This is a genomic window from Pseudomonas haemolytica, from assembly GCF_009659625.1.
Lineage (GTDB): Bacteria > Pseudomonadota > Gammaproteobacteria > Pseudomonadales > Pseudomonadaceae > Aquipseudomonas > Aquipseudomonas haemolytica.
This window is the reverse complement of the sequence record NZ_VOIW01000001.1, coordinates 1,080,879-1,136,517: the sequence shown is the minus strand read 5'-3', so window position 1 is coordinate 1,136,517 and position 55,639 is coordinate 1,080,879. Positions and strand designations below refer to the sequence as shown.

Below are 55,639 nucleotides of genomic sequence, written 5' to 3'. Positions count from 1 at the left end.
GCCAGGGCACGCGGGGTGCAACCGATATCGGCAGTCAGGCGGTCCAGCAGGTCGCCGTGGGTCGATTCAGCGTCAGCCACCAGCGGCGACAGGCTGTTGGTCAGTTTCTTGATGCGGGCATCGAGAACAGCCTGGGCATCCGGCAGACGCACTTCGGCAACCTTCTGACCGGTTACACGCTCGATCACTTGCAGCATGCGGCGCTCACGTGGAGTCACCAGCAGCAGTGCACGACCTTCGCGACCGGCACGGCCGGTACGGCCGATACGGTGAACGTAGGACTCTGGATCGTAAGGCATGTCAACGTTGAACACGTGGGTGATACGTGGAACGTCGAGGCCACGAGCAGCAACGTCGGTCGCTACAACGATGTCCAGACGGCCATCCTTGAGGGAGTCGATCACGCGCTCACGTTGGTTCTGGGCGATGTCACCGTTCAGCGCAGCGGCTTTGTAGCCTTTGGCTTCCAGGGCACTGGCCAGGTCCAGGGTCGCTTGCTTGGTGCGTACGAACATGATCAGGGCGTCGAAGTCTTCGACTTCCAGCAGGCTCAATACAGCCGAGGTCTTCTGATCAGCATGAACCAACAGGTGAGCCTGTTCGATCGCGGTAACGGTCTGGGTCTTGGTCTGGATCTTCACGTGTTGCGGATCGCGCAGGTGGCGTTCGGCAATGGCACGGATGGACTGCGGCAGTGTGGCCGAGAACAATACGGTCTGACGGGTCGCAGGCAGCGCCTTGAAGATGACTTCCAGGTCATCCATGAAGCCCAGCTTCAACATTTCGTCAGCTTCGTCCAGAACCAGGTGGTTCACGGTCGACAGGACTTTCTCGTCACGACGCAGGTGGTCGCACAGACGGCCTGGGGTGGCAACGACGATCTGTGCGCCATTACGGATGGCTTTCAGTTGTGGGCCCATAGGCGCGCCGCCGTAAACGGCCACAACGGTAACGCCCGGCATCTGCTTGGCGTAGGTTTCGAAAGCGGTTGCTACTTGCAGCGCCAACTCACGGGTTGGCGCCAGGATCAGGGCTTGCGGCTCGCGCTTGGCAGGATCGATGCAGTGCAGGATAGGCAGGGCGAACGCGGCGGTTTTACCGGTACCGGTTTGGGCCTGGCCAATCATGTCCTGGCCGGCCATGATGATCGGGATCGATTGCTGCTGAATCGCCGAAGGTTCTTCGTAGCCAGTCGCGATGACGGCAGCAAGAATATTCGGGTTAAGATTAAAAGCGGCGAAGCCGCCGGTTTCCTGGGTCATGGGTCTGCCTCTAAGTGCATCCGCAAAGACCCATGCTCCAAAGCTGCGCATGCCGTGTTGAGACTCAAGAGTCGCCCTGGCTGCTTTGTCGGCGGGGATTTGCGAAAACGAATGAATGAAAAAGATTCGTCAAGGGAGAGTCCGCTGTGCGGACGTGCAGCCGAAGCTGACTTCGGGGAATTGCGCTACCTAAACGCGGCCCGGTTAAAGGCCGGCGCGCACTATACCGGAAATACCTGAAAAAGGGAGCTTTTTTTATCGCAACGCACTGATAAACCGCGCTGCGTCACGGTCTTTGCAGATATCCACGCCAAGGTCTATTTTTCAAAGGCCCGGCCCTGCTGGTCATGACGCTTAAACGGTTCACCCACCCACACAGACCCTTTGGTCTAAAACTTTACCCGCGCCCGAGGGCACACCCGATGAATCAACCCAGCAGCAGCCGTGTCAGCCGTGCACTTGAGGGCCATGTTCTGTTGCTGGGCCTGGACCGCGTGGCCAAACGCAACGCCTTTGACCTGGATTTGCTCAACGAGCTGAGCCTGGCCTATGGCGAATTTGATCGCAACGATGACGCGCGGGTGGCCGTGGTGTTTGCCCACGGCGAACACTTTACCGCCGGACTGGACCTGGCCAATGTCAGCGCGGTGATGGCGGGCGGCTGGCAGCCGCCGCTGGGAGGATGCGATCCCTGGGGCGTATTCGCCGGCCCCAGGGTGAGCAAACCGGTGATCGTCGCGGCCCAGGGCTATTGCCTGACAATTGGTATCGAGTTGATGTTGGCGGCGGATATCAACCTCTGCGCCAGCAATACGCGCTTTGCGCAAATGGAAGTGCAGCGTGGGATTTTTCCGTTTGGTGGTGCGACATTGCGCTTTCATCAGATTGCCGGCTGGGGCAATGCGATGCGCTGGTTGCTCACCGGCGATGAGTTCGACGCCCATGAAGCTTTGCGCCTGGGGCTGGTGCAGGAAGTGATGGCCAGCGAGGACCTGCTGCCCCGCGCCATCGAACTGGCAAACCGAATTGCCCGCCAGGCGCCGCTCGGCGTACAGGCGACGTTGATGTCGGCGCGCCAGGCGCGGATGGAAGGCGAAGCCGTCGCAGCCGCCGCATTACCGCCGATGGTGGATAAGTTGCTTAACAGTGAAGATGCCAAAGAGGGCGTGCGGGCGATGCTTGAGAAGCGCCCGGGGGTGTTCAAGGGTATTTGAACAGCCTGGACGTGTTGGCGACAGTGATGGCCTCTTCGCGAGCAAGCCCGCTCCCACAGGTTGAAATGCATTCCCCTGTGGGAGCGGGCTTGCCCGCGATGACGTCGGTACAGGCGACTACGTAGCCGGCCGAATTGCCTTGATCAACGGCTGCAACGAGTACCCCAATCGTGGCGCCAACGCTTCGGCGCGAGCCGACAGTGCCTCCAGATCCAGCTCTTGATCCAGCTCCGAAGGCACCAGCAAAATCACATTGCCCTCCTTCACCGGCAGCTCCCAATAATGCCGGTGGTACAACCCACGCAGCAGTGCCGCGCCCAGCGGTTTGCCGTCATCGGTCGCCCACTGGTTGATCACCAGCCAGCCACCGGGGTTGAGTTTCTTCTGGCAATTTTCCAGGAAGGTCCAGGCCAAGTGCCCCACGCCCGGGCCGACATCGGTGTAGAGGTCGACAAAAATCAGGTCGGCTGACTCGGCGGTTTCAAGCAATTGCAGCGCGTCACCAATGCGAATGTACAAACGCGGGTCGTCGTCCAGCCCCAGATACTCAATCGCCAGGCGCGGCACATCAGGCCGCAGCTCAATGGCCTCGACATCTTCCAGTTGCAGGAACTTGAGGCACGCCTGGGTCAACGTGCCGGCCCCCAGGCCAAGGAACAACGCGCTCTCCGCCTGCTCATGGCATAAGGCGCCGATCAACATGGCGCGGGTGTAGTCATACTCCAGCCAGCTCGGGTCCGCGGTGAACACACAGCTTTGCTCGATGGCGTCACCAAACTCGAGAAAACGGTAATCGGCCACTTCAAGCACACGAATCATGCCGAAATCATCATGGACTTCGGCCAGCAGGTGCTCGACACGCTCCTCGCTCATCACTACTCCTAAAGGGTTTACCGCACGGCAAAGGCGCGATTGTCGGCCAAGCAGCAGCAACAGGTCACGCACTAATTGCTGCTAACATTGGCGCCCCAACATCCACCCATCACACGAGTTCACGATGAGCCAACCCTGGAGCCCCGACAGCTGGCGTGCCTTGCCAATCCAGCAACAACCCCAGTACCCGGACGCTGCGCACTTGCTGCAAGTGGAGCAGAACCTGGCCAGCTACCCGCCGCTGGTGTTTGCCGGGGAAGCCCGTGAGTTGCGCCGCCAGTTTGCCGAAGTGACCCAGGGGCGCGCATTCCTGCTGCAAGGCGGCGATTGCGCCGAGAGCTTTGCCGAGTTTTCCGCCGCGAAAATCCGCGACACCTTCAAGGTGCTGTTGCAGATGGCCATTGTCATGACCTTCGCCGCCGGTTGCCCGGTGGTGAAAGTCGGGCGCATGGCCGGCCAATTCGCCAAGCCGCGCTCGGCCAACGATGAAACCATCGACGGCGTCACCCTGCCCGCCTACCGTGGCGATATCGTCAACGGTATCGGTTTCGACGAAAAAAGCCGTGTGCCAGACCCGGACCGCCTGTTGCAGTCCTACCACCAGTCCACGGCCACCCTCAACCTGCTGCGCGCCTTTGCCCAGGGCGGCTTCGCCGACCTGCACCAGGTGCACAAGTGGAACCTGGACTTTATCGCCAACTCCGCCCTGGCCGAGAAGTACAGCCAACTGGCCGACCGCATCGACGAGACCCTGGCCTTCATGCGCGCCTGTGGCATGGACAGCTCGCCGCAATTGCGCGAAACCAGCTTCTTCACCGCCCATGAAGCGTTGCTGCTCAACTATGAACAAGCCTTCGTGCGCCGCGATAGCCTGACCAACGACTACTACGACTGCTCGGCCCATATGCTCTGGATCGGCGACCGTACCCGCCAGTTGGATGGCGCCCATGTCGAATTCCTGCGCGGGGTGAACAACCCGATCGGCGTGAAGGTCGGGCCGAGCATGAACCCGGACGACCTGATCCGCCTGATCGACATCCTCAACCCGGACAACGACCCTGGCCGCCTCAACCTGATCGCCCGCATGGGCGCTGGCAAGGTCGGCGACCACTTGCCCAACCTGATCCGCGCCGTGCAGCGCGAGGGCAAGCAGGTGCTGTGGAGCAGCGACCCGATGCACGGCAACACCATCAAGGCCAGCAGCGGCTACAAGACCCGCGACTTTGCGCAGATCCTCGGCGAAGTGAAGGAGTTCTTCCAGGTGCACCAGGCAGAAGGCAGCTACGCCGGCGGGATTCATATCGAAATGACCGGGCAGAACGTCACCGAATGCATCGGCGGCGCACGGCCGATCACCGAAGACGGCCTGTCGGACCGCTATCACACCCATTGCGACCCGCGGATGAACGCCGATCAGTCGCTGGAGCTGGCGTTCCTGATTGCCGAGACCTTGAAGCAGGTCAAACGCTAACCAACAGCGCTGCCCTTAGTCGTGCGGCACTGGGCCGCTGGCAATTGAGCTGGACCTGCTCCAGCCCCAGCCAGTCGGCCATTTGCCGCAGGCTTAACGCCAGCGCCAACATACCTTCGTCATCCAGCCCCGGTTCTTCCTCGTGCAAAGCATGCACCGCCAGGCGCCCATGGGCACGCTCGGCCCGCAGGTCGACGCGTGCGGCGATTCGCTCATTGTGCAAAAACGGCAACACGTAATAGCCGTACACCCGCTTGTCTTGCGGGGTGTAGATCTCCAGCCGATAGCGGAAATCGAACAAGCGCTCGGTGCGGCTGCGCTCCCATATCAACGAATCGAACGGCGACAGCAAGGCACTCGCCGGTACTTTGCGTGGCACCTTCGGCTCCGGCAGGCAGTACGCCGGTTGTTTCCAACCCTGCACCTGGCACGTCAGCAACTGCCCATCCTCGACCAGTTCGGCCAAGCGCATGCGGCTGTCAGCGGGGTCGAGGCGGAAGTAATCGCGCAGGTCCTTTTCGGTGGCGACGCCCAACGCCGTCGCGCTGTGCAGCAGTAAGCCGCGCAGAGCTTCGGCCTCGGTCATGCAGGCTTGAAGAATTTCACCAGGGATAACACGCTCCGGCAAATCATAGAGTCGCTCAAATCCCCGCCGCCCCGCGACGGTGACCAAACCGGCGGCAAACAGCCATTCCAGCGCGTGCTTTTCATCACTCCAATCCCACCAAGGCCCGGCGCGTTCCTCGCGGGTCGATAAGCTGCCCGCCCCCAATGCGCCCTGTTGCTCGACGCTGCGCAGCACGCGCTGGATAATCGCCTGCTGTTCGCGGCCAAAACGCGCCATCTGCGAATAGATCCCCTGCCCCTGCCTGGCCCGCTCCATGCGCCAACGCATCAACGGGTACAGCGACATGGGCAGCAGCGACGCCTCATGCCCCCAATACTCGAACAGCGAACGCCGCCTGCCCTGACTCCAGGCCGCTTGCTCGAGGATCAACGGGGCGTATTGGCCCAGGCGGGAAAACAACGGCAGGTAATGGGAACGCACCAGTGCGTTGACCGAGTCGATCTGAACGACGCCCAGGCGCTCGATCAGTCGATTGACGTGCGCGGCCTTTATCTGTGCAGGCGCCTGGCGCCCGGAAAAACCCTGGGCTGCCAGCGCCATGCGTCGAGCTTGCTTGAGTGAAAAAGACAGGTCGGCGGGCATGGGAATCTCCATAGAAGCTCGCCCCCTACCCTACTGCATCCTGGCTTATTTTCGCAGCGGGTCTCCCCATAAATGCCTATGGGCTTGCTGCTCAACATCGGCGCGGTTGAGCCCGATGTCCTTGAGCGCGTCATCGTTCAAGGTCGCCAGCAAATGGCGCTCCTGATGCAACAGTTGCCAACGCGCGATCGTATGGAACAGCCCGGCAAGCGGCCATTTATGCAGCCACACGAAACCTTTTTGACCTTTCATCTTCTCGCCCTCCAGTGGGGATGACGAAAGTGTGGGCCTGGCGCTATGATCAATCCAACGAATGTTTCTTATGCAATACATCTCTGAGATTGATCAATTGTCCGGCTACCCGAGCATCGACACAGAAGTGCTACGAACCTTCGTCGCCATCGCCGACCAGGGCGGTTTTACCCGCGCTGGCGAACTGATCAACCGCACCCAATCGGCGGTGAGCATGCAGATGAAACGACTGGAGGAAGACGTGCTGCAGCGCAAGCTGTTCGAACGTGATGGCCGCCAGGTACGGCTCACCCCCGAAGGCCAGGTGCTGCTGGGTTATGCGCGGCGCATCCTGAAACTGCACAGCGAGGTGTTCAATACCCTGCGCGAGCCACATATGGTGGGGCTCGTGCGCATCGGCACGCCGGATGACTACGTGATGCGCTTTCTACCGGGGATTCTGAAGCAGTTTTCCAAAGCGTACCCCCTGATTCAGATAGAGATGCACTGTGAAGCATCGACCGTATTGATGCAGCGGCGAGACCTGGCGCTGACTGTTATCAGCCGCGAGCCCGGCAATGATATCGGTGAGCTGTTGCGCACCGAGCGCATGGTATGGGCAGCGTCACCGTGCTTCTGCGTGGATGAGCACGATGCGCTGCCCCTGGCGATTTCCGGCGACGATTGCCTGTATACCCATTGGGCACGCGCCGCACTGGATGCAGTCGGACGCGATTATCGCCTGGCTTACCACAGCTCAAACGGAGCGGCGATCCAGGCAGTGGTCAGTGCTGGCCTGGCGACCATGATCAGCATGGAAAGCCTGATCACCGAAGACCTGCGAGTGCTCGGCAGCGACGAAGGCTTTCCACCGTTGCCGTCGATGAATCTGCGCTTGCTGCGTAACCCGCAGATGACGTCACCGATCACCGAATGCCTGGCCGAGTACATCCTCGAAGGCTTCAAACTTTAAAGGTCAGCATCACCGCGCACACCACCAGGAAGCCACAGAACAGGCCGCGCAGCAGGCGCTCGGGCAAGGCGTGGGCGACTTTCACTCCCCAACTGATACTGAGCAGCCCCCCCACCGCCAACGGCAGGCCGATCATCCAGTCCACCTCATGGTGCCAGGCATAGGTGACCAGGGTCACGCCCGTGCTGGGCAGCGCCAAGGCCAGCGACAAGCCTTGGGCGACCACTTGGCTGGTGCCGAAGACACTGGTGAGCACCGGCGTGGCCACCACCGCGCCACCTACCCCGAACAATCCACCCATGGAGCCGGACGCCGCACCCAATACCCCGAGCCAGGGCCATGAGTAACGCATCTGCGCCGTTGGCGGGGCGTTTCGAGTGAACATACGCAACAGGTTGTAGGCCGACAGCGCCACCAGGAAAGCAATAAAACCGATACGCATAGCCCCGGCATCCAGCCCCACCGCCCAGATCGACCCCAGCCAGGCAAAGCAAAAGCCCATCACGCCCAGCGGCAAGGCGTGGCGCAGTTCGATGCGATTACGTTGGTGATAGCGCCACAGGGCGAGCATCACATTGGGTACCACCATGACCAGCGCGGTGCCTTGGGCAATTTGCTGATCGAGGCCGAACAGCACGCCGAGCACTGGGATAGCAATCAGCCCGCCGCCGATACCAAACAGCCCGCCCACCGTACCCAACGCCGCGCCCAATAGCAGGTACATGACTAGATCCAACACCGCTCAATACTCCGAAATCCCAAGATTGGCATGCTACGCAGTCCGCCCTGGCGTGGAAACGCACAGCAACGCAAAATGGCTATGCCAATCTCGCATAAGCGCTCGCCTATGAACGCCAATACCTTGACCGATCAACTGGGCCTGTTTCTCGATGTGATGGAAATCGGCAGCTTTTCCGCCGCCGCGCGTCGCCACCCGCTGACGCCGTCTGCCGTAGCCCGGCGCATAGACAGCCTGGAAAACTCAGTGGGCAGCCGCCTCTTCCAGCGCAGCACCCATGCGGTAGTGCCCACACCGGCCGGCCTGGCCTTTGCCGAGCGGGCGCGGCGGATTGTCAGTGAATTGCAATTGGCCCGGGCCGAAGCGGTCTCCCTGAGCCATGCGCCGGAAGGGTTGATCCGGGTGGATGCACCCGCAGCATTTGGCCGGGTTGGGCATTGCGCACCTGCCGTCCTGGCTGCCCAGCGAATACCTAGTACATGGCGAACTGTTGCCACTGTTTTGTGAAAACGATTTGCCCAGCCCGGAAACCGCGGGCATTTACGCGCTGCGCCTTGAACAACAGCCCAATGCAAGAAGTCGGTTGTTGCTCGAATACCTCAAATCCCGCTTCAGTCTGGTGCCGCCTTGGGATCTGGCATTGCAAAACGGCCTGGTCTGACCACGTGGGCAGAATTATCTGGCGCATTAAAGATTCGCCCGCTAGATTCCAGCACAGACACGTTTTTTCGAGGCACCACAATGAGCAAAAACCCTGATCCCTGCCAATCCCTGCTGCTGGATAACCAGTTGTGCTTCGCCCTGCACTCCACCTCACTGCTGATGACCAAGGTCTACAAGCCCCTGCTCCAAGCCCTGGGCCTGACTTACCCGCAATACCTGGCCATGATGGTGCTGTGGGAAGAGGATGGATTGACCGTCGGTGAAATCAGCAGCCGCCTGCTGACCGACCCTGGCTCACTGACGCCGCTACTCAAGCGCCTGGAAGCTGAGGGCCTGCTCAGCCGCACCCGCAGCCGCGAAGATGAGCGAGTGGTGGTGGTGGAACTGACCGACGCCGGCCGCGCGTTGCAGGGTAAAGCCAAGGATGTGCCCCAGTGCATCCTCGGCGCCAGCGGGTTGGCGCTGGAGCAATTGCGCAAGCTGCAAGCCGACTTGATTGCATTGCGGGGCAATCTGCAGAACGCAATCTAAAGGCGGCAAAGCACTGAAAATGTGGGAGGGGGCTTGCCCCCGATGGCGGTGGGCCAGCTAAGTATTGAGTGGCTGACAAACCGTTATCGGGGGCAAGCCCCCTCCCACGTTGGTTTTCCGTGGCTCGAAAAAATGCTTATAAAAATATATTGCGCACCAAACATTAGCGCTATACATTGATCCCGCCAACTAATTAGCGCGCAAATAATTAGCGCTAAAAAATCAAGAGGAATGCCCCATGCAAGCGCTCTATACAGCAGTAGCTACCGCCACTGGCGGCCGTGATGGTCGTGCAGTTTCCAGCGACAACATCCTTGACGTAAAACTCTCCACCCCCAAGGAATTGGGCGGTGCCGGTGGCCAGGCCACCAACCCAGAGCAACTGTTCGCCGCCGGCTACTCCGCCTGCTTTATCGGCGCGCTTAAATTTGTCGCCAGCCAGACCAAACGCAAAATCCCGGATGACGCCTCGATCACCGCCCACGTAGGCATCGGCCAGATCCCCGGTGGTTTTGGCCTGGACATTGACCTGCACATCAGCCTGCCGGGCCTGACCCAGGACGATGCGCAAAGCCTGGTCGACGCCGCCCATCAAGTCTGCCCGTACTCCAACGCCACCCGTGGCAATGTTGATGTGCGCTTGCATGTAACGGCCTGAAAACAGACGCCCACAAAAAAGCCCGACTCAAGGTCGGGCTTTTTTTCGTATCGGCGGGGCCAGAATTACTTCTTGGCGCGACCTTTGTACGAACCACCTTCGCGGGTGTCGATCTCGATCAGGTCGTCGATTTCGATGAAATCGGCCACTTGCAGTTCGGTACCGTTGCTCAGCTTGGCAGGCTTCATCACCTTGCCCGAAGTGTCGCCGCGAGCGGAACCTTCGGTGTAGGCAACCTTACGCACGATAGTGGTCGGCAGCTCTACGGAAACCAGGCGCTCTTCGAAGAAAATAGCTTCGCAGACGTCCTCCATGCCTTCTTCGATGAACGGCAGAACGGCTTCGATATCTTCAGCGTTCAGCTCGTACATGGTGTAGTCGGTAGTGTCCATGAACGTGTAGGTGTCGCCGCTGATGAAGGACAGGGTCGCTTCTTTGCGGTCGAGGATCACGTCGTCCAGTTTGTCATCGGCGCTGTAGACGATCTCGGTCTTGTAACCGGTCAGCAGGTTCTTCAGCTTGGTCTTCATGATTGCGCTGTTACGACCAGACTTGGTGAACTCAGCTTTCTGAACCAGCCAAGGGTCGTTTTCGAGACGGATCACTGTACCGGGTTTCAGTTCTTTACCAGTTTTCATTGCATATATCCGAAATTTGGATGGGATTTACAAAAATCAAGGTGGCGTATCATATCCAACTTTCATAAAACTGTACCAGCGCCGTTGCAAGATCGGCTTGCAAGCCCTGTTCCAGACACCAGTTCTCAGCGTGCCCGCTCACCTCGGGCCAGTGTTCCAGGAGCATTTTCCAGGACTGGGCCATATCGCCTTGCGTGTTCCAGGCCTGCCAAAGCGCAACGACAGCGGCTTTGGCGGAGGGCGACAGTGCGGCGGTGTACAACGCCAGGAAGGCATCGAGCTTGTCCAGGTGGATGTCTTCGTCCTGGCGATAGATGTGCCACAGTAATGGCCTGCCTGCCCACTGGGCGCGCACGAAGGAGTCTTCACCGCGCACGGCGTTGAACGCGCAACACCACAGCAGCTGGTCATATTGCTCCTGGCGTACGAATGCAATGACTTGCACCGTCAGCGCGCCACGCATCTGGATATCGCCCGCGGCCAAGCTGCCCACCCCGAGCCAGCGCTGCATGTCGCCAAGGATGCGCCCTTCCGGTACCAGCAAGTGAGTCTCGTGCCTATCTGCTGCCAATACGTCCAACCAACCGGCCAGCCCGGGATTCTCATAGGCAAACAACGACATCAATCGCGCACCGGCCGCAGGGAATACGCCCAGGGTTTGCAGGAATTGTTGCTGCGCGGCGTCATCCTGCTGAAACGCCTGGCGCCGCTCCAACAAACCGGCTTCACGTAACAGGCCACCGGTACCGGGGCGAAAGCCGGGGAAGAAAAAGTACTTCTGCACGCCCTTGAACTTCACCGACGGCAAGCAGTGACAACCCACCACCCAGTCTTCAGCACTGAGGTAGTCCAGGTTCATCCACAACGGCGGACGATCACACTCGGCCATGCTGTCCATGTACGCCAGCGGTAGCTGGCAGGCAAACGCGGCAATTACTACATCGGCCGAGTGCGCGCCCGGCCATTCGGTCGGCCAGTGGCGCACTTCGACGCCCTCTTGCCACTGCTGGCTCACCTGCACGTCAATGTCCGGGCACATGCGCTCGAAGGCACGCAGGTCATCGACCCACAAACGCACTTCACAGCCATGCTCCACCACCAACTGCCGGGCCAGGCGCCAGGTCACGCCGATGTCGCCGTAGTTGTCGACGACGCTGCAAAAAATATCCCAGCGGGCTTTCATTCCGGGCTCCATCGATCAAAGCCTCGATTGTCCGCATAAATGCGCCGATGCAGAAGGCTTGATCGCGATTATTCTGCACAGTGGCTGTGCGACAATCGCCGTCGCACCGTTAAGCCCCGCCAGGAGGCCATCATGTCTGACCGCCCGTTGTCGCTGTTCAAGCTCAGCATCGCCATTGCCACAGGCGTGTGGCTGGGCTTTATCGCCATTGCGCTGACCACCTGGCTGGCGTCTCGCTACCTGTTCCCGCAGAGCCTGGCGCCTGTGGCCCAAGCAGTTGAGCAACTGGGCAAGCCGCCCGCCACTGCGCCGGAGCCACCGAACCGCATGTTCGAACAGTACCAGCAGAACCTGCAAAAACAGGAACAGCAACAGGCCCTGGACCAGGCCCGAAGCAACGCACGCAACCTGTCCAACCCCAAATGCCAGTTCTGGCTGCAACAGGACCAGAACGCCCCCAGTGAAAAGACTCGGGCCAATGTCCTGCAATTCTGCGATTGAAGACCATGAATAAACACGCTGTCCTCCAGTTGATCCTGGAAAAACTCACCGTCGACCTCGATATCGCCCAACGTGCTGCGCAGACCGCCTACGAAACTGCGACCCACGAAGAAAACATTGCCGAGAACAAATACGACACCCTGGGCCTGGAGGCGTCTTACCTGGCGGCCGGGCAGGCCAAGCGAGTCGAGGAAATCAAGCAGTCGCTGGCGCTGTGCCAGAACCTGCAATTGCGTGCTTTCGATGATCAGCGGGGTGTGGAGATAGGCACGCTACTGGGCCTGGAAGACGAGAGGGGTCGCCAGCAATGGTTGTTCCTGGCACCGGACGCGGCGGGTTTGAAGGTCGATGTGGTCGGACAACCGGTGACCGTCATCACCCCGCGCTCGCCCCTGGGCAAAAGCCTGCTGGGCAAGTTTGAAGGTGATGAGGTGGAGATTCTGGTGGCAGGCGCCCGGCAACACTTTACGGTTACCGAGGCCAAATAGACCGTTGCAGGCGATATCAGTGGACGGGCAGTTCCACGCCGTCGAACAGTTCTTCCAGCTCCTGCTTGTTGTGGCACTGGATCGCCTTGGCCATCACCTCGCGAGTCAGGTGCGGTGCGAATTTCTCGATGAAATCGCACATGAACCCCCGTAGGAAGGTTCCGCGGCGGAAACCGATCTTCGTCACGCTCGATTCGAACAGTTCGCTGGCATCCAGCACCACCAGGTCTTTGTCGAGGTTGGTGTCGACCGCCATCTTGGCGACGATACCCACGCCCAGGCCGAGGCGAACATAGGTCTTGATCACGTCGGCATCAGCCGCGGTGAACACCACTTTGGGCGTGAGGCCGCGATGGCTGAAAGCTTCGTCCAGCTTGGAACGCCCGGTAAAACCGAACACATAAGTCACGATTGGGTATTCAGCCAAGGCTTCCAGGGTCAGCTTCGGCAGCTTGGCCAAAGGGTGACCTTGGGGCACGACCACGCAGCGATTCCAGCGGTAGCAGGGCATCATCACCAGGTCGCCGAACAGTTCCAGCGCTTCAGTGGCGATGGCAAAATCTACGGTGCCATCAGCGGCCATCTCGGCAATCTGCATCGGCGAGCCCTGGTGCATGTGCAGGGCCACATCCGGGTATTGCTTGATGAAATCACGGATCACCGGCGGCAATGCATAACGCGCCTGCGTGTGGGTGGTGGCGATCGACAGAGTGCCTTTCTTCTCGTTGGAGAATTCCTGGGCGATCTGCTTGATGCTTTCGACCTTACGCAGGATCTCGCCGGCGGTGGTGATGATGCGCTCGCCAGCCGGGGTGACGCGGGTCAGGTGCTTGCCACTGCGTGCGAACACTTCGACGCCCAGCTCGTCTTCGAGCAGGCGAATCTGCTTGCTGATACCGGGTTGCGAGGTGTAGAGGCTTTGAGCGGTAGCGGAAACGTTGAGGTCGTGGTGCGCCACTTCCCAGATGTAGCGCAGTTGTTGAAGCTTCATATGAATCCCTCAAAGCAGATAGACGCCACGGGTATCAGCGACGGTATATAACTATATTAAAGGTTAGACTGATAAATCTAGAACTTTTTATCAACTTCTACCGATCAACTATCATCACTGCGCCGATGCTGCAGCGACGGCACCAAGTAGACCGGTACCGGGGACAACTGCAATACCCGTGCGGCAGTACGCCCAAGGGGCACGGCCACCCCGGTTGCCTGGCTGTGACTACCTACGATCAGCAGGTCGACGGAAAGTTTTCGCAGTTGGTCGAGAATCACCTCGCAGGGGTCCCCCTGGATCACCCTGACCGAGCGAATCAATTGCAGGTCCTGCTCCCCTTCCCCCAACTCCTCGCGAAAGCTGTCCAGCACCCGCTGTTCAATCGTCGCCATGACCGTGCTCAACCCCTGGCTCTGCCATTCGCTCAGGGCCTTCTCATCAAGGTAGCTCTGCAACACCGATTCGGCGAACAGCCCGATGGGCTCGACGACGTGGATCACATACAGGTCAGCCTTGAACGTTCGCGCCAGCGCCAGTGCATGTTGCATCACATACGGTGCATATAGACCCAGGTCCGTGGCGTACAGCATCGAACGAATCATAGAACCTCCTGGACTGCCAGGATGGCGGGGATTGAATGAGCTTAGCAGCTAGCTCTCGGTCTGGATTTGCAACTCATTACTGATGCCATGGGGCACATGCCCGGTGGCCACCACCTCCCTGGCTTTCTCACAATGACCCGCCTGGTCGTCGAAAAATACGTCGGCGGCGAAGGCTTCCAGGAACGCGGCTTTTTCCAGGCCACCGAGGAACAGCGACTCGTCCAGGCGGATATCCCATTCACGCAACGTACGAATCACGCGCTCATGGGATGGAGCCGAGCGTGCAGTGACCAGTGCGGTACGGATCGGGCAGGCGTCATCGGCAAACTCCCGCTGCAACAAGTTGAGCGCCGCCAGGAAGCCTTTGAACGGGCCGCCGTGCAAAGGCTCGCGCGCGGACTCTCGCTCACTGGCCTGGAAAGCTTCCAGGCCGCCGGCCTGATAGACACGTTCGGACTCGTCGGAAAACAACACCGCGTCGCCGTCGAATGCGATGCGCAGTTCCTCACTCGAAGCACGACGTGCACCGCCCGACAGAATCGTCGCCGCCGCAAACCCGGCGTCGAGGGCGCTGCGCACATCTTCAGCATGGGTCGAGAGAAACAGATGGCAACCGAAGGCGGCCAAATACGGGTAAGGACTACGCCCTCCTACGAAAGCGGCGCGGGAAATATCCAGCCCGTAATGCTGGATCGAGTTGAATACTCGCAGGCCGGTATCGGCACTGTTACGCGACACCAACACCACCTCGACCCGCGCACGTCCCAAGCTGGCATTCAGGCTCAGCAATTTCTTGACCAGTGGGAAGGCGTCGCCGGGCTCGAGGGTCTCTTCCTCATGTTCAATCTGGTATTTGCGGTAAGCCTCTACACCTTCGGCCAGGTACACCTTGTGACTGTCACTCAGGTCGAACAGCGCCCGCGACGAAATCGCCAGCACCAGCTTGTCACCCAATCCCTTCGCCATGGTGTCTCCCCCAATCAGCGGTTATGCCGATCAATAAAACTCAAGGCCTGGTAGAGCGCCTGCATGCGCGGCAGTTCGCAACCGGCCGCTTTGGCGGCGGCCAAAGGCCGGGCGTAGATGGCCGCCAGTTCCAACGGGCGCTTGTGCACATGGTCGTGATACATGCTGGGCAGGTAGTCGTCCATGGTTTCGGTCATGGCGAACATCTGCCCGGCGTAGCTGGCGGGAATTTCATGGCCACAGGCGTGAGCGCCCTGCACCACCTCCGCCATCAGCGCCTGGATCAATTCGCGGCTGGACTCGTCAGCCATCATCGCCGTGGTCCCCGTGCCCAGCAAGACCGAGAGGCCGTTATACGGCACGTTCCACACCAGTTTATGCCAGCGTGCCTGATGCACGTTGGCCATGGCCTGGGATTCGATGCCAGCTCGATGGAACAGCCCGGCGCCTGCTTCGACAATTGCCTTTTGCTGCGTCTCATCGTTGGCAGCCGTACCGCTGTGATAACCCAGGTTGACCCGGCCCAGCGCCTGATGCTCGACAACGCCCGGAGCCGAGCGGTGCACACCGATGTAGCACAGGCCACCCAGCAGGTGCAGCGACGGCGGCAGGTGTTCGCGCAGACTGTCCTCCACGTCAAGGCCGTTTTGCAGGAGCACCACCTTGGCATCCGGCGCCGCAACTTGGGCGATGGTCGGGGCCAGGTCCACGTTGCCAGTAGACTTGGTGCCCACCAACAGCCAGTCGCACGGCGGCATGTCGGCGGCGCGGGCATAAGCCTGTACCGGATGCAGGTGCAAGCGGCCATGTACCGCGCTGTTGAGGTGCAGGCCATGTTCACTGACCGCTGTATATTCGCTGCGCAGCAGGAAATGCACATCGAAGCCGGCACGCGCCAGCATCAATCCATAGTAACCACCAATAGCACCGGTGCCGATAATGCCAATGCGTGGCGACGGGGATTCAACTGCTGTCATGGCAAATCCTCTGGTGTACGGCTGAGTGCCTGGTTCACGCTCTCTGCAATATCGGATGCTGTAAGCCGTGTCTGTAATTGCCCAAGAAATTGACCCTCGCACACGAGGAACAACGCCGGCAAATGAAAGATCTGGTAGCGTTCGACCGCACCACCGTTGTGCCCGGCGTCAACCCAGCACACGCGGTCCACCGGCAAATGCCAGCCCGGCAATTGCTGGCGGGCCCAGCGGCAACTGGAACAACCGGCACTGGTGAACACTAACAGCGAAATGCCTGGCAATCCCAGCAATTGCTGGTCAATATCCAGGTCGGTCAATTCCAGTTCCTTCACTATACTGCTGCCACTGCCGTCAATTGGACGGCGCTCGGAGTCCGTGTACATGGGTCGTTTTCTACCTCACCCTGATGATGTCGCTGTCGAGTTGATCCAACGTCCCTCTCCTGCCCTGCCCCGCCAACGCCTGCACACTATCGGTCGCGGCGGCGTTGCCTGCAATTGGCCGTATGCCTGGCACCCTGGCACAGCGGTCGACCTGCATATCCCCTCGCTGGGCCCCAGCGCGCGCTATCCGGGCTATGTGGCCTGGTGCCGCAAAGTCGAAAATGGTTACCGCATCGGTATTTGCTTTACCGATGAACATGCCTTGTTCGGTGCGCGGATGGGCGAGCAAGTGTGCCAGATCGAACGCTACTGCCGCCTGCACGAAGACGCCGAGCCGTCGCCCCAGCAACTCGAAGCCATGGCCCGCGATTGGGTATCGCGCCATGCCGGTGAGTTCTCCCATGAGACAGTTGTGCAGCCAGCGCTGGATTAAACCGGACTTTGCCCATTGTCGCGGGCCAGTGTTACGCGCTAAGGTTCCTCCCCCCTGTATTCAAATCATGCTGTGCCCGCCGCACGGGGATGGCTGGCGGCCGGCACCCGTGACCCTGGCGAGTAACACGATGGCTGATTTACCGATCAATGACCTTAACGTCGAATCCAACGAGACCCTGATCACACCCGATCAGCTCAAGCGCGAAATTCCCCTGAGCGACGCTGCCCTGCAGACCGTCACCAAGGGCCGCGAAGTCATCCGCGACATCCTCGATGGCACCGACCACCGCCTCTTCGTCGTGATCGGGCCCTGCTCGATCCACGACCTCAAGGCCGCCCACGAATACGCCGAGCGCCTCAAGGTGCTGGCGGCAGAAGTGTCCGACACCTTGTACCTGGTGATGCGCGTTTACTTCGAGAAGCCGCGTACCACCGTGGGCTGGAAAGGCTTGATCAACGACCCGTACCTGGACGACTCGTTCAAGATCCAGGACGGCTTGCACATCGGTCGCAAACTGTTGCTGGACCTGGCTGAAATGGGCCTGCCCACCGCCACCGAAGCCCTTGACCCGATCTCCCCGCAGTACCTGCAGGACCTGATCAGCTGGTCGGCCATCGGCGCACGTACCACCGAATCCCAGACCCACCGCGAAATGGCGTCCGGCCTGTCTTCGGCCGTAGGCTTCAAGAACGGCACCGACGGCGGCCTGACCGTGGCGATCAATGCCCTGCAATCGGTCTCCAGCCCTCACCGTTTCCTGGGTATCAACCAGGAAGGCGGCGTCTCCATCGTCACCACCAAGGGTAATGCCTACGGCCACGTGGTGCTGCGTGGCGGTAATGGCAAGCCCAACTATGATTCGGTCAGCGTCGCCCTGTGCGAGCAGGCACTGAACAAGGCCAAGATCAAGCCGAACATCATGGTCGACTGCAGCCATGCCAATTCCAACAAAGACCCGGCCTTGCAGCCGTTGGTGATGGAGAACGTCGCCAACCAGATCCTCGAAGGCAACCAGTCCATCATCGGCTTGATGGTCGAGAGCCATTTGAACTGGGGTTGCCAGGCGATTCCAAAGGACTTGGCCGACTTGCAGTACGGCGTGTCGATCACCGATGCCTGCATCGACTGGGCTGCCACCGAAACCACCCTGCGCAGCATGCACGCCAAGCTCAAGGACGTGCTGCCCAAGCGCAAACGCAGCTGAACCTGAGTTGTGCACGCAAAAACGCCGGGCTAAGCCCGGCGTTTTTTTATGCTTTCGAGTATCGCTTACAGCTTTGCGGCATGGCGCTGGTGGCGTTCCATATAGCGCTCGACATAGGAGCACGACGGAATCACCGTATAGCCCGCCTCTTCGGCAAACTTCAAGGCCTCTTCGGTCAATGCGGCCGCAATGCCTCGCCCCCGCAACGCGTTGGGCACGAATGTGCGATAGATATCCAGGGTCTGCTTCCCGAGGTCCATATAGGTCAGATAGGCACGATGACCGTCCACATTGGTCTCGAACTGATGACCAGCCTGGTCATGGTGGATGGACAACGCCTCGCTCATCACTACTCCTCGCGGGTCTAAGATTGCGACCCCTACCTTACCGATGTTTTTCCGGCGAAGGAACATCTACGCCACCCCGTGCCGGTTTCGACAACGAGAAAACCGTGAGCGCTCACAACCAGCACGTAGGGAATAGTAGGCACCAATCCTGCGATTGCTCAAGGTGCGCTCATCATTCCCTGCCCCGGGTGGTTATAGAAAGGGCCTCGATCAACCGGTGACCGATAGCCTGAACATTGCCGGCAGTTGAACCTTAAGACGAACTGCCGCTCTTAAAGTCACCTCTAGATGCGCAAAAGATACCTGCCACGGTAAAGCCAACCGGAACGAAAGTGTTCGCCTCGATATATAAATTTTCATCTATTTACAAGGCTTAACACATGCGGGCCGGCCCTTTCAGCCTGGATCCAATGTCCGTGGAGATGCAGAAAATTGGACAGTTTTTATACAAACCTTCAAAAGCTTAGCCAAAATAGATTCGGCACAAGAAATTTTTTTGCTTCTTGCGCAACGTCAGTTTACTTACTACAAGTAATGAGTAGTATGTACGCCGGCTATTAGCTCACTCTGAGAAAGTAGCCATCTAATTGAAAGTCCTTGAAGGGGAACACGATGAACAACGTTCTGAAATTCTCTGCTCTGGCTCTGGCCGCAGTTCTGGCTACCGGTTGCAGCAGCGTATCCAAAGAAACCGAAGCTCGTCTGACTGCAACTGAAGACGCAGCAGCTCGCTCCCAGGCTCGTGCAGACGAAGCCTACCGTAAAGCTGATGAAGCTCTGGCTGCTGCTCAAAAAGCACAACAGACTGCTGACGAAGCTAACGAGCGCGCTCTGCGCATGCTTGAAAAAGCAAGCCGCAAGTAATAATCCTCCGGGGTTGTTATCAAGCCGATCCATTTTTGGATCGGCTTTTTTATTGCCGGGATTCAGCCTTGAGCCCCAGGCAATAAAAAGCCCGCGGCAGCGCAAACTGTGGCGGGCTTTTTATCAATAAGGCACTTATTGCTGAAGGTCAACCGCAGCGCTGGCGGCTACAGATGCTGCGCCGGGTACGCCAATTTCAGTCGGCAACCCGTCTTCCGCCGCAACGACGTCACGCACCTGATCCCAGTTCACCCGCAGGTTATTGGCCAAATCCTCGCGCTTGAGCAACGCGTTGATCACCGCCGTATGCTTGTCGACCACCGACGGCGTGCCGTCATCGTTCAACGGTGTATGCGCTTCCAGGTAAACCTTGCCACCGCTACTGCCGAACTTGTAAGCGTCGTTGATAATGCGCACCGATGTGCCCACCGGCACCATGCCCGCCATTTCCAGTACGTTGTTATTGAACATGCGGAAGCAGCCGTGGCTTGTACGCGTGCCGATACCAAACTTCATGTTGGAGCCGTGGATCAGGTAACCCGGCGTGCCAAGGGTGAACTTGAACGGCCCCAGCGGGTTATCCGGGCCAGCGGGCACCACGTTGGGCAACGGATCACCATTGGCGGCATGTTCGGCCTTGATCGAGGCCGGTGGCGTCCAGGTCGGGTTCGGCGTCTTGGCGATGATACTGGTGTGGGCGATCGGCGAGCCCCAGCCCTCACGCCCAATGCCCAGCGGGAAGGTGTAGACGACGTCCTGGCCCTTGGGATAGTAGTACAGCCGGTATTCCGCGAGATTGATCACGATGCCTTCCCGCGGCCCGGGCGGGAGGATAAAGCGTGTCGGCAATACGATGTCAGTACCCGCGCCCGGCAACCAGGCATCGACACCCGGGTTGGCCGCGACCATTTCCGAATAGCCCAGGTCGTAGGTGGTGCCCAGATCGGCAAAGGTGTCTTCGTACTTGGCCTTGATCACCTGGACCTGACCGACAATGTCCTCGCCTGGCGGCGGCAAGGGCAACTGCAAGGCTGCCGCCGACCCGGCCGCACAGAGCGCAGCGAGAGACAGGCAGCAGGTGACGACGGAAAGGCGCGACAACATCCGGAAAATCCTTCGCAAGACGACGGGTAGGTTAAAACAAGCTGCAAGCTACAAGCCGCTAGCTTACAGCTTATAGCTTAAAGCTTGCAGCTGCTTCTATAGCTCGAAACGCAGCTCCGGCCAGATTGGCGGCGTGCCGCGCTTTTGTGATTCGAGAATCGCCCGGCACAACGGGCACAGGCGCTGGTCCTGGAAAATCGAACGATCTACCGAGGACCAGCGTGGCTGTGCAGGCAATAACGTGCCGCAAAGCGTGCGGTCGATCGAGCCGCCCAACTCCAATTGGCGCGCCACCAAATGCACCCGCACTTCCTGGCAGGCAAACAGATCCAGCTGCTCGTCCGGCTCGATCAGTTGGTAGTTAAACAGGGACCAGGCAGGGCGCGACATCGAGGGCTCCAGATCAGGGGGGCGCCACCTTAGCCGAAAGCCTGCCGGTAGAAAAGCGTCATAGCAGCGGTTTTAGCGTCGGCCAGACATTTTCCAGCAACTTGTCCTGGGCTGCGACCGCCGGGTGCAGTTGATCAGCCTGCATCAGTTCCGGGTGACCGCCCACGCCTTCAAGGAAAAACGGTACCAGCGGGATATTTTTTTCCTTGGCCAGCGCGCCAAAGACGTCGGCGAAGGCCGTGGTGTATCGCGGGCCATAATTAGGCGGCAACTGCATGCCCAACAGCAGCACCTTGGCACCGCCAGCCTTGGATTGGTCAATCATCGACGCAAGATTTTGTTTCAATTGCGCCGGCGGTTGCCCGCGCAAGCCGTCATTGCCCCCAAGCTCGATAACAACCACGTCGGGCTTATGCTCTGCAAGCGCCGCGGGTAGCCGCGCGAGGCCTCCTGCGCTGGTGTCGCCGCTGAGCGAAGCATTGACGACTTTATCGTCAAACCCCTCCTTCCTGAGGCGTTGCTCCAGCAGTGCAACCCACCCTTTGCGGGTATCCAGGCCGAAACCGGCACTGATACTATCGCCAACGATCAGGACTGTACCCGCCGCTGCGTTCTGGGCCATGCACATCAAGGCCAGGCCAGCACTCAAAAACCACATTCGCATCGGATTCTCCATGGGCGCAAGCATTCTCACCGCGCGGAACCTTAGCAAAGTGGTTCCCAGCGCGGAAGGTGAACTGACTATCCTGCACGAACTGAGCCTGGAACTGAACAAGGGCGATAGCCTGGCTATCGTAGGCAGTTCCGGTTCCGGCAAATCCACACTCCTGGGCCTGCTGGCCGGCCTTGACCTGCCCAGCAGCGGCGAAGTCACCCTGGCCGGGCAAGCCTTGAGCACCCTTGACGAAGACCAGCGTGCGCGCATCCGTGCCGAACATGTGGGTTTTGTATTTCAATCCTTCCAATTGCTCGACAGCCTTAACGCACTGGAAAACGTGATGTTGCCGCTGGAGCTGGACGGCCGCAAGGACGCCCGCGAGCGTGCCAGGCATCTACTGGAACGTGTCGGCCTGGGTCAACGCCTGACCCACTCGCCACGCCAGCTGTCCGGTGGCGAGCAGCAACGGGTGGCCATTGCCCGCGCGTTCGCCGCCGAACCGGACGTGCTGTTTGCCGACGAACCCACCGGCAACCTCGACAGCCACACCGGCGAGCGCATCAGCGACCTGCTGTTCGAGCTCAATAAAGAGAGCGGCACGACCCTGGTACTCGTCACCCACGACGAGCGCCTGGCCCACCGTTGCCGACGCCTGATCCGCCTTGAAGCCGGCCTGATGGTCGCGCCCCTGGAGCCTTGATGGCACGCCTGCCGCTGCTACGCCTGTTCAGCCTTGCCATGCGCCAGTTACTGCGCGATGCCCGCGCAGGCGAACTGCGCGTATTGTTCTTTGCCTTGCTGGTGGCCGTGGCGGCGAGCACCGCCATCGGCTACTTCGGTGCCCGCCTCAACGGCGCCATGCTGCTGCGCGCCACCGAGTTCCTGGGCGCCGACCTGGTGCTCGAAGGCAGCTCCCCAGCCCGCCCCGAGCAAATCAGATCGGGAACCGAACTGGGTCTGGATCACGCCCGCATCGTGGAGTTCTCCAGTGTTATCGCCACGGACAATGGTATCCAGCTCTCCAGTATCAAGGCAGTCAACGAGCAGTACCCATTGCGCGGCGAGCTGAAAAGCAGCGCTGAGCCCTTCGGAACACAAACTCCGGGCGGCGGCCCCAAACCCGGCGAAGCCTGGGTGGAAGCAAGGCTGCTGACCGCGCTGGACCTGAAAGTCGGCGACAGCATTGATGTCGGCATGAAGACCTTGCGCCTGGCCCGCATCCTGACCTATGAGCCTGACCGCGCCGGCAACTTCTACAGCCTCACGCCCAGGGTGATGATCAACCTTACTGACCTGGACGCCACCGGTGTGGTCCAGCCGGGCAGTCGTGTGAGCTACCGCGAACTGTGGCGCGCACCGCAAGGCAGCACCGCACTGCAAACCTATCGCGACCTGGTCAAGCCAGGCCTTGCCGCCAACCAGCGCCTGCAAGACTCCCGTGATGGCAACCAGCAGATCGGCGGCGCCCTGGGCAAAGCCGAGCGCTACCTGAACATGGCCAGCCTGGTAGCGGTGCTGCTGGCTGGCGTGGCCGTGGCACTCTCGGCCAACCGCTTCGCCAGCCGACGTTTCGATGCCAGCGCGTTATTGCGTTGCCTGGGGTTGTCGCGGCGTGAAGCCATGTTGCTGTTCAGCCTGCAACTGAGCGTACTCGGCCTGCTGGCGAGCCTGGCCGGCGCCCTGCTCGGCTGGCTTGCTCAATTTGGCCTGTTCTACTTCCTGCACGATCTGCTACCCGCCGACGTGCCTGCGGGTGGGCTGCTGCCGGCGGTTGCGGGGATCGGTACCGGGCTCGTTGCCCTCGCCGGCTTCGCGCTGCCGCCGTTGGCTGCGCTGGGTCGCGTACCGCCGCTGCGGGTATTGCGCCGCGATTTACTGCCGATTCCATCAAGTACCTGGATGGTCTACGGCGCAGCGCTCTTCGCCTTGGGCCTGATCATGTGGCGCCTGAGCCTGGACCTGGTATTGACCTTCGCTTTGCTGGGCGGCGGCGTGGTGGCGGCGTTGATCCTTGGTGGCTTGCTGCTGTTGCTGTTGCAAAGCCTGCGACGGTTATTGGCTCGCGCCTCCCTACCCTGGCGCCTGGGCCTGGGCCAATTGCTGCGCCACCCGCTGGCGGCGGCAGGCCAATCCCTGGCATTTGGCTTGATCCTGCTGTCGATGGGGTTGATCGCGCTGTTGCGAGGCGAGTTGCTCGACACCTGGCAAAACCAATTGCCCAAGGACGCGCCGAACTACTTCGCGCTAAATATCCTGCCCGCCGACAAGGACGCCTTTGGCGCCCGCCTGTTGGAGGTACAGGCGCAAGCAGCGCCGCTGTACCCGGTGGTGCCGGGGCGGTTGATCAGCATCAATGGCGAGCCCGTGCAGGAAATCGTCAGCAAGGACTCCAGCGGCGACCGTGCCATTCAACGCGACCTGAGCCTGACCTGGGCTGCCGACCTGCCGCCGGGTAACGTCCTGACGGCAGGCGCCTGGTGGTCGGCGCAACCGAGCGATGAAATTCCTGGCGTGTCGGTGGAAGCCAAGGTAGCCGAGAGTCTGAAACTCAAGCTCAACGACCACCTGTTATTCACCATAGGCGGGGAAAACCGCGAGGCACGGGTCACCAGCCTGCGGACCATCAACTGGGATAACTTCCAGCCCAACTTCTTCATGATTTTCCAACCGGGCACCTTGAAGGATCTGCCCGCTACCTACCTGACCAGTTTCTATCTGGCGCCCGGGCATGACCAACAGATCGTCGACCTGTCACGGGCCTTCCCGGCCGTCACCATCCTGCAGGTAGAAGCTCTGCTGGAGCAGTTGCGCAGCATCCTGGCCCAAGTGACCCTGGCGGTGGAGTACGTACTGTTGTTTGTGCTGGCGGCGGGAATGGCGGTGTTGTTCTCCGGCCTGCAGGCCACCCTGGATGAACGAATCCGCCAAGGTGCGCTACTACGTGCACTTGGTGCCGAGCGCAGGTTGCTGGTCAAGGCGCGCCGCATTGAGTTCGGCCTGCTCGGCGCCGTCAGCGGCCTGCTGGCGGCACTGGGGACGGAGCTGGTGACCTGGGTACTGTACCGTTACGCCTTTGACCTGGCGTGGCATCCCCACCCGTGGCTGTTGCTGCTGCCCGTGATCGGTGCCTTGCTCATCGGTGCTGCCGGTGTATTCGGGACCCGCCGCGCACTGAATGCCAGCCCGCTGACCGTATTGCGCGAAGGCTGATACGCAGAGGGTCCGTACCGTGCCCAGAGCACGGACCCTCACCGCTATTTCACATATTCGATCTTAGTGATCCACCAACACACTTCACCACCGGGTGTCTGTACGATTGCCTCGTCGTCCACCTCCTTGCGAAGCAGGGCGCGGGCCATGGGTGAGTCGATGGAGATGTAATCCATACGGTCGTAAATCTCGTCATAGCCCACGATGCGAAAACGCTTGGTATCACCCGCTTCGTTTTCGATTTCGACCCATGCACCGAAAAACACCTTTCCCTCCTGCTCGGGCATGTACTCCACCACGCGCATGTCTTCCAGGCGTTTACGCAGGTAGCGCACCCGCCGGTCGATTTCACGCAGCAGCTTCTTGTTGTACTGATAATCCGCGTTTTCGCTGCGATCCCCCAGGGACGCCGCCCACGTCACTTTACGAGTAGTGTCTGGACGCTTTTCACGCCATAGGTAATCCAGCTCTTTTTTAAGCGCTTCATGGCCTTCTTTGGTAATCAGCTTGGTACTCAAACGCTTGCATCCCCAGGCAGTGTCCAATGGTGCCAATACGCCAAGGCGTCATGCCCAGGTGTTGGCTGGCGGGGAGTGATGATAAATGAACCCGGGCGGCGAGCCCATCGGCTTATCCCTGGCCATCCAGGACCTGATTCAATCCGAGGAGCGTACCCTGCAGGTGCTGGCGCATGCCTGACAGTTGCGACATCATCATCGCCAACTTTTCAGCCTTCTGGCTAACCTCTGACTGCTGATCCTGCAGTTGAGTATGGAGCTGCTCCAATTCACGATGCTTTTCATCCAACTGGTTTTGCTGCTGTTGCAGCCGAGCCTGCCACTGTTCAAGCATCTCTTCTTTTTCCAGGACAGCACGCCTTTTCTGCGTCAGCTCCTGAGCGACCTTGGCGAGATTACTCAACGTGCTGTCCATCTCAAGCAAAGACTCTTGCTCCAATGGCGCAGGTTCTTTGGGCAGTTCTATTTCGGGTTGCTCAACCTGAAAAGGCACGGTACTGGCCTCAACTTGCGACTCCGGTATCGCGACAAACGATCGCACCGGCTCTTCTACGTAATCTTCATCCACAGGCGGTGGCGCGATCTTCGGGTGACTTGTGTTTCTGGGCGGTGCAACCATTTGCGATGAAAAGCGAATAGACGGCACGATCACCGTATTGCTTTCGATTGCGGGCAACGCGGGGGCTGACATGCCCAACGTGATCACCTTCATGACCAGTGCTTTCTTGATAATGACCGAGTGATGATCCTCGGGTCGGGCAGGCGGTAACCTGCACCCCTTCAAGTCAATGAAATGAAAGGGAACCTGTGGTTCGGCCATCGGGCTTGTCCTGGAGCCCGATGCAGCCGCCAGCATCAGAATTTGCTTGAAGACTTGCATCGCAACCTGCAAATCCTCTTTCGAATCAACGCCGCTCAGGAAGTAGCGCTCGAGCTTTTTACGCAGAACGGCGATGTAGACCCTGGAGTGACCGGGTTCGGCCTCTTCATCGAGGCTATACACAAGAAAGTTCGAGGCCGTTTGAGCGACAGCAAACCCACAGAGCAGCGCGCCGTTCACGGGCGCCTCCTCATTGTCGCGTTCAAGAACAAGGGTACGTAGAAGCATCATGGCAATCAGGCCTCATTACAAAAGATAGAACTTTATATAAACACCAGATAAACATCCGAATATTAATAAGCGTTCAAAACGAAACAATTGTTTCAGCGAATTATCGATCTGAACGTAGGATTCTTCTTATTAGTCGCGCCTCGCGTTCCCAAGCACAACTATTAAACGTACCCTTTTTAAAGCTCCTCCTAATACAACAGGCACCTTCTAACGCGCCCCGGCAAACTTATTCGGTAAACATATGATCGAGATAAGCAACCTGACAAAAAAGCTGGGCAGAACAAGCGTAATCAACAACTTCTCCTTCAGTGCCAAGCGCCAGGAGTGTCTGGGCCTGCTGGGAGAGAGTGGTGCAGGCAAAACAACCCTGCTGAGCTTGATCGCCGGTGTGATCAAACCGACTTCAGGGCAAATCAGTATCCAGGGTTTCAACACCCAGACCCATTCACTTCAAGCCAAAAAAGCCGTTGGCTACCAACTCCAAGGCGGACTCAACCATCACACGATGTCCGTCAAAAGTGTGATCAATTTTATTGCTGGCATTCGAGGTTTGAGCGGTGTCGAAAAGCGCAGCCAAGTAGAGCGGGTAGCCACGCGGCTGGAGCTGCTGCCCGTGCTCAACTGCCCCCTCGGCGTACTTCCCCTTGGCGTGAAGCGCAGAGTTGCAATTGCTCAGGCTCTTCTGCATTCCCCAACCCTGCTGCTGCTGGATGAACCCACAGACGGGCTATGCCCTGACCAGCGGCTTAAATTCAGGACTCTCGTCCAGTCCCTGACCGAGGACATGACGGTCATTATCGCGTCCCGCCAGTACAACGAGCTGGCGGACATCTGCACCCGTGCCTTGGTTATCGCCAGTGGGCGCATGGTGGCCGACGCCTCACTGCCTGATTTGCAGCGCAGCTCCCGGCATTACCAGGCGGTGACCCTGGCAGCAGACACCCCTCTGGATCTGCTGGCACTTGCCGTGTTGCCCGGCGTTGCAGGAATCGAAGAAGACCGGCACTCACCAGGCAGGGTGACTGTTCTGGCCATGCCCGGGCACAACATCTTCCCGTCAATCAACGCGCTCATCACACACAGAGGCTGGAACATTACGTCACTGAATCTAGAGCCAGGTCGCCTGAACGACGTCGTTCATCATCTGAGCCAAGAGGTAACACCTTGAGACTGCTACCCATCATTTTCACACGACAACTCGCCAGCTACGCCTCTTCACCCACCACTTATCTGAGTGTGGCGGTTTTCCTCGTGCTGAGTGCGACGTTGGGACTACACACCAATCACTGGATGGAGCGAAACAGCAGTGATTTGCAGGCATTCTTCGAGCTACACCCCTGGCTCTACCTACTGCTGGTACCCATTTTATCGACGCAATTGTGGTCGGATGAATACAACACTGGTTTTGACGACACGCTCAAATCCTTGCCTGTCACCTCGATGGAACGGGTAATTGGAAAGTTTATGGCGGCATGGACCGTATGTGGCATCGCGTTGCTGTTTAATTTCCCCTTGGTGATCGCCGTCAATTACCTAGGCACGGCTGACAATACCGTTATCGCGTCACAGTTCCTGGCCAGCTGGTTACTGGCCGGAAGTTATCTGTCTGTAGGTTGCCTGATATGTGTGATTGCGAACCAACGCATCATGATTTTCCTGTTCACGCTGGGCTTGTTACTGACCGCCAGTGGGCTTTCCTCAATGCTGGATGCACTTGAATACCAAACACCGATTTGGATCGTCGAGAGCTTGATGTCCCTTGACCCTATTGCCCGCTTCAGCACGATGGATAACGGCAAGCTGACACTGCATGACAGCCTGTATTTCATAAGCCTGATCATTGCTTTTCTTTCTGCGACGACCATCACACTCAACTACAAAGACAGCTGAGAAGGAAAGCCACTGATGGGATCCGCTATTCGCGCGGGTATGACATTGATTGTCATATCACTACTGTTCCTGGCCTTCAATCTAGTCTGGGTACCTAAACTACCCAATATACGCTGGGACTTTTCACAAGAAAAAATCCACACCTTATCGCCAGCGGCGCGGCAACTGCTCACAACACTTGAAAGCCCACTGGACCTGTATTACTTCAACGCGCTCAATGCCCCTCAAAAAAACCAGGTTTTGAAACGTTATGGCCGACGCGTGGAAGACTTGCTCAAGACGTTCGAAAAAGCTGCCAACGGCATGATCAATCTACATATTATCGACCCCACTCCGTTTTCCGAAGACGCGTACAAAGCCGGCCTGTTTGGTCTTGATGGAGCACAAGGGTTCCTTGGCCTTATCGGTACGCGTGCCGGCCACGGCACCCAACGCATCGAAGTATTCAGCCCCGAGCATGAGTCGCTTCTTGAATATGAAATCAGCCACCTTATCCATAAATTAATGCACCCTGAACGCCCCACCATCGGCCTGTTGTCGGGGTTGCCGTTAGATCAACCTGCCGGCGAGTTGTTGGAACAGATGCGCGAACAATTCAATGTGGTGGAGCTGGCATCGGACATCGTTCAAGTGCCTCCATCGATAAGTACCTTGATGGTCGTACAGCCACGCGCCCTACCCCAGCGGGCGCTGTACGCCATCGATCAATCGGTATTGAGAGGCACCAAGCTGATGATCTTTATCGACCCCGTGAGCGAGATAGGAGCGGACGCCGTATCGGCTAACACCCTGCTGGAGGGGCTGCTGACCGCTTGGGGCATACAAATGCCTGCGGACAAGCTGTTGGTCGATAACCTCTATGCCTTATCAGCCACGCCAGGCCCCGGAATGCCGACGGTACTGCACCCGGCCAGGCTAGAACTGCCACGACAGGCAATGACCGCGACGGATATCAGCGCCTGGAGACTGGGTGCCGTAACCGTATCAAGCAGCGGTGCGCTCTCCTTGACCACAAAGAACCGTATGCGATTCACCCCCCTGCTACAGAGCTCCCGGCAGTCCGCGCTGTTGGACGCAAAGCGCTTTGCGTCTGCTACCTCGTTTGATTCACTTATCGATGAAACCGTTACTTCAGGGCAGCACCATGTGATCGCCGCGCGCCTTGAGGGGCCCGCCTATTCGGCGTTCCCCGACGGGCTCAAGGGCCAACCGCCGAGCCTGCAAAGGACTGAGCAGATCCAGATGGTGGTCGTGGCCGACACCGACTTGCTCGCGGACGCTGTCAGCAACGCCCGTCCCAACAGCAACGTGCAGTTTGTATTGAATACATTGGATAACCTGGCGGCGCCCGAGGCACTCAGGCGTATTCGACCCCGTGTCGTGACCCAACCACTGCACAGGCTCGATCTCATGCGCGACGCCGCTGCCCAAACTTATCGCAAAAGTTCGGGTGAGCTGGAACGACGACTCGAGCATTCAGAGAAAGCCTGGGAAAGGTTGAATCCACCGCATGCAAGCCTCGTCACGCAGGTTGTGGATACCAATACCCACTTGCAGGCACTCAACAAGGAGCGCCTGCAACTGCCCATCGAGTTGCATGCACTCAAGACCGAGGCATACGCGTCGTTGCACCGCTTCGAACAAACGCTGAAATGGCTGCTGGTCACAGCGATGCCGCTACTGTCAGGCCTGATCGCCTTGTTCCTGTTTCTGTATCAACGTCGACGTCGGGCCTTTGCAATCGCAGCCGTCCACTGAATCCTCAGCGACGAGCAATCAGCCCTTGCCGGGCAATGCGTGTCAATTGGCGGATTACCTCATTGGCTTCGTCAGCACTGGGCGCCTGGATGACTGCAAGGTCGAAACTGTTCGTGGCAAAACGCGCAAGGGAGTCGCCGTCTTCAACAAACTGGATCAGGAAGGCCGAAGGCCGACCGGAGCGTCGTGGCCAGCCGTCCAGGTAACGCAGCAATGTCGGCTGGTGCTTACCGCCCAGCAGGATTTTCGGATTGCGTTGTGTCAGGTCCGCGGTGATCGGGGCCAGGCGTATGAGGGGGCGTAGTGCATTCATCATCTCGTGTCTCTGCCTCAAAAGTCTGCGGGCAGGTGAGAGGCAACACCGAACCAGCGCTTTAGCGGTATTTCGAAGTGTTCCCTGCAGGAGGGAGCGTCTTCTGTCGGGGCTGCATCGAGTCCCAGTGGCGCCCCGCAATTAGCTGTTTAAATCGGCGCATGAGCAGCATCCTAGAGAAGCCGGTGGGGCAGTGTCAAGAATCCCGAGCAACGAAAAGGCCCGCACATGCGGGCCTTTTTGCGCAGCTTGCGAAACGATCAGTGAGCGATCGCGCGGTCGACAGACAGTTTACCGGCGCCTTCCAGCAACACCGCCAGCGCCCCGCCGAGCAAGGCCAGTGCGAACTCATAACCGTTGTTGGCCATGAACAAACCGTTGTGGATGTGCACCGAGAAGATCGCTACCAGCGTCAGGAAGGTCAGGCCCAGCGCCGCAGGGCGAGCGAGTAAACCGATGATCAGGGCCAGGCCGGCGAAAAACTCGGTACCGCCGGACAGCACCGCCATCAGGGTGCCCGGCGCCAGGCCAATGCTTTCCATCCATTGTGCGGTACCCGCCAGGCCGCCACCGCCAAACCAGCCAAAGAGCTTTTGCGAGCCGTGGGCGGCGAATATGATGCCGACAAAAATGCGCAGAATTGTCAGGCCGTAGCCAGCGCGGGTGGACAGAACGCGTGTGATCATTGGGCTCATGTCGTAAATCCTTTTCCAGGTAGGGGTTGGTTGGCCGCTATATTAATCAGTTTAAACAATAACAAAAGCCGAAATAATGCCTTATTAATATCGATAAAATCGATTATTTGCGAGAGGCGATTTTCGGCGCTGGCGGTTCCAGGGACTCTCGCTCCCGATCGAACGCCAAGTAATACTTGTTGACGCTATTAACATAGCTGACACCGCCCATCCCTACCTGCTCCATGGCGATACGTTCAACCTGGAAGAACCACTGATTAGGGTTGAGCCCGCGGCGCTTGGCTTCGGTACGCATACCCTGCACCCGCTCCGGCCCCATGTTGTAAGCCGCCAGCACAAAGGCCATGCGCTCGCGCTCGTTGAGCTTGGGGCTGGAGAAAAATTTACGCCGGATCATCGCCAGGTAACGCGCGCCAGCTTGCACGTTAGTGTCGAGACTCTCGATATTGTTGACCCCCACCCGCTGCGCCGCCGAAGGCGTGATCTGCATGAGGCCGGTCGGGCCGCCGCTATTGCGAGCACCAGGGTCCAGGGAAGACTCCTTGAACGCCAATGCAGCCAGGTTCAACCAGTCCATGCCTTGCTCACGCGCATGTTTTTGCAGGACGGGGCGCAGTTTTTCCAGGCGCTGGCGGTCGGCGCGCGCCAGCGGGTTGCGCACCTGGTAGAGGCGTCGATAGATACGCTGGAATGCCACATCCTGATCGGAAGGGGTTCGATAGGTCTTGAGGAATCGATCGATGCTGGCCCTGAGCATCGACGCATCCTGACGCACAAACCAGAACTCGTCGCCCGGCTCGCTGATCACGACCTGTTTGTCAAAGCGCAACTTGGGCAGGATTTTCGACCAGCGTTCGGCAATCGGTTTTTCCACGATGGTCAGGTGAAAGATGCCGGCCTGGACCATCTCCAAGACGTCTTCCACCGCCAGGCTCGGGTCCACCCATTCGACTTTCACTGGCGGGCGCTTGTGCAGCGCCAGTTTCTGATTGACCTGACTGATGGCATCCGCCGCCGCACTGCCAGTGGTCAGGGTCAGGGTGCGACCAGACAGTTGCTCCAGCTTGGTAAACCGTCTCTCCCCCTTCACACCGACCAACCACAGCGGCACATCGCTGACAATCGGGTCGCTGGTACTGATCTTGTGCGCAGCCTTCACATCCAGCAACTCACCAGGCGCCACCAGGTCGCCTTCGCCACGGGCCAACGCGCCGAGCAGTTGGTCCTTGGCCTTGGGGATGATCTTGAGGTTGATTTCCTGCCCATCGCGGGCATGGCCATTGAGGTATTGCTCGAAGGCGCGCAACCGATGGTATTCGACACCGATGGCCTGACCCTGCACTTCACCGGAGCTGTTGCGGCTCTGGTTGACCAACACCCGCAGGGTACGACTGGAACGAATTTGCGCCAGGTCACGCACCTTGCCGGGCTTGGTCACTTCCAGCGGCCCGTCCAGACGTGCGACCGCCTCCATGGGCAGCAGCAACGTCAAGCACAACACAAACAACGCCGAGAATCGGATCATCCGCTCTCCGGAAAGAAAACTGGCCAGCGCCTTCGCGAATAACGGAGTGCTGGAGGTCAGAAACAGAGCGCTTCATGCGCTGGCAAGGCACGCAATGGCGGCACGGTGACGAGCAACAGGCTAATCACAATGTCGCTTGCGACGTTCAAAGACAGCGATAACGCGTTGTAGTTCTTGGTTTTTCTTATAAATCTACAGCTCTGATATGCTTTCCGGCCGCAGGCGGAGATAGCACCATGCAACTCATTGATATCGGCGTCAACCTGACCAACCCCAGTTTCGACGAGAGGCACCAGGCCGTTCTCGAGCGTGCCTACGCCGCTGGCGTGCAGCAATTGGTGCTCACGGGTACCAGCGTCGAGGGCAGCGAACAGGCGTTGGAGCTATGCGTAAAACTCGATGAAAGCGGCCAGCGCTTGTTCAGTACCGCCGGCATCCACCCTCACTCCGCCAGCGACTGGAATGGCGACAGCGCCCAACGCTTACGCGGCTTGCTCGGTGAAAGCCGAGTGCGCGCCGTGGGTGAATGCGGGCTGGATTTCAACCGGGACTTTTCCCCTCGTCCACAGCAGGAAAAGGTTCTCGAAGAACACCTGGCCCTGGCCGTCGAGCTGAAACTGCCGGTGTTTCTTCACGAACGCGACGCCAACCAGCGCCTGCTGGATATCCTCAAGAGCTACCGCGACCACCTGCCAGCCGCCGTGGTGCACTGCTTTACCGGCGAACAAGCGGCGCTGTTCAGCTACCTGGACCTCGACTTGCACATTGGCATTACCGGCTGGATCTGCGACGAGCGCCGTGGGACACACCTGCATCCACTGGTCAGGGAAATTCCCCGGGGCCGTCTGATGCTGGAAAGCGACGCCCCCTACCTGCTGCCACGCACCCTGCGCCCCAAGCCAAAGAACGGCCGTAATGAACCGGCGTACTTGCCGCAGGTGCTGCGCGAGGTTGCCCTGCACCGCAACGAAACCATGGAAGACTTGGCAGCCCATAGCACCGCCTGCGCCCGTCGCTTTTTCGGCTTGCCTGCCGTGGCGTGATGCGGCGCATTGACCCATGTCAAAACCCCTTTCCTGAGTAGCGGCACAATAATGGCACCTTGCCAATACTGTTTCCGCTATCAGAGAAAACCTTCCATGGGTGCCTGGCTTAGCAATATCTCGCTCAAGTACAAATTCTGGGCCGTCAATGCGGTCGCCTTCATTACCACCCTGTTGCTGGTGCTGTACGCCGTACAGCTCGAACAACAGGCGCGCAGCCATGCGTCCCAGGCCTCAGCCCAGGCCCAGGGGCGACTGCTCAACGCGTGGCCAGCCGACAAAGCCCTTCCCGCTGGCGAGCATTGGCTCGCCTATGCCCAAGGGCAAATCCCACAACTTGCCGACCTGGATCTTTCAGCCTTGAGCACTGCCAGCGGTTGGGTCGAAATCAATCACATGCCATTGTTCGGCGAAAACCCACTGATGGGCGCCGAGGTGATCAGCCGCGCCGACGGTCAACACGTCGCCGTACTGGCCTACGCGCCAAGCCTGAGCCAAGTGTTCAGTGAACGCTTCGTCAACTACGCCGTCGCCGTGGCTGTTCTGATGCTGGCCATGCTCGGCGCCTCGCAGTTGTTGATCCGCTTCCTGCTCAGCCAACTCAACACCCTCAAGGACGTGATGCTGCACGTTGAGAAAACCGGCGACCTGTCGGCGCGCGTGCCCTTGGCCTGCAAGGATGAAGTCGGCCAGATGGCCAGCGCCTTCAATGCCATGCAAGCCGGCTACCAGCGGGTGGTCAATACCGTGGCACGCACCGCCCGGCAACTGGATGACGGTGCCGCACGCCTGGCCAGCAGCATGAACGAGGTTCAGCACGGCATGCTCGGCCAGCAAAGCGAAACCGACCAGGCCGCCACTGCCATCAACGAGATGACCGCCACCGTCTACCATATCGCCCAGCACGCCGGCGCCACCCGCGACTTGTCCCAGACCGCCGACACCCTCGCCGGCAGCGGCCAGGAAGTGGTAACCCGGGTACAGCGCTCGATCGCCGGGCTGTCCACCGGCGTGCAACAGACCGCCGAAATGATCCAGAAACTCGCCGAAGACAGCCAGAAAATCAACGGCGTGGTCGGGGTGATCCACAGCATCGCCGAACAGACCAACCTGCTCGCCCTCAACGCCGCCATCGAAGCCGCCCGCGCCGGGGAAATGGGCCGAGGTTTTGCCGTGGTCGCCGACGAAGTACGCAACCTGGCCAAGCGGGTACAAAGCTCCACCGACGAAATCACCCGCATGGTCTCGGCGCTGCAAGCCGGCACCCGCGACGCAGTGGACTTCATGCAGGAAAGCTCGTTCAAGGCCGATGACTGCGTGCAACAGGCCCAGGAAGCTGGCGCCGCACTGGCTGAAATCACCGGTGCCGTGGCGCAGATGCGCGAGAGCAACACCCAGATCGCCGTGGCCGCCGAACAGCAAAGCCATGTCGCCGAAGAGATGAACCGGGCCGTGGTGAGCATTCGCGACGTGACCGAAAACACGGTGCAGCAGACCGTGGCGTCGGCGACCACCAGCAATGAACTGGCGACGTTAGCCGGGGAGTTGAGCAAGGCGATTGGGCAACTGAAGCTGTAAGACCAATCAGCCTGTAATCCAACTCCTACGTTTACCCCTCTGTTTATCCGAAGCTTTAGCGAAACCTCCTAGCCTTCTCAGCGGATAACGCCGGCTTCTTTTACCCGCCAACCTCTCCAAAGTCTCTCGCCTGATCATTCAGTGCGAGGGACCGCCGATGTACTTCTCTGTCAATACCTTGCCCCCAGGGGCCGACGTTTGATCCCGGTCATTGGCAAGTTCGTCCTGACCCCGATGAACGCCAAAACGCCGGATGTTGAAAGCGTTTTTCGAGACTTGCGCGATTGCCTGAATACGTTTGACCAATGGGCCGAGAGCTTCTGGAGCTTTTCTGCGCTGGAAGTCGAGCAGGTATTCAAGGTAGGGGATGAGGTGGCGCTGGTTGCGCCTATTTCTTCCACCACTCCAAGTCGCACCACCGCCATGTGCAAGGCCCAGGGCTCGTTGACCCTGGTGCATCTGTTCGAAAGTACGCAGTTCGTACCGATTGGCAACACACCGGTGATGTTGCAAGCCATTGCCCAGGATGGCAGCCCAGTGGGCGCTCCAATCCACCGGACCATCGGCCCCAGCGGGATTCTTGAAGTCAACGACTGTAGCCGCAACCAGCAATACCAAATCACCTTTTACCCCAACGTCTCCAAGGATCACGTCAAGGCACTACATGCCTCCTACGAGTCAGTGATTGACGGGTTGGAAGCTGATCTGCGCAAACAATGGGACGAGCGTTTCGAGCCTCAATGGGCAGACTTTGCCAAAGCGCCAGCCTACAAACGCAGTGGCATGCAAGGCATTGCCTTTGCAGCCGGGGTTGGCAAGGCCTTCTACAACCTGTGGGACAACATCACCGAGCTGTATGACCTGCTCGCGAATCTCAGATCCAACAGCGAAAAGCTGCTGAAGTACATCTCCCCGGCTGAACTGGATGCGCTGCTCAAGCTGGGCAAAGACGCGATTGCTAAAGGCCTGCTGATACTCAGTGATGAGCCGCTGTTGTTTATCTACCTGTCGGCGGTGGTTGGCTGGATACGCATGCTGCCGCCGCCAGAGATGTATGAGTTGCTGGGTGAGATAACCGGCGAAGTCTTGATCAACTTGTTGCTGATCTGGGCGACCCGGGGAATGGGCGTGCAGGTTCGTCTGGGCACGCAGGTGCTGGGGCATATCAAGTCCGGACGCGCGCGGGCCTTGCTGGAATTGCTGGCCAAGCAGCTTGTAGGGCCGGGGTTGGGGCCGCATGTGGAGGCGGCCAAGCCGTTGTTGTTGGGGAGTGCGGCGACGCCGGTCAAGGCAGTATCGGTTGCGCCGTTGAAGGCTGGGGAAAATCTGGTTGCCAACTCGGTGCCAGCGGTTCGTAACAAGACTCGGCAGACGGTGCTGGCCCGGCAGGAACCTGTGGATGATGTGCCTGCCGTGGCTTCGAATCCGAAGGGAGATGCTGCGGCCCCAGCGAATAAAACGGCCACCAATGGCTGCCCGGTGTCGATGGTCACCGGCGAGGAATTGCTGACCCTCACCGATGGTTCGCTGGACGGGATTTTGCCGTTTGAGTGGACGCGGTTGTATCGCACCAGTGCGGTGGAACTGGATCGTGGGTTGGGGTTTGGGTGGAGTCATTCGCTGGCGCACAGGCTGGTTGTTTCTGGCGACTCGGTGGTGTGGACCGACCACGAGAATCGCTGTACTCAGTTTCCCTTGCCCACTGACTCTCGACCCGCGATCACCAATAGCCTGGCGGAAGCGGCGATCTACTTGGGCTCGGCTCCTGATGAGTTAGTGCTGGCCCAGGCGTCGCGGTTCTATCACTTTCGCGACGGTGTGCTGGTCTCGATCAGCGATGCGTATGACAACCGCCTGCGCATTTGCCGTGATCATTCAGGGCGGATTGAGCGGCTGGATAACGGCGTCGGTCGCTCGCTTTTGTTGCGCTATGAACTGGATCGCATCGTCGCGGTGGACTACCAGGTTCATCGCGCAAAAGGGCGTGAGCCCTACGTCTGGGTGACCGAGCAGAACGTTGTTTCCTACGCCTATGACGAAGATGGACGACTGGTTTGCGCGACCAATGCCGTCGGTGAGAGCGAGGGTTATCGGTACGACGATCAGCACGTCATTGTTGAGCGACAGTTGGCCGGTGGGGCGAGTTTCTTTTGGGCGTGGGAAGGCTCCGGCAAGGCGGCTCGCTGTGTCCGGCATTGGGCGAGTTTTTCGCAGATGGACACGCGCTATGCCTGGGGCGATGACGGCCGCGTCACCGTGCATAACGCCGACGGCAGCCAGGAAGTGTATGTCCATGACGACCGGGCGCGGCTGGTGCAGCGGATTGATCCGGACGGCGCCCAGCACTTCAAATCCTACGATGAAAAAGGCCGGCTAACCGTCGAGCAAGACCCGCTGGGGGCGGTGACGGCGTATCAGTACGACGAAGCTGGGCGCTTGGTGGCGTTGTTTCCGGGGGATGATGAGCCGACGTCCTACGAGCATGACAACGGCTTCGTACGGGTTGTACGGCGTGGCGAGGCGGTCTGGAAATACGAGCGTAATGATCAGGGCGATGTCACCCGCAAGATTGACCCGGATGGCAACGCGACCGACTACAGCTACAACAAACATGGGCAACTGACCGGGGTTTGGTACCCGGATCACAGTTGTCATCGGTTAGTGTGGAATGAGCGTGGACAGCTCGTTGAAGAACAACTGCCCAATGGCGGGGTTAAGCGCTATCGCTATGACGACCTTGGACGGCAGATTGCCCGTGAGGATGAACATGGCGCGCTGACCCAGTATCAATGGGACAGCGTTGGTCGATTGATTCGTCTCGTCTTGCCAGGCGGTGCTTTCCGGGAATTCAGCTACAACCCCTACGGAAAAATCATCGCCGAACGCGACGAACTCGGCCACGTCACCCGCTACGAATACGCCGATGGTCTGCACCTGATCAGCCGCCGCATCAACGCCGACGGCACCCAGGTCAAGTACCGCTACGACAATGTTCGGTTACTGCTGACCGAGATCGAAAACGAAGTCGGCGAAACCTACCAACTCGACTACCACCCCAACAGCCTGATCCAGCAGGAAACCGGCTTCGACGGTCAGCGCACCGCGTATGCCTACGACCTCAACGGCAACCTGCAGGAAAAGACCGAATACGGCGACGACGGCAGCCAGCTACTCACCTGCTACGAGCGAGACCACGCCGGACGCCTCGTACGAAAAACCCTGCCCGATAACAGCGTTGTCGACTATGCCTACGACCGCCAAGGCAATCTCCTCAACGTCGAGGATGGCCACTGGGCGTTAGCCTACGAGTACGACCGTCAAAACCGTCTCACCGCCGAACACCAAGGCTGGGGCACCTTGCGCTACGGCTACGACGCCTGCGGCCAACTGAAAAACCTGCGCCTGCCGGACAACAACCGCCTCACCTTCAACCATGACAAAGGCGGCCAACTCGCCACCGTCGAACTCAACGGTGAAGAGCTCACCTCGCATCTATTCCACAGCGGTCGCGAACATCAGCGCCAGCAAGGCCAACTCCTCAGCCACTACCACTACGACGACCAGAACCGCCTGCACGCCCACGCGGTTACCCAACAGCAAAACCACCTCTATCAACGCCAATACGACTACGACAAAAGCGGCAACCTCACCCGCCTGCTCGACACCCGTAAAGGCCAGCACGACTACCGTTACGACCCGCTCGCCCGCCTGACCCGTGCTAATCATTCGCAGGACGTGCAGGAACGCTTCGGCCACAACCCGGCGGGCAACCTGCTCATGCAAGATCGCCCCGGCCCGGACATCGTTGCCGCTAACCGCCTGGTGATCCAAGGCGACCGCCATTACGACTATGACGCCTTCGGCAACCTCAGCCGCGAACGGCGCGGCAAGGGCCATCAACTCGTCACTGAATACCGCTACGACTGCCTGCATCGGTTAATCAGCATCACAAAGCCGAACGGCGAAACCGCCAGTTACCGCTATGACCCGTTTGGGCGGCGCATCAGCAAGACCGTAGATGACAAAACCACGGAATTTTTCTGGCAAGGCGACAAACTGATTGCCGAACACCATGCGGACTGTCATCGCAGCTACATCTACGAGCCGAACAGCTTCCGCCCATTGGCACTGCTGGAAGGCTATGGCCCAAAGGGCACCACGCCCTACCACTACCAACTCGACCACCTCGGCACACCGCAAGAACTCACCACTCCCGAAGGCGAAATCGTCTGGTCCGCCCACTACCGCGCCTACGGCCAGATTGCCCGGCTCGACGTAGGCAAAATCGACAATCCGCTGCGTTTCCAGGGGCAGTATTTCGACCAAGAAAGCGGGCTGCACTACAACCGCCATCGCTACTACAATCCGGATATTGGTCGTTACCTGACGCCGGACCCGGTGAAGTTGGCAGGTGGGATCAACGGGTACCGGTATGTGCCCAATCCCACGGGGTGGGTGGATCCGCTGGGGTTGAACTCGTGTCCTGGCAGGGATGGCTGCAAACCAACTCATAATGTCGATGATTCGACAAAACACGCGAAAGCTAACAACGGCGAGCCAACGCTGCCCGCACCAGCCTCAACGCCAGAGAGAACGGTTCGGGTTAGGCACTACACAAACAGGAAAGGATCGAAAGGAATTGAAAAAGATGGCGTGATATTGGCTCAAGATAACAATAGAGTGTATCTCGAGCCTGCGAAAAACAAGATACTTAGTCCTGTCGATGCCCAAGACAAATACCAAATCGAAAAAAGCAAGGGCCGAGACTACATTGAGATGGATGTACCTGAATCAAGATTAGAATGGGTGAAAAACCCTAGGTATAACGTCATGGAGCTAACCGTAAGAGGGAATTTAGAAATAAACAACCCTAAGTTCACGAGAAGAAAGTAATGCTAGAGAAAAATAAAGAAATAGTACTTGCAGGCGAAGAAGCGCTTGAAGCATTGAAAGAAATTGAATTCGTATTGATATCCCTTCACAAAATTGGCAGCTTTTATGCTGACAAACCTGGCGCGGTGGAAGAGTATAGAAGAACAACCACTGACTTCATCGACAACTGCGAGGTCACAAAACGTCTTGCAAGAGTTCGCACGATAATTTCTCATCATTTTGACGACTCTATCGGCGACGATGATATGGATGACATGGAAAGATATTTCCTAGACTTGAAATTCTGGAAGCCAGCATCAACAGAAAGAAATCATTACAACGCAGAAAACTTCTCTTTCTCAGATGGAGTCATCGATCAACTAACCGCTAAACGAGATGAGCTATTAATGGTCTTTACGGACCAGCAAGAACAACTTTTCCTGATTACCTTCCACAGATTAATTGCCTTTCACGGATTAAGCCCAGCGGGTAGTGAAGTATGCGATATGCATGAGGAAAAAGCCTCTACTCTTTCACAGAAGAACGTGTGTATTGACCCAAATGAAAAAGTTACAACTTACTTTTTCAAGTCTGGCAGTGGTGAGACTGTTCTTGCAGTCGTTGCAAGCGGTTACAGCGTTGAACGCATATGACAACAGTGGGTACTTTTAAGAAATGATTAGTAAGGCACCCCTAGTCTTTGAGCCAAATCCGGCAACGACCGGAATTACCCGACAGATCTATTGACACAAAAATTTATCAATTTACGAGATCAAACGGTTCAAACATTTTTATCCAAGACTACTCAGCAGGCCATAAATTTTGGAAAGCAGATGGCATTGTGGATCACTCATCACGCTTCAACTTAAGACCCATTAAAAAGCCTCGATAAGGTTATCTTGAAGACGCAAAAAATATCTATTCAGGAAATAATATGAAGCACTGGAACGAATTAGATGGAAGCATATTCCTTAGCAAAATCTTCAGCTATCCTGTCGAAATTGGAAAGATAGCGCTTTTTTCTTTTACGATAGAAAATGACCAACCTAGTATTTCCATGGATTTCGACATACCCGAATTCCCAGACAATTTACCTGAAAAATGGAAAAGCACAGAGTACAACATGTGCAGAACTGGTATCACTTGCAATGATATTAAAGACCTAAAAATCTTAAATCTCCCTGTACATGAGGTGTTCACGGTACAAATCAATAGAGAAAATGACTACTTCACATTCGAAGCCATCAGCGACAGCGCCTCCATCAAATTCAATACAAAATTCATTTCAATTACCGAACCCACTGTTTACATCAATGGACCGGACGACTACTACTTCAAATAATACAAAAACATGATTACGACTCGCAGAGACAGATCCATGCGTGCCATACCAACAATCCACCTTGAAAAAGAAATACAGTTTTAATACATCCGCCCCCTTACATCGGTAAGGCACCAAGAATAAAAGACCATTATGTATTCAAGGATAAAAAATGAAAAACTGGAATGATCTGGATGGCTCTATCTTTTTCAACAAAATATTCAGTCAGCCTATTGAAATCGGGAAAGCTTACATTCATTCACTGGGAATAGAAAATGACCAACCCTCTTTTGGAATAGGTTTTGACATACCAGATTTCCCTGATGTGCTGCCTGAAAAATGGAAGAACAAAGGATATAACACGTGCAGAATTGCACTGAGCTGTTCCGAAATTAGCAACTTAAAAATAGTAAATCTCCCGCGCAGGGATATTTTCAGAATAAATATAAAGCGAGAAAATGGGTACTTCTTTCTCAGCGCAAATTCAAAAAACGCTTCTATGGAACTCAAAGCCAAGTGGCTTTCCATGAAGGGGCCGACAGTTTATATAAATAGCCCCGAACCAGGAGACCATAACTGGGCAGACAATACTCTATAAAAATCAAAAACGTGATTTACGCAACCGTTTCTATGAATGCTATAGCGAGTTCCTCACGAGCAAGTACGAGTTCACTCGCGAGAACAGTCAGAGAGTTGTTATCCAAGAGCACAGCGCAGGACATAAATTTGGAGCGCCCGGAGGCATCGGAGATCAGGAAGCCCATTTTAATTTACGCCCAATTGGAAACACACGTCACGGGAAGCTAAAGGATGCAAAAGACCACTATAATTTTCGAGGTGAAAAATGAAATTTTGGAATGACTTCGACAGAAGCATTTTTTTCAATAAAGTTTTCTCCATGCCGATCCCAATTGGGGAGATAGTTTTATTTTCTATCGATATAGACAACCACAGGTCTCATATAACCCTGGCATTTGACATACCTGAGATCCCAGATAAACCACCCGAAAAGTGGACCTCAGAAGGGTTCAACACTTGCCGTATTGGCCTTAGCTGTGGTGAGCTAAGTGATGTAATTATAAAAAACATCCCCACTCTCAATAGTTTGCATATGACTGTACAAAAACAAGATGATTTTTTTCTCGCCAGAGCTGAGTCAGCAGACTCGTTGATCGAATTTAAAACCAAATATCCGTCCTTGTGCGGGCCCTCTGTCTACATTAACGATCCTGACTCTGCCTGCTGTTAAACAAGCGTTACAAAAGCGGGGCTATGAGCCCCATAGCCAGGCCCAATTCGCCACCCTGCTCACCTCAACCTAAACTCTGTCCAAGTCATTTCAACGGACAGAGGATTCACCACCATGGGCAAACGTCACCCCAATCTCCCCGCCTGGCAATGGCGTCACTACCCACAAAACCATCAGCACCCGACCAACCTGGCGTTGCACCTGATTGCCGTGCCGCTGTTTATCGTCGGCTTCCTGCTGATCGTTTCGGGAGTGTTCAGCCTGAGCCTGGCCAGCTTCGCCGTCGGCGTGGTTGGTATCGTGGCAGGCCTGGCGTTGCAGCGTCACGGCCATAGCCTGGAAGCCCAGGCCAGTGAGCCGTTCAGTGACCGTAAAGATGCGGTGCAACGCCTGGTGGTCGAGCAGTTCGTGACCTTCCCGCGCTTTGTGTTGAGCGGTGGCTGGTGGCGCGCCTGGCGCCAGCGTCACCGGCACTGAGGCTCAGGCGAACACCACCACGGTCTGGCGGCTGAGGGCAATCAACTCGCCGGTCGGGCTCCACAGCGCAGCAGCCGCATGGCCGTAGCCATCGCGGGCGTGCTCGATGTTGACGTGGTACTGGCACCAGTCGAGGGTGGTCAGGTCTTGCAGCGGCTGGATGAACTCGATAGTCCACGTCAACGTGCTGCCCGGTGCGGGCTTTTTCAGGTGTGGCAGCAAGGCCGGCGGCCAGGCGTCGACCAATGCGAGGATATGCGCCTCGGTGAGCGGCTCTTCTTTCACATCTCCGCGCAACCGCACCCAGCCACCCATGTCGCGGGATTTATTGCCGGTAAACGGCAGGCCGCCGACGCTCCAGCGCATCGCCAGATGGCGCATGAATTCGGGGGTGACGCCCTTGATATAGGGCAGTTCCTGGCACTCATCCCAATGTTTGAACAGCGGCGGCGGTTCGCTCGCCACGTCAGTTTCCGATGATCGAGGCGCGCCGAAGCTGGCCTGGACCAGCGTCGCCACTTCGCCGTTCTGTACCACGCGACCGAGCAACTGGCTGACTGCCTTGCCTTCGCGCAACACTTCGACTTGATAACTGGCGGGCACATCCGGCGCTACCGGGCCGACAAAGGTGATGGCCAGGGAGCGCAGGGGGCGATCCGCCGACACTTGGGCGCGCAAGGCCTCGTATTGCAGGGCGGCGACCAGGCCACCAAAGGTGGCACGGCCCTGAGCCCATTCGGCGGGGATGGTGACATCCAGCGGGTTGCTACGGGCAGCGTCGAGCAAATCACTAAAGCGCATGGCGACCTCACATCAAGAAAATCGATGGGGGGATCTTAACCATCGAGCTAAGCAGGCACAGCGCCTATTCCGGCCAAAAGCCGGACCGGGTTAAAAACAATCGGCGCTGAGTTTGTCCAGCACACGGTCGGCCTGGCCTTGCGCCTTGAGCATGGTGCGATGCCATACCGCTACGCAAGGTTGCAGGTCCGGCTGGTGCCCGGCCTGGGCCAACCATTGCCAACAGTCATGCCAGTCACCCAGGGCACTCTGGGCTTTCTTCAATCGCGACATCGCGTTGGGGGGCAACTTGTCCAGCTCGGGGTAAGCCTCGGCGGCATAGCGCACCCGCTTGATCAGCAAGCGCAGTCGGTGGCGATCATGATCAGGATCCTTCAAAGCGTCGTCGAGTTTCTGCCATTGCTTGGCCAGGCGCTTCTCGATGCGCGGGCGCAGGCCCTTGAGCAACTTCTGGTGCTGGGCCGCGCGGATAAACCGTGGGAAGGCATCCAGGATCAGCAACAAGTGCGCCAGCTCCGGGCTTTGCGCCACTTGGCGGTAAGCCTCGGGCTGCAGGCGCAGGCGCCGACCAGCCGCGTCGTGATAACCGTGCTGATGCAAATACGCCGCCAGGACCTCTCGGTCACGCAGCGGCGTGGTCAGTTGGCCGACCGTGCTGGCAGCCAACTCAAGTTGCTCGACACCGGGCAGCCCGCGCAGAGGGCGCAACAGGCTGCGCAGGCGACGCACGGTGGTGCGCAAATCATGCAGCGCTTCATCGTCAGTGACGGCGGCGAGGCGAGCCTGGCAGCTCAGTAACCCTACTTCCAGGCCTATGACCTGAGCGACTAACTGATTGACCAACGCTGACATCCTGCCCTCACTCTCCGATGAATAATCCTACTCGCCGCTACAGGTCAACGCCCGGCGCGAGACTCACGAATATAGAACCGCGCCTTCTCGGCTTTGTTGGAGCAGCCTTCAAACGCTTCGAATTGCTGCTGGGTCTTGGCGCCGGTCAACAATGACAATGCCTTGGAGTAACTCACGGTACCAGCGAAGCCTTCAGCCTTGGCCAGATCGAGTTCTTTCCAGGCGGCATCCAGTTGCGAACCGCAGCTGTCGCGGTAGGCAGTTTTGCCGGCACAGCCGGCCAAGGCCAGCACGATCACAGGCACACACATCCAGGCTTTCATCGATGACACCTCAAAATAAGCAAAATCATTCGTAGCCTGTAGACGTTGCCTACAGGAAAAAGTGCCTTGTCCTTAGCCTGAAATCGGTAGTACCTATTGCCAGAGCATACCCGAGCGCAAACGTTATCCTCGAAAAATAACGCAGGCCCAGCCGAAGATTGAAGCTGGCCCCCTGATGGGTGCATTGTGGGCACCTGTTTTGCGAAGGATCTGGTCATGAAGAAACGTGTTGCCTTAGTGCTGGGCTCCGGGGGAGCCAGGGGCTATGCCCATATCGGGGTGATCGAAGAAATCGAACGACGCGGCTATGACATTGCTTGTATCGCCGGCTGTTCCATGGGCGCCGTGGTGGGTGGTATCTACGCCGCCGGCAAGCTTGACGAGTACCGCAACTGGATCGAAAGCCTGGACTACCTCGACGTGCTGCGCCTGGTGGATGTGAGTTTTCGCCTCGGGGCCATTCGCGGTGAAAAGGTCTTCGGGCAAATCCGCAAGATCGTCGGCGAGATCAATATCGAAGAACTGCGCATCCCCTACACCGCCGTCGCCACCGACCTCACCAACCAGCAGGAAATCTGGTTCCAGGAAGGCTGCCTGCACCAGGCCATGCGCGCTTCGGCGGCGATCCCCAGCCTGTTCACCCCGGTAATGCAAGGCAACCGCATGCTGGTGGACGGTGGCCTGCTCAACCCGTTACCCATCGTGCCGGTGGTGTCGAGCCATTGCGACTTGATCATCGCGGTCAACCTCAATGCCACCAACCAGAAGCACTACCAGTTGCCGGTGATCCCACGCCCGCCGGCGTTCAAGAGCCGGTTCAACAGCCTGGCCAAGTCACTGGGCTCGCACTTGCCGTTTCGCCGCAAGCAGGCCGAGCAGTTGATGAAGCTCGAGCAGGAAGCCTTGCAGGCCCAGGCAGCGGAGATCAACCCGTGGCTGGAATCGGCCGAACCCGAATCCCAGCAACCTGCCGCCGCGCCGGAGAAAGCCGGCGCACCAAAGTCGGCGACTGGCTCGTTCATCATTGATAACGTCGGGCCTGCGTCGCTGCTGGACTTGATCAACCAGAGTTTCGAGGTGATGCAGACGTCATTGGCGCAGTACAAGATCGCCGGGTACCCGCCCGATATCCTGATCAACGTGCCGAAGCGGGTGTGCCGGTTTTTCGAGTTTTACAAGGCGCCGGAGTTGATCGCGTTGGGGCGGGAGATTGCCAGGGATACGCTGGATCGGTATGAGAGTGAGCAGGCCTGAAATTCTGGGTGTTGTTGATGGCCTCATCGGGAGCAAGCCCCCTCCCACATTTTGATCTGTGAATACATTCAAAGTGTGGGAGGGGCGGTGCGACGATTCGACTTGCTCCCGATGAGGCCAGTTCAGACAACGGTGAGCTCAAGCATTCAGCAACCGATACCCCACCCCCGCCTCGGTCACGATAAACCGCGGCTGGGTCGGGTCATCCGCCAGCTTCTGGCGCAGATGGCCCACCACGATACGCAGGTAGTGACTGTCCTCGGTATGGGTAGGCCCCCAGATGTCCTTGAGCAACTGCTGTTGGGTAATCACCCGCCCGGGATGGCGGGCCAGTTGCGCCAGCACCGCGTACTCCTTGCGGGTCAGCGCCACTTCGGCACCGTCCAGCAGCACGCGGCGATAGGCCAGGTCCACCGTCAGCGGGCCGAAACTCAAAGCCGCTTCCTGGGCCTCTCCTGCCGGAGCCTGACGCAACAGCGCACGCACACGGGCGAGAAATTCCTGGATGCCGAAGGGCTTGGTCACATAGTCATTGGCGCCGCCGTCGAGGGCCTCGACCTTCTGACCTTCGCTGGCTCGCACCGACAGCACCAGCACCGGCACCGTCGACCACTCGCGAAACTCGCGCAGCACTTGCTGGCCGTCCATGTCGGGCAAGCCCAGGTCGAGCACCAGCAAGTCCGGTTTGCTCAGGGCTGCCTGGGCCAGGCCTTCGTTGCCGGTGCCGGCCTCGATCACCTTATAGCCCTGGGAGGCCAGGCTGATCCGCAGGAATTTGCGGATCTGCGGTTCGTCATCAATGACTAGAATCGTCGCGGTCTGGCTCATGGTGTCCGTCAAAATCCATTAAGAAATCACCCCATTCAGGAGCCGTTCAAAGGTCAGTGTCTAAGCCAGGTTGAGATTGTAGCGGCAGAAACAACGTGATGCAGGTACCCCGCCCGTCAATGCCATCAGCCACGCTGATATGCCCGCCATGCGCGCCGACCATGCCCTGGCAGATCGCCAACCCGAGGCCGGTGCCCTGCCCGCCCCGGTCTCCGCGGGCAGCGGTGTAGAACATGTCGAAGATCTTCGCGCGTTCATCTTCGGGAATCCCCGGCCCCTCATCGGCCACGGCAAAAAACAGCTGGTTGTCCGCCACGCCCGCACTTAACTGCAAGCGGCCCTGGGGCGGTGAAAAGCGTGCGGCGTTTTCCAGCACATTGACCAATGCCTGTTCGATCAACGCTGCATGCACATACAACAATGGCAGTTCCGACGGCACCTCGGTACTCACGTGCAAGGGCGCCAGCACCGCGCGCAAACGCCCCAGGGCACTGCCGACGATATCGCCTGGCGACACCCAATCGCGCGCCAGTTTCAGCGCGCCGTGGCCCAGGCGCGTCATGTCCAGCAGATTCTGGATATAACGGTCCAGGCGCTCGGCTTCATCGCGGGTGCCTTCGAGCAATTCACGGCGATCCTCCAAGGGGATGGCTTCACCGAGGGCCAGCAGGCTGTCGATGCTGCCGCGCATGGAGGTCAACGGCGTGCGCAGATCATGGGACACCGAAGCGAGCAAAGCGCTGCGCAGTTGTTCGGTTTCACCATGCAGGCGCGCCGACTCCAACTCCTGCCCCAGCTGTGCTCGCGCCAAGGCCTGCGCCAGCGGCTGGCTCAAGGCGATGAGCAAGCGTCGACGCTGCCCGCTCAACTCCAGGCCCGGTTTGGCGCTGACACCGAGCAAGCCCAACGGCCCCTCCTCACCCGACAGCGGCCACCACCACCAACGCCCAAACGGCAAGGTGCCGGTGCCCATGCCCGCAGGCTGATCATGCTGCCAGGCCCAATCGGCGGCAGCGCGCTCGGCTTCAGTGAGCGTCAACGGGCCACCGGTCTCGACCTTCCAGCCACCCTGGGCGTCGCGATTGACCAGGCACAGGTCGAGGTCGCTCCAGCCTTGCAGGTGATGAGCCGCAGCACTGATCACCGCCTGGCGATCGGTGGCGGCGGTGAGCTTGCGCGACAGGTCGAGCAGCTCGCTGGTTTCTTCCTGGGTATCGCGCAATGCCTGCAACTGGCGGCGCTGGCGTGCGGCGAGGTTGCCGGTCAACGCCGCCATCAGCAGAAAGAACAGCAGGGTCAGCACATCCTCTTCGCGCTGGATGGCGAAGGAAAAATTCGGCGGAATAAACAGAAAATCGTAGGTCATGAACGACAGCGCCGCGCACACCAGCGACGGCCCCAGGCTGCTGCGCACCGCCACCAGCAGCACGGCGGCGAGAAACACCAGCGAGATATTCGGCAGCGGCAAGACGCTGGACACGGCCCAGGCCACAGCCGCAGCGACCACGGTGGCGACCACGGCCAAGGCGTAATCGAACCACACCAAACCGCGCACATCCGGCAGGCGCGGCGGCGCGGGCATGTCATCGCTGTCGAGGACGTTGATTTCCAGGCCTCGGGCATTGCGCAACAGGCGTGCCGCCAAGCCGCCACCGAACAAGCGCCGCCGCCAGCGCATGCGTGACTGCCCCACCAGCAACAAGCTGGCGCGGCGTTCGGCGGCATGCTGGATCAGCGTCTTGGCCACTTCCCCCGCGCGCAGCAACACCACTTCCCCGCCCAGCCGCTCTGCCAGTTGCTGGGCGTTTTGCAGACGCAGCCGCGATTGCTCATCCCGCACACCGCCGTTATCGACATGCACCAGGCTCCAGGGCAAATGCCGACGCTGGGCCACGCGGCTGGCATGGCGCACCAGGCGTTCGGCGTGTGCATCGCCATCCACGCCCACCAGCAAACGCCCGCGTACCGCTGGCGCGGCCTGGCCGAGTTGGCGGTAGCCCTGGGCCAGGTCGTCGTCGACGTGGGCCGCGGCGGTTTGCATGGCCAGCTCGCGCAGGGCCATGAGGTTGGTCTGGGTAAAAAATGCATCGATGGCCGCACGCGCCTGCTCCGGCACATACACCTTGCCGTCACGCAGGCGCTCCAGCAACTCGCGGGATGGCAGGTCGATCAGCAGCAGTTCGTCAGCCTCTTGCAGCACCCAGTCCGGCAGGGTTTCGCGCACTTGCACGCCAGTGATGCCGCGCACCTGGTCATTGAGGCTTTCCAGGTGCTGGACGTTGACCGTGGTGAACACGTTGATGCCGGCGGCGAGCAATTCCTGGATGTCTTGCCAGCGCTTTTCATGACGGCTGCCGGGAGCATTGCTGTGGGCCAGTTCGTCCACCAGCACCAGCTTGGGCTTGGCGGCGAGCAGGCCGTCGAGGTCCATTTCTTCGAGCATTACGCCACGGTATTCGCTGCGCAACAGCGGTTGTTGCGGCAGGCCGCTGAGCAAGGCTTCGGTCTCGGCGCGGCCATGGGTTTCCACCACCCCGGCGATCAGGCGTACACCTTGGCGCAGTTGGGTGTGAGCCGCCTGGAGCATGGCGTAGGTCTTGCCCACGCCCGGCGCGGCGCCGAGGAAAACTTTGAGCCGGCCACGGCCATCCCGGGGCAGATCGGCTAACAGGGCATCGGCGCGGCCGGAGTCGCTCATGCTCGGGGGTTCCTTCAGGCAGGTATTTTCAGGTCAATGAAGATCAACTGTGGGAGGGAGCAAGCCCCCTCTCACTAGGGGTCAGAGTTTTTCCAGGGCCATGTTGAGGGCCAGGACGTTTACTACTGGCGGCCCCACCAACGGGCTTTCGATGTGCTCATCCAACAACCGCTGCAAGGTCGATACCGGCACATTCCGCGCCGCCGCTACCCGCGCCAGTTGATAGGCAATCGCCGATGGTGGCAAGTGTGGATCAAGACCGCTGCCAGAGGTAGTCAGCGAGGCCAGTGGCACCGGCCCCTGGCCAGACACCAGTTGCTTGCTGGCATCCTCGAATATGCGGGTCGCCAAGGCCGGATTGCTTGGGCCCAGGTTACTGGCACTGCTGGAAACCGTCGCAAACGCCCCGGCTGACGGGCGAGGGTGGAACCAGCTGTCGCCAGTAAAATCCTGAGCAATCAGGCTCGAGCCGCGCACCTTGCCGCTGGCGTCGTGCACCAGGCTGCCATTAGCCTGGTCGGGAAAGGCGACTTGCGCCACGCCGGTGACTACCAGTGGGTAGGCCACGCCGGTGATCAGGGTCATGAGGACCAGCAGGCTCAGGGCCGGGCGGATCATATTAGTCATCGTCAAATCCTCAATAAATCAGCAAACCAATGTCGCCCGTTCAAACCAGGTGCAGCGCCGTCAGCAGCATGTCGATGGCCTTGATGCCCACGAACGGCACCAAAAGCCCGCCCAGGCCGTAGATCAGCAGGTTGCGCCGCAACAACGCCGCCGCACTCGCCGCCTGTACACGTACACCGCGTAATGCCAGGGGAATCAGCACGACGATGATCAGGGCGTTGAACACGATAGCCGACAGGATTGCGCTCTGCGGGCTCTGCAAGTGCATGACGTTGAGCACGCCCAATTGTGGGTAGATCGAGGCAAACAGCGCCGGCAGGATCGCGAAGTACTTGGCCACATCGTTGGCGATGGAGAAAGTCGTCAGCGCACCACGGGTCACCAGCAATTCCTTACCGATCTGCACCACGTCCAGCAGCTTGGTCGGGTCGCTGTCGAGGTCGACCATGTTGGCGGCTTCGCGAGCGGCCTGGGTACCGTCGTTCATCGCCATGCCGACGTCGGCCTGAGCCAGTGCCGGGGCGTCGTTGGCGCCGTCGCCGCACATGGCAACCAGGCGACCATCGTTCTGCTCATGGCGGATACGTGCGAGTTTCTTCTCCGGGGTGGCTTCGGCCAACACGTCGTCCACACCCGCTTCAGCGGCAATGGCGGCGGCGGTCAACGGGTTGTCGCCAGTGACCATCACAGTGCGGATCCCCAGCTTGCGCAGCTCGGCAAAACGCTCGCGGATGCCGGGCTTGACCACGTCCTTGAGATGGATCGCACCGAGCAATTTGCCATCGGCACACACCAGCAAGGGAGTGCCACCGCTTTGGGCGATCTTGTCGATTTCCCGCGACAGTGCAGGTAACAGGTCGCTGCGTTGTTGACCGATAAACGCCAGCAGCGAATCCACGGCGCCTTTGCGGAACACGCGGCCCTGGTAGTCGACACCGGACAAGCGGGTTTCGGCACTGAAGGGTACCGCGGTCAACTCGTCCAGGCTCGGCTCGGCCTGCGGATGCAGGGCGCGCAGGTATTCGACGATGGACTTGCCTTCCGCCGTGTCATCCGCCAGGGACGCCAGCAGCGCGCCTTCGGCCAACTCCCGGCCAGTGACGCCAGGCGCGGCGACCACGGCCGAGCAGCGACGGTTACCGAAGGTGATGGTGCCGGTCTTGTCCAGCAGCAACACATGCACGTCCCCCGCCGCTTCCACGGCGCGACCGGACTTGGCGATCACGTTGAGGCGTACCAGGCGGTCCATGCCGGCAATACCGATGGCCGACAGCAAGCCGCCAATGGTGGTCGGAATCAGCGTTACCAGCAGTGCGACCAGGAACACCAGGGGCAGGCTGCCATTGGCGAAGTGGGCGAACGGCTGCAGGGTCACCACCACCAGCAGGAAGATCAGGGTGAGGCCGATCAGCAGGATATCCAGCGCGACTTCGTTGGGGGTTTTCTGGCGTTTGGCGCCTTCCACCAGGGCGATCATGCGGTCCAATGTGGACTCACCCGGGTTGGCGGTAATGCGGATCAGCAGCCAGTCCGATACCAGCCGCGTGTTGCCTGTGACGGCCGAGCGGTCACCGCCGGACTCGCGGATCACCGGGGCGGACTCGCCGGTAATCGCCGCTTCGTTGACCGCCGCGATACCTTCGACGACCTCACCGTCACCGGGGATCATTTCGCCGGCGGCGACACGCACCACATCGCCTTTGCGCAGGCTGGTGGCCGGCACCATCTTGAAGCTGCCATCAGCTTCTTGGCGACGTGCGCTCAAGCCTTCGCTGCCAGCCTTGAGGCTGTCGGCGCGGGCCTTGCCGCGGCCTTCGGCCAGGGCTTCGGCGAAGTTGGCGAACAGCACGGTGAACCACAGCCACACGGCGATTTGCACGGCGACAAAGGTCGGCACACTGGTGTCGGGTACAAAGCACAGCACGGTGGTGAGGATGGCGGTCAGTTCGACCACCAGCATCACGGGCGAGCGTTGCAGTTGGCGCGGATCCAGCTTGACGAAAGCCTGGACCAGCGCCGGGCGCCACAGAGCCGAGATAGCGGTTTTGGCAGGCTCCTGGGTTTTGACCGGGGCCGCGTTTTTTGCAGGCATATTCATGTTCATATCCCTTCAGCTCTTTATTTAGGAGCAGCCATACTCAGATGTTCAGCAATGGGCCCAAGTGCCAGCGTCGGCAGGAAGGTCAGGCCGCCCACCAGCAAAATGGTCACGGTCAACAGCGTTACGAACAACGCGCCATGGGTGGGGAAGCTGTTCTGGCCAATCGGTGCGGCCTTCTTCATCGCCAGGCTGCCGGCCAGGGCCAGTACCGGGAGGATGTAGCCAAAGCGGCCGATCAACATGCCCAGGCCCAGCATCAGGTTATGGAATGGGGTGTTGGCGCTGAAGCCGGCGAACGCCGAACCGTTGTTGGCACTGGCCGAGGTGTAGGCGTAGAGCAACTGGCTGAACCCGTGAGGACCAGGGTTGCTGATGGCACCGGCTGGACCAGGCAGGCTCGCAGCGATGGCGCCCAGTACCAGCACGCCCACCGGCATCACCAGCAAGGTCACTACCAGCAATTGCACTTCCTTGGCCTGGAGTTTCTTGCCCAGGTATTCCGGGGTGCGGCCGATCATCAGCCCGGCGAGGAACACCGCGATCAGCACGTTGAGCAACATGCCATACATGCCGGCACCCACACCGCCGAAGATCACTTCGCCGACCATCATGTTGACCAATGCCACCATCCCACTCAGGGGGCTGAGGCTGTCCTGCATGCCGTTGACCGAACCGTTGGACGCCGCGGTGGTGGTCACCGACCACAACACGGTGCCGGTGGTGCCAAAGCGGGTTTCCTTGCCTTCCAGCGGTGCGGTTTGCTCCACGGCCGGGTTATTCAGGGTTGGATTGGGCTGGTATTCGGACCACAGCGACGTCGCGCCACCGATCAGGAACAGGGCCAGCATGCAACCGAGGATCGCCCGGCTCTGACGCAGGTCCTTGACGTAATGACCGAAGGTAAACACCAGCGCCACCGGGATCAGGATGATCGAGGCCACTTCGAACAGGTTGGCCCAGGCCGTCGGGTCTTCGAACGGATGCGCCGAGTTCACCCCAAAGAAACCACCGCCGTTGGTACCCAGTTGCTTGATCGCAATCTGGCTGGCGGCCGGGCCCAGGGGAATCACTTGATCTACGCCCTGCATCGTGACGGCATCAACGTAATGGGCGAAGGTTTGCGGCACGCCCTGCCACACCAGGAACAGCGCCAGCACCAGGCACAACGGCAGCAGGCCGTAGAGGGTGGCGCGGGTCATGTCGACCCAGAAGTTACCCAGCGTCTGAGCGGATTTGCGACCGATCCCACGGCATAAGGCGACCAGGACTGCCAGGCCGGTGGCGGCGCTGACAAAGTTCTGCACGGTCAGGCCGACCATCTGGCTGAGGTAGCTCAGCGACGCTTCACCGCTGTAGTTCTGCCAGTTGGTGTTGGTCATGAAACTGACGGCGGTGTTGAACGCCAGGGTCCATTCCTGGCCCGGCAGTTTCTGCGGGTTCAGCGGGAGGGAGCCCTGGAATAACAGGATCGAGAACAACAGCAAAAAGCCCGCCAGGTTGAATGCGAGCAAGGCCAGCATGTATTTCTGCCAGCTCTGTTCCTGCTGCGCGTCCACCCCCGCCAGGCGATAGCAGGCGTTTTCCACCGGCCCCAGCACCGGCGTCAACCAAGTGCGCTGGCCTTCCATCACCTTGTAGTAGAACCGCCCCAGGAACGGTGCCGGCACCAGTACCACGGCAAAGAAGGCGATGATCAGCCAATAGTCATAACTGTGCATAGCCCTGCTCCTAGTTCCGATCCGCGCGTAACAGCGCAACCAGCAGATAAATGAACAGCGCCACGGCCAATAGCAGTGACACCCCGTCCAGAACGCTCATGGAAGTTTCTCCGTTTAACGGCGAGTGCCGCGTGTGGGGCAATTGTCCGCAGGAGTGGTGTAAAGGAACGAGAGCGAGGCGGTGGGTGGGGCGTAAAGATGGCGTAAAGAGTGGCTTTATGCGGGGCTTACAGTGGCTGGGAGGGCCTCTTCGCGAGCAAGCCCGCTCCCACATTCGACTGCGTTCTTTCAGTTAAAACTCGGTCAAATGTGGGAGCGGGCTTGCTCGCGAAAGCGCCGGCTCACTCACCACCGCACTTATGTGGTGCAACTCAAGCCACATTCAAACGCCAAACCGTTCCCCAGACGACACAGCTACGGCTTTACGACACAGTTCCACAGCCTGGCACAACCGCTGCAACACCCTGAATCATTCCAACCCCTTCAGGGAGCACCGCACAATGAACACACAACTCAAACCCACCCTGGGCACCCTGCATCTGTGGGGCATCGCCGTCGGGCTGGTGATTTCCGGCGAGTACTTCGGCTGGAGCTATGGCTGGGGCGTGGCTGGCACCTTGGGTTTCCTGGTGACCTCGTTGATGGTAGCCGCCATGTACACCTGCTTTATCTTCAGTTTCACCGAGCTGACCACCGCGATTCCCCATGCAGGTGGGCCGTTTGCCTACAGTCGTCGTGCCTTTGGCGAGAAAGGCGGCTTGATTGCCGGGTTGGCGACCCTGATCGAATTCGTGTTCGCGCCGCCTGCCATCGCCTTAGCCATTGGCGCCTATCTGAATGTGCAGTTCCCGGCCCTGGACCCGAAACACGCGGCCGTTGGCGCCTATATCGTGTTCATGGGCCTGAATATCCTCGGTGTAAAACTTGCCGCTACCTTTGAACTGGTGGTGTGCGTACTCGCCGTCGCCGAACTGCTGGTGTTCATGGGCGTGGTCGCCCCGGCGTTCAGCTTCAGCAATTTTGCCCTCAATGGCTGGGCCGGTTCCGACACCTTTGGCGCCCCGGCGATTGCCGGGATGTTCGCGGCAATCCCTTTCGCCATTTGGTTCTTCCTCGCCATCGAAGGCGCGGCCATGGCCGCCGAAGAGGCCAAAGATCCCAAGCGTACTATTCCAAAAGCCTACATCAGCGGCATCCTGACCCTGGTGATCCTGGCCATGGGCGTAATGTTCTTCGCCGGCGGCGTGGGCGACTGGCGCACCTTGTCGAACATCAACGACCCACTGCCTCAAGCGATGAAAACCGTGGTAGGCGAAA

Annotated in this window: 57 protein-coding genes and 1 pseudogene (2 of these 58 only partly in view); 28 read left to right on the top strand and 30 right to left on the bottom strand. The window is 59.0% G+C overall.

Translation table 11 applies throughout. The features are described from left to right. A protein-coding gene (locus FRT59_RS05355; protein WP_034118863.1) for a DEAD/DEAH box helicase crosses the window boundary here: on the bottom strand, window positions 1-1,262 show its 5' portion. It extends 412 nt beyond the left edge of the window; 1,262 of the gene's 1,674 nt are visible here — the first part of the coding sequence; the start codon lies at window positions 1,260-1,262; the stop codon falls past the left edge of the window. A 422-nt stretch (window positions 1,263-1,684) separates the two neighbouring features. On the opposite strand from FRT59_RS05355, the gene FRT59_RS05350 reads away from it, so the two are divergent. Beyond that, window positions 1,685-2,476: a crotonase/enoyl-CoA hydratase family protein gene (locus FRT59_RS05350; protein ID WP_034118862.1), complete on the top strand. Its 792-nt coding sequence runs from the start codon at window positions 1,685-1,687 to the stop codon at window positions 2,474-2,476. 117 nt (window positions 2,477-2,593) lie between these two features. Here the strand turns inward: FRT59_RS05350 and FRT59_RS05345 are convergent, their stop codons facing one another. Continuing rightward, window positions 2,594-3,349 (bottom strand): spermidine synthase, encoded by a 756-nt coding sequence (locus FRT59_RS05345; protein ID WP_153870583.1) that lies wholly within the window; start codon window positions 3,347-3,349, stop codon window positions 2,594-2,596. Window positions 3,350-3,473: 124 nt separating this feature from the next. Between FRT59_RS05345 and FRT59_RS05340 the strand changes: the two genes are divergently transcribed. Beyond that, window positions 3,474-4,820, top strand: coding sequence for a class II 3-deoxy-7-phosphoheptulonate synthase (locus FRT59_RS05340; protein WP_078047560.1), 1,347 nt, complete (start codon window positions 3,474-3,476; stop codon window positions 4,818-4,820). On the opposite strand, the gene FRT59_RS05335 is transcribed toward FRT59_RS05340, so the two are convergent. Further along, window positions 4,810-6,030, bottom strand: a complete 1,221-nt coding sequence (locus FRT59_RS05335; protein ID WP_153870582.1) for a winged helix-turn-helix domain-containing protein — start codon at window positions 6,028-6,030, stop codon at window positions 4,810-4,812. The genes FRT59_RS05340 and FRT59_RS05335 overlap by 11 nt on opposite strands. A gap of 45 nt (window positions 6,031-6,075) precedes the next feature. Then, entirely contained in the window at window positions 6,076-6,282 is a 207-nt protein-coding gene (locus FRT59_RS05330) for a DUF1127 domain-containing protein (protein ID WP_034118858.1), read from the bottom strand. Between the two features lie 70 nt (window positions 6,283-6,352). Between FRT59_RS05330 and FRT59_RS05325 the strand changes: the two genes are divergently transcribed. Then, window positions 6,353-7,234: a LysR family transcriptional regulator gene (locus FRT59_RS05325; protein WP_034118857.1), complete on the top strand. Its 882-nt coding sequence runs from the start codon at window positions 6,353-6,355 to the stop codon at window positions 7,232-7,234. Here FRT59_RS05325 and FRT59_RS05320 read toward each other — a convergent pair. Next, a complete protein-coding gene (locus tag FRT59_RS05320; RefSeq protein WP_034118856.1) occupies window positions 7,224-7,973 on the bottom strand; it encodes a sulfite exporter TauE/SafE family protein in 750 nt (249 codons plus the stop codon). The genes FRT59_RS05325 and FRT59_RS05320 overlap by 11 nt on opposite strands. A gap of 108 nt (window positions 7,974-8,081) precedes the next feature. Here FRT59_RS05320 and FRT59_RS05315 point away from each other — a divergent pair. The 3 genes and pseudogenes from FRT59_RS05315 to FRT59_RS05305 all read left to right on the top strand — a co-directional run bounded on the left by FRT59_RS05315 (window position 8,082) and on the right by FRT59_RS05305 (window position 9,825). Continuing rightward, window positions 8,082-8,634 (top strand): annotated as a pseudogene (locus FRT59_RS05315) (LysR family transcriptional regulator). An 80-nt stretch (window positions 8,635-8,714) separates the two neighbouring features. Further along, a complete protein-coding gene (locus FRT59_RS05310; protein WP_034118855.1) occupies window positions 8,715-9,167 on the top strand; it encodes a MarR family winged helix-turn-helix transcriptional regulator in 453 nt (150 codons plus the stop codon). Window positions 9,168-9,405: 238 nt separating this feature from the next. Beyond that, entirely contained in the window at window positions 9,406-9,825 is a 420-nt protein-coding gene (locus FRT59_RS05305) for an organic hydroperoxide resistance protein (RefSeq protein ID WP_034118854.1), read from the top strand. A 65-nt stretch (window positions 9,826-9,890) separates the two neighbouring features. Here FRT59_RS05305 and FRT59_RS05300 read toward each other — a convergent pair whose 3' ends face one another. Both FRT59_RS05300 and earP read right to left on the bottom strand, forming a co-directional pair. Further along, on the bottom strand, window positions 9,891-10,463 hold the full coding sequence (locus FRT59_RS05300; protein WP_003172723.1) for an elongation factor P: 573 nt from the start codon (window positions 10,461-10,463) through the stop codon (window positions 9,891-9,893). 49 nt (window positions 10,464-10,512) lie between these two features. After that, the gene (earP, locus tag FRT59_RS05295; protein WP_153870581.1) at window positions 10,513-11,646 is read right to left on the bottom strand and encodes an elongation factor P maturation arginine rhamnosyltransferase EarP; all 1,134 of its coding nucleotides are present in this window, start codon (window positions 11,644-11,646) and stop codon (window positions 10,513-10,515) included. 132 nt (window positions 11,647-11,778) lie between these two features. On the opposite strand from earP, the gene FRT59_RS05290 reads away from it, so the two are divergent. Next, on the top strand, window positions 11,779-12,147 hold the full coding sequence (locus FRT59_RS05290; RefSeq protein ID WP_034118852.1) for a hypothetical protein: 369 nt from the start codon (window positions 11,779-11,781) through the stop codon (window positions 12,145-12,147). Window positions 12,148-12,152: 5 nt separating this feature from the next. Further along, window positions 12,153-12,635 (top strand): GreA/GreB family elongation factor, encoded by a 483-nt coding sequence (locus FRT59_RS05285; protein ID WP_034118851.1) that lies wholly within the window; start codon window positions 12,153-12,155, stop codon window positions 12,633-12,635. Between the two features lie 16 nt (window positions 12,636-12,651). Here FRT59_RS05285 and cysB read toward each other — a convergent pair whose 3' ends face one another. The 5 genes from cysB to FRT59_RS05260 all read right to left on the bottom strand — a co-directional run bounded on the left by cysB (window position 12,652) and on the right by FRT59_RS05260 (window position 16,557). Continuing rightward, window positions 12,652-13,626, bottom strand: coding sequence for an HTH-type transcriptional regulator CysB (gene cysB, locus FRT59_RS05280; protein ID WP_003189876.1), 975 nt, complete (start codon window positions 13,624-13,626; stop codon window positions 12,652-12,654). Window positions 13,627-13,730: 104 nt separating this feature from the next. Next, a complete protein-coding gene (locus FRT59_RS05275; RefSeq protein ID WP_034118850.1) occupies window positions 13,731-14,231 on the bottom strand; it encodes a universal stress protein in 501 nt (166 codons plus the stop codon). Window positions 14,232-14,279: 48 nt separating this feature from the next. Next, window positions 14,280-15,197, bottom strand: coding sequence for a 5'-nucleotidase (locus FRT59_RS05270; RefSeq protein WP_153870580.1), 918 nt, complete (start codon window positions 15,195-15,197; stop codon window positions 14,280-14,282). Between the two features lie 14 nt (window positions 15,198-15,211). Continuing rightward, a complete protein-coding gene (locus FRT59_RS05265) occupies window positions 15,212-16,174 on the bottom strand; it encodes a putative 2-dehydropantoate 2-reductase (RefSeq protein ID WP_153870579.1) in 963 nt (320 codons plus the stop codon). Beyond that, window positions 16,171-16,557, bottom strand: a complete 387-nt coding sequence (locus tag FRT59_RS05260) for a YbbN family protein (protein WP_034118848.1) — start codon at window positions 16,555-16,557, stop codon at window positions 16,171-16,173. The genes FRT59_RS05265 and FRT59_RS05260 overlap by 4 nt, the downstream gene beginning before the upstream one ends. Between FRT59_RS05260 and FRT59_RS05255 the strand changes: the two genes are divergently transcribed. Together FRT59_RS05255 and FRT59_RS05250 are read left to right on the top strand one after the other, a co-directional pair. Further along, on the top strand, window positions 16,556-16,990 hold the full coding sequence (locus FRT59_RS05255; protein ID WP_153870578.1) for a PilZ domain-containing protein: 435 nt from the start codon (window positions 16,556-16,558) through the stop codon (window positions 16,988-16,990). The two genes, FRT59_RS05260 and FRT59_RS05255, sit on opposite strands and share 2 nt — an antisense overlap. A gap of 130 nt (window positions 16,991-17,120) precedes the next feature. Then, window positions 17,121-18,197, top strand: a complete 1,077-nt coding sequence (locus tag FRT59_RS05250; RefSeq protein ID WP_005786414.1) for a 3-deoxy-7-phosphoheptulonate synthase — start codon at window positions 17,121-17,123, stop codon at window positions 18,195-18,197. Between the two features lie 65 nt (window positions 18,198-18,262). Here the strand turns inward: FRT59_RS05250 and FRT59_RS05245 are convergent, their stop codons facing one another. Next, the gene (locus FRT59_RS05245) at window positions 18,263-18,544 is read right to left on the bottom strand and encodes a GNAT family N-acetyltransferase (protein WP_003189869.1); all 282 of its coding nucleotides are present in this window, start codon (window positions 18,542-18,544) and stop codon (window positions 18,263-18,265) included. A 612-nt stretch (window positions 18,545-19,156) separates the two neighbouring features. On the opposite strand from FRT59_RS05245, the gene oprI reads away from it, so the two are divergent. Then, window positions 19,157-19,408 (top strand): outer membrane lipoprotei OprI, encoded by a 252-nt coding sequence (oprI, locus tag FRT59_RS05240; RefSeq protein WP_003172710.1) that lies wholly within the window; start codon window positions 19,157-19,159, stop codon window positions 19,406-19,408. A 135-nt stretch (window positions 19,409-19,543) separates the two neighbouring features. Here oprI and FRT59_RS05235 read toward each other — a convergent pair whose 3' ends face one another. The 3 genes from FRT59_RS05235 to FRT59_RS05225 all read right to left on the bottom strand — a co-directional run bounded on the left by FRT59_RS05235 (window position 19,544) and on the right by FRT59_RS05225 (window position 21,566). Beyond that, the gene (locus tag FRT59_RS05235; RefSeq protein WP_034118846.1) at window positions 19,544-20,512 is read right to left on the bottom strand and encodes a L,D-transpeptidase family protein; all 969 of its coding nucleotides are present in this window, start codon (window positions 20,510-20,512) and stop codon (window positions 19,544-19,546) included. Between the two features lie 96 nt (window positions 20,513-20,608). Then, window positions 20,609-20,902, bottom strand: coding sequence for a hypothetical protein (locus tag FRT59_RS05230; protein ID WP_016972348.1), 294 nt, complete (start codon window positions 20,900-20,902; stop codon window positions 20,609-20,611). A 58-nt stretch (window positions 20,903-20,960) separates the two neighbouring features. Beyond that, a complete protein-coding gene (locus tag FRT59_RS05225; RefSeq protein ID WP_034118845.1) occupies window positions 20,961-21,566 on the bottom strand; it encodes an arylesterase in 606 nt (201 codons plus the stop codon). A gap of 10 nt (window positions 21,567-21,576) precedes the next feature. Between FRT59_RS05225 and FRT59_RS05220 the strand changes: the two genes are divergently transcribed. Continuing rightward, the gene (locus tag FRT59_RS05220) at window positions 21,577-22,260 is read left to right on the top strand and encodes an ABC transporter ATP-binding protein (protein ID WP_005786391.1); all 684 of its coding nucleotides are present in this window, start codon (window positions 21,577-21,579) and stop codon (window positions 22,258-22,260) included. Further along, window positions 22,260-24,770 carry an ABC transporter permease gene (locus tag FRT59_RS05215; RefSeq protein ID WP_153870577.1) on the top strand — a complete coding sequence of 837 codons (2,511 nt, stop codon included), beginning with the start codon at window positions 22,260-22,262 and terminating at the stop codon, window positions 24,768-24,770. Before FRT59_RS05220 ends, FRT59_RS05215 begins: the two co-directional genes overlap by 1 nt. Before the next feature lie 44 nt (window positions 24,771-24,814). Here the strand turns inward: FRT59_RS05215 and greB are convergent, their stop codons facing one another. After that, a complete protein-coding gene (gene greB / locus FRT59_RS05210; protein WP_034118843.1) occupies window positions 24,815-25,288 on the bottom strand; it encodes a transcription elongation factor GreB in 474 nt (157 codons plus the stop codon). Window positions 25,289-25,400: 112 nt separating this feature from the next. Then, window positions 25,401-26,399 carry a hypothetical protein gene (locus FRT59_RS05205; RefSeq protein ID WP_153870576.1) on the bottom strand — a complete coding sequence of 333 codons (999 nt, stop codon included), beginning with the start codon at window positions 26,397-26,399 and terminating at the stop codon, window positions 25,401-25,403. Between the two features lie 241 nt (window positions 26,400-26,640). Here FRT59_RS05205 and FRT59_RS05200 point away from each other — a divergent pair, with 241 nt between their 5' ends. The 3 genes from FRT59_RS05200 to FRT59_RS05190 are packed head-to-tail and all read left to right on the top strand — an operon-like array spanning window position 26,641 to window position 30,047. Continuing rightward, window positions 26,641-27,567, top strand: coding sequence for an ABC transporter ATP-binding protein (locus FRT59_RS05200; RefSeq protein ID WP_153870575.1), 927 nt, complete (start codon window positions 26,641-26,643; stop codon window positions 27,565-27,567). Next, window positions 27,564-28,289 carry an ABC transporter permease gene (locus FRT59_RS05195; protein WP_034118840.1) on the top strand — a complete coding sequence of 242 codons (726 nt, stop codon included), beginning with the start codon at window positions 27,564-27,566 and terminating at the stop codon, window positions 28,287-28,289. The genes FRT59_RS05200 and FRT59_RS05195 overlap by 4 nt, the downstream gene beginning before the upstream one ends. A gap of 15 nt (window positions 28,290-28,304) precedes the next feature. After that, window positions 28,305-30,047, top strand: a complete 1,743-nt coding sequence (locus tag FRT59_RS05190; RefSeq protein WP_153870574.1) for a Gldg family protein — start codon at window positions 28,305-28,307, stop codon at window positions 30,045-30,047. Window positions 30,048-30,051: 4 nt separating this feature from the next. Here FRT59_RS05190 and FRT59_RS05185 read toward each other — a convergent pair whose 3' ends face one another. From FRT59_RS05185 to FRT59_RS05175, 3 genes are all read right to left on the bottom strand, one after another. Then, window positions 30,052-30,360, bottom strand: a complete 309-nt coding sequence (locus FRT59_RS05185; protein WP_034118951.1) for a hypothetical protein — start codon at window positions 30,358-30,360, stop codon at window positions 30,052-30,054. A 260-nt stretch (window positions 30,361-30,620) separates the two neighbouring features. Beyond that, window positions 30,621-31,055, bottom strand: a complete 435-nt coding sequence (locus tag FRT59_RS05180; protein ID WP_034118838.1) for a DoxX family protein — start codon at window positions 31,053-31,055, stop codon at window positions 30,621-30,623. A gap of 103 nt (window positions 31,056-31,158) precedes the next feature. Beyond that, a complete protein-coding gene (locus tag FRT59_RS05175; RefSeq protein WP_153870573.1) occupies window positions 31,159-32,580 on the bottom strand; it encodes an MltF family protein in 1,422 nt (473 codons plus the stop codon). Window positions 32,581-32,816: 236 nt separating this feature from the next. On the opposite strand from FRT59_RS05175, the gene FRT59_RS05170 reads away from it, so the two are divergent. From FRT59_RS05170 to FRT59_RS05125, 10 genes are all read left to right on the top strand, one after another. Continuing rightward, on the top strand, window positions 32,817-33,623 hold the full coding sequence (locus FRT59_RS05170) for a TatD family hydrolase (RefSeq protein ID WP_034118836.1): 807 nt from the start codon (window positions 32,817-32,819) through the stop codon (window positions 33,621-33,623). A gap of 96 nt (window positions 33,624-33,719) precedes the next feature. Continuing rightward, window positions 33,720-35,201, top strand: coding sequence for a methyl-accepting chemotaxis protein (locus tag FRT59_RS05165; RefSeq protein WP_153870572.1), 1,482 nt, complete (start codon window positions 33,720-33,722; stop codon window positions 35,199-35,201). Window positions 35,202-35,399: 198 nt separating this feature from the next. Next, window positions 35,400-40,094, top strand: coding sequence for an RHS repeat-associated core domain-containing protein (locus tag FRT59_RS05160; protein WP_153870571.1), 4,695 nt, complete (start codon window positions 35,400-35,402; stop codon window positions 40,092-40,094). Then, window positions 40,094-40,726 carry a hypothetical protein gene (locus FRT59_RS27140; RefSeq protein ID WP_153870570.1) on the top strand — a complete coding sequence of 211 codons (633 nt, stop codon included), beginning with the start codon at window positions 40,094-40,096 and terminating at the stop codon, window positions 40,724-40,726. The genes FRT59_RS05160 and FRT59_RS27140 overlap by 1 nt, the downstream gene beginning before the upstream one ends. A gap of 47 nt (window positions 40,727-40,773) precedes the next feature. Further along, a complete protein-coding gene (locus tag FRT59_RS27475; protein WP_153870569.1) occupies window positions 40,774-40,965 on the top strand; it encodes an HNH/endonuclease VII fold putative polymorphic toxin in 192 nt (63 codons plus the stop codon). A 42-nt stretch (window positions 40,966-41,007) separates the two neighbouring features. Next, on the top strand, window positions 41,008-41,415 hold the full coding sequence (locus tag FRT59_RS05145; protein WP_153870568.1) for an Imm50 family immunity protein: 408 nt from the start codon (window positions 41,008-41,010) through the stop codon (window positions 41,413-41,415). A gap of 151 nt (window positions 41,416-41,566) precedes the next feature. Continuing rightward, complete coding sequence (locus FRT59_RS05140) at window positions 41,567-41,992, top strand: Imm50 family immunity protein (RefSeq protein WP_153870567.1); 426 nt, start codon at window positions 41,567-41,569, stop codon at window positions 41,990-41,992. After that, window positions 41,946-42,242, top strand: coding sequence for an HNH/endonuclease VII fold putative polymorphic toxin (locus FRT59_RS27415; RefSeq protein WP_332875329.1), 297 nt, complete (start codon window positions 41,946-41,948; stop codon window positions 42,240-42,242). The genes FRT59_RS05140 and FRT59_RS27415 overlap by 47 nt, the downstream gene beginning before the upstream one ends. Further along, on the top strand, window positions 42,239-42,643 hold the full coding sequence (locus FRT59_RS05130; protein WP_153870566.1) for an Imm50 family immunity protein: 405 nt from the start codon (window positions 42,239-42,241) through the stop codon (window positions 42,641-42,643). Before FRT59_RS27415 ends, FRT59_RS05130 begins: the two co-directional genes overlap by 4 nt. A gap of 114 nt (window positions 42,644-42,757) precedes the next feature. Continuing rightward, complete coding sequence (locus FRT59_RS05125) at window positions 42,758-43,120, top strand: Mpo1-like protein (RefSeq protein ID WP_043047418.1); 363 nt, start codon at window positions 42,758-42,760, stop codon at window positions 43,118-43,120. A gap of 3 nt (window positions 43,121-43,123) precedes the next feature. On the opposite strand, the gene FRT59_RS05120 is transcribed toward FRT59_RS05125, so the two are convergent. The 3 genes from FRT59_RS05120 to FRT59_RS05110 form a co-directional block, all read right to left on the bottom strand. Beyond that, window positions 43,124-43,921, bottom strand: coding sequence for an acyl-CoA thioesterase (locus FRT59_RS05120; RefSeq protein ID WP_153870565.1), 798 nt, complete (start codon window positions 43,919-43,921; stop codon window positions 43,124-43,126). A gap of 90 nt (window positions 43,922-44,011) precedes the next feature. Continuing rightward, the gene (locus FRT59_RS05115; RefSeq protein ID WP_034118773.1) at window positions 44,012-44,773 is read right to left on the bottom strand and encodes a CHAD domain-containing protein; all 762 of its coding nucleotides are present in this window, start codon (window positions 44,771-44,773) and stop codon (window positions 44,012-44,014) included. A gap of 44 nt (window positions 44,774-44,817) precedes the next feature. Beyond that, complete coding sequence (locus tag FRT59_RS05110) at window positions 44,818-45,096, bottom strand: hypothetical protein (protein WP_012722962.1); 279 nt, start codon at window positions 45,094-45,096, stop codon at window positions 44,818-44,820. Window positions 45,097-45,312: 216 nt separating this feature from the next. Here FRT59_RS05110 and FRT59_RS05105 point away from each other — a divergent pair, with 216 nt between their 5' ends. Continuing rightward, window positions 45,313-46,350, top strand: coding sequence for a patatin-like phospholipase family protein (locus tag FRT59_RS05105; protein WP_043047421.1), 1,038 nt, complete (start codon window positions 45,313-45,315; stop codon window positions 46,348-46,350). Window positions 46,351-46,488: 138 nt separating this feature from the next. Here the strand turns inward: FRT59_RS05105 and FRT59_RS05100 are convergent, their stop codons facing one another. The 6 genes from FRT59_RS05100 to kdpF all read right to left on the bottom strand — a co-directional run bounded on the left by FRT59_RS05100 (window position 46,489) and on the right by kdpF (window position 54,422). Beyond that, window positions 46,489-47,178: a response regulator gene (locus FRT59_RS05100; RefSeq protein WP_124411827.1), complete on the bottom strand. Its 690-nt coding sequence runs from the start codon at window positions 47,176-47,178 to the stop codon at window positions 46,489-46,491. Between the two features lie 46 nt (window positions 47,179-47,224). Further along, a complete protein-coding gene (locus tag FRT59_RS05095; protein ID WP_153870564.1) occupies window positions 47,225-49,876 on the bottom strand; it encodes a sensor histidine kinase in 2,652 nt (883 codons plus the stop codon). Window positions 49,877-49,957: 81 nt separating this feature from the next. Beyond that, window positions 49,958-50,503 (bottom strand): potassium-transporting ATPase subunit KdpC, encoded by a 546-nt coding sequence (gene kdpC / locus FRT59_RS05090; protein WP_153837786.1) that lies wholly within the window; start codon window positions 50,501-50,503, stop codon window positions 49,958-49,960. Between the two features lie 40 nt (window positions 50,504-50,543). Further along, window positions 50,544-52,607 carry a potassium-transporting ATPase subunit KdpB gene (gene kdpB, locus FRT59_RS05085; RefSeq protein ID WP_153870563.1) on the bottom strand — a complete coding sequence of 688 codons (2,064 nt, stop codon included), beginning with the start codon at window positions 52,605-52,607 and terminating at the stop codon, window positions 50,544-50,546. 14 nt (window positions 52,608-52,621) lie between these two features. Then, window positions 52,622-54,322: a potassium-transporting ATPase subunit KdpA gene (kdpA, locus tag FRT59_RS05080; protein WP_153870562.1), complete on the bottom strand. Its 1,701-nt coding sequence runs from the start codon at window positions 54,320-54,322 to the stop codon at window positions 52,622-52,624. Between the two features lie 10 nt (window positions 54,323-54,332). Continuing rightward, window positions 54,333-54,422, bottom strand: a complete 90-nt coding sequence (kdpF, locus tag FRT59_RS05075; RefSeq protein WP_003218754.1) for a K(+)-transporting ATPase subunit F — start codon at window positions 54,420-54,422, stop codon at window positions 54,333-54,335. A 400-nt stretch (window positions 54,423-54,822) separates the two neighbouring features. Here kdpF and eat point away from each other — a divergent pair, with 400 nt between their 5' ends. Continuing rightward, window positions 54,823-55,639 carry the 5' portion of an ethanolamine permease gene (gene eat, locus FRT59_RS05070; RefSeq protein ID WP_034118766.1) on the top strand. Its footprint extends 548 nt past the window's final position, so 817 of the gene's 1,365 nt are visible here — the first part of the coding sequence; the start codon lies at window positions 54,823-54,825; its stop codon lies beyond the right edge, outside the window.

Bases quoted from the DNA above. Each gene is read 5' to 3' on its own strand.
- FRT59_RS05270 (WP_153870580.1), bottom strand. From the start codon at position 15,197: ATGGCGAAGGGATTGGGTGACAAGCTGGTGCTGGCGATTTCGTCGCGG.
- FRT59_RS05285 (WP_034118851.1), top strand. From the start codon at position 12,153: ATGAATAAACACGCTGTCCTCCAGTTGATCCTGGAAAAACTCACCGTC.
- FRT59_RS05205 (WP_153870576.1), bottom strand. From the start codon at position 26,399: ATGATGCTTCTACGTACCCTTGTTCTTGAACGCGACAATGAGGAGGCG.
- FRT59_RS05265 (WP_153870579.1), bottom strand. From the start codon at position 16,174: ATGACAGCAGTTGAATCCCCGTCGCCACGCATTGGCATTATCGGCACC.
- FRT59_RS05190 (WP_153870574.1), top strand. From the start codon at position 28,305: ATGGGATCCGCTATTCGCGCGGGTATGACATTGATTGTCATATCACTA.
- FRT59_RS05305 (WP_034118854.1), top strand. From the start codon at position 9,406: ATGCAAGCGCTCTATACAGCAGTAGCTACCGCCACTGGCGGCCGTGAT.
- FRT59_RS05250 (WP_005786414.1), top strand. From the start codon at position 17,121: ATGGCTGATTTACCGATCAATGACCTTAACGTCGAATCCAACGAGACC.
- earP (WP_153870581.1), bottom strand. From the start codon at position 11,646: ATGAAAGCCCGCTGGGATATTTTTTGCAGCGTCGTCGACAACTACGGC.
- FRT59_RS05340 (WP_078047560.1), top strand. From the start codon at position 3,474: ATGAGCCAACCCTGGAGCCCCGACAGCTGGCGTGCCTTGCCAATCCAG.
- FRT59_RS05255 (WP_153870578.1), top strand. From the start codon at position 16,556: ATGGGTCGTTTTCTACCTCACCCTGATGATGTCGCTGTCGAGTTGATC.
- FRT59_RS05260 (WP_034118848.1), bottom strand. From the start codon at position 16,557: ATGTACACGGACTCCGAGCGCCGTCCAATTGACGGCAGTGGCAGCAGT.
- FRT59_RS05115 (WP_034118773.1), bottom strand. From the start codon at position 44,773: ATGTCAGCGTTGGTCAATCAGTTAGTCGCTCAGGTCATAGGCCTGGAA.
- kdpB (WP_153870563.1), bottom strand. From the start codon at position 52,607: ATGAACATGAATATGCCTGCAAAAAACGCGGCCCCGGTCAAAACCCAG.
- FRT59_RS05325 (WP_034118857.1), top strand. From the start codon at position 6,353: ATGCAATACATCTCTGAGATTGATCAATTGTCCGGCTACCCGAGCATC.
- FRT59_RS05335 (WP_153870582.1), bottom strand. From the start codon at position 6,030: ATGCCCGCCGACCTGTCTTTTTCACTCAAGCAAGCTCGACGCATGGCG.
- kdpA (WP_153870562.1), bottom strand. From the start codon at position 54,322: ATGCACAGTTATGACTATTGGCTGATCATCGCCTTCTTTGCCGTGGTA.
- FRT59_RS05110 (WP_012722962.1), bottom strand. From the start codon at position 45,096: ATGAAAGCCTGGATGTGTGTGCCTGTGATCGTGCTGGCCTTGGCCGGC.
- oprI (WP_003172710.1), top strand. From the start codon at position 19,157: ATGAACAACGTTCTGAAATTCTCTGCTCTGGCTCTGGCCGCAGTTCTG.
- kdpC (WP_153837786.1), bottom strand. From the start codon at position 50,503: ATGACTAATATGATCCGCCCGGCCCTGAGCCTGCTGGTCCTCATGACC.
- FRT59_RS05170 (WP_034118836.1), top strand. From the start codon at position 32,817: ATGCAACTCATTGATATCGGCGTCAACCTGACCAACCCCAGTTTCGAC.
- FRT59_RS05220 (WP_005786391.1), top strand. From the start codon at position 21,577: ATGGGCGCAAGCATTCTCACCGCGCGGAACCTTAGCAAAGTGGTTCCC.
- FRT59_RS05145 (WP_153870568.1), top strand. From the start codon at position 41,008: ATGAAGCACTGGAACGAATTAGATGGAAGCATATTCCTTAGCAAAATC.
- FRT59_RS05290 (WP_034118852.1), top strand. From the start codon at position 11,779: ATGTCTGACCGCCCGTTGTCGCTGTTCAAGCTCAGCATCGCCATTGCC.
- FRT59_RS05345 (WP_153870583.1), bottom strand. From the start codon at position 3,349: ATGAGCGAGGAGCGTGTCGAGCACCTGCTGGCCGAAGTCCATGATGAT.
- FRT59_RS05275 (WP_034118850.1), bottom strand. From the start codon at position 14,231: ATGATTCGTTCGATGCTGTACGCCACGGACCTGGGTCTATATGCACCG.
- FRT59_RS05245 (WP_003189869.1), bottom strand. From the start codon at position 18,544: ATGAGCGAGGCGTTGTCCATCCACCATGACCAGGCTGGTCATCAGTTC.
- FRT59_RS05105 (WP_043047421.1), top strand. From the start codon at position 45,313: ATGAAGAAACGTGTTGCCTTAGTGCTGGGCTCCGGGGGAGCCAGGGGC.
- FRT59_RS05235 (WP_034118846.1), bottom strand. From the start codon at position 20,512: ATGTTGTCGCGCCTTTCCGTCGTCACCTGCTGCCTGTCTCTCGCTGCG.
- FRT59_RS05120 (WP_153870565.1), bottom strand. From the start codon at position 43,921: ATGCGCTTTAGTGATTTGCTCGACGCTGCCCGTAGCAACCCGCTGGAT.
- FRT59_RS05125 (WP_043047418.1), top strand. From the start codon at position 42,758: ATGGGCAAACGTCACCCCAATCTCCCCGCCTGGCAATGGCGTCACTAC.
- FRT59_RS05300 (WP_003172723.1), bottom strand. From the start codon at position 10,463: ATGAAAACTGGTAAAGAACTGAAACCCGGTACAGTGATCCGTCTCGAA.
- FRT59_RS05350 (WP_034118862.1), top strand. From the start codon at position 1,685: ATGAATCAACCCAGCAGCAGCCGTGTCAGCCGTGCACTTGAGGGCCAT.
- cysB (WP_003189876.1), bottom strand. From the start codon at position 13,626: ATGAAGCTTCAACAACTGCGCTACATCTGGGAAGTGGCGCACCACGAC.
- FRT59_RS05200 (WP_153870575.1), top strand. From the start codon at position 26,641: ATGATCGAGATAAGCAACCTGACAAAAAAGCTGGGCAGAACAAGCGTA.
- FRT59_RS05230 (WP_016972348.1), bottom strand. From the start codon at position 20,902: ATGTCGCGCCCTGCCTGGTCCCTGTTTAACTACCAACTGATCGAGCCG.
- FRT59_RS05130 (WP_153870566.1), top strand. From the start codon at position 42,239: ATGAAATTTTGGAATGACTTCGACAGAAGCATTTTTTTCAATAAAGTT.
- FRT59_RS05185 (WP_034118951.1), bottom strand. From the start codon at position 30,360: ATGAATGCACTACGCCCCCTCATACGCCTGGCCCCGATCACCGCGGAC.
- FRT59_RS05180 (WP_034118838.1), bottom strand. From the start codon at position 31,055: ATGAGCCCAATGATCACACGCGTTCTGTCCACCCGCGCTGGCTACGGC.
- FRT59_RS05095 (WP_153870564.1), bottom strand. From the start codon at position 49,876: ATGAGCGACTCCGGCCGCGCCGATGCCCTGTTAGCCGATCTGCCCCGG.
- FRT59_RS05175 (WP_153870573.1), bottom strand. From the start codon at position 32,580: ATGATCCGATTCTCGGCGTTGTTTGTGTTGTGCTTGACGTTGCTGCTG.
- FRT59_RS05330 (WP_034118858.1), bottom strand. From the start codon at position 6,282: ATGAAAGGTCAAAAAGGTTTCGTGTGGCTGCATAAATGGCCGCTTGCC.
- kdpF (WP_003218754.1), bottom strand. From the start codon at position 54,422: ATGAGCGTTCTGGACGGGGTGTCACTGCTATTGGCCGTGGCGCTGTTC.
- FRT59_RS05310 (WP_034118855.1), top strand. From the start codon at position 8,715: ATGAGCAAAAACCCTGATCCCTGCCAATCCCTGCTGCTGGATAACCAG.
- FRT59_RS05215 (WP_153870577.1), top strand. From the start codon at position 22,260: ATGGCACGCCTGCCGCTGCTACGCCTGTTCAGCCTTGCCATGCGCCAG.
- FRT59_RS05165 (WP_153870572.1), top strand. From the start codon at position 33,720: ATGGGTGCCTGGCTTAGCAATATCTCGCTCAAGTACAAATTCTGGGCC.
- FRT59_RS05140 (WP_153870567.1), top strand. From the start codon at position 41,567: ATGAAAAACTGGAATGATCTGGATGGCTCTATCTTTTTCAACAAAATA.
- FRT59_RS27140 (WP_153870570.1), top strand. From the start codon at position 40,094: ATGCTAGAGAAAAATAAAGAAATAGTACTTGCAGGCGAAGAAGCGCTT.
- FRT59_RS05225 (WP_034118845.1), bottom strand. From the start codon at position 21,566: ATGCGAATGTGGTTTTTGAGTGCTGGCCTGGCCTTGATGTGCATGGCC.
- FRT59_RS05100 (WP_124411827.1), bottom strand. From the start codon at position 47,178: ATGAGCCAGACCGCGACGATTCTAGTCATTGATGACGAACCGCAGATC.